Source organism: Flavivirga sp. 57AJ16 (assembly GCF_028736925.1).
Classification (GTDB): Bacteria; Bacteroidota; Bacteroidia; order Flavobacteriales; family Flavobacteriaceae; genus Flavivirga.
This window is the reverse complement of the sequence record NZ_JAQZAT010000006.1, coordinates 115,343-173,013: the sequence shown is the minus strand read 5'-3', so window position 1 is coordinate 173,013 and position 57,671 is coordinate 115,343. Positions and strand designations below refer to the sequence as shown.

The window sequence follows — 57,671 nt, the reverse complement described above, 5'->3', positions numbered from 1 at the left end:
AAAAGAAAATATAGGGCTGGATTTTACCAGTGCACTGCGTACTTTTTTACGTCAGGATCCGGATATTATTATGGTGGGGGAGATTCGCGACGTCAAGACCGCTAATATGGCTATTAGGGCGGCTTTAACCGGGCATCTGGTGCTTTCCACCATCCATACCAATTCTGCTTGGGCCACTATATCAAGGCTTATAGATATGGGGATTCCTGCGTTTTTAATAGCCAGCACTTTAAATGTTAGTATTGCACAACGATTGGTTAGGAAATTATGTGATCACTGTAAAGAAAAAGCCCCCATCACAAAAGATCTTTTTCCCAAAAATTACAGTGTTCCTAAAGATCTAATAACCCATTATAAGGCTATCGGCTGCCCAAAATGTTATCATACGGGGTATATAGGGAGGAAAGCCATCTATGAGATTATACCCATTACCAAAACCTTGGTCCCACATATTAAAAATAACGATCTGGAAATCGATGGGTATTTAGAAGAACATCATATTACCACCTTAAAACAAAACGCTACCGAACTTATAAAAAAAGGTATCACTTCTATAGAAGAGGTTTATGCTTTGTTAATTGATTAGACCATAATGGTCATTAAATATTTTAAAAAATGATAAAAAAACACTTAATAATTTGTAGCCTTTGCTTATTTGTAACAATACAAATAAACTCACAGAATACCTTTCCTACTAGTGGGAGTGCGGGTATTGGCACAACAAGTCCAAACAAAGACCTTGAAATAAAAGGGGGAGATGGCATAGGAATTCGGCTTTTTAACAACCAAGCCAATACTTGGGATATATTGAATACTCAATATGGTAAGTTAGATTTTGTTCGTGGAGGAACAAATACTTTTATGCGAATTGACCAATTTGGAAACGTTGGTATAGGCACAACCAATCCGCTAAAGAAATTGTATATAAATGCTAGTTTTGATGATGGCTTAGCACTTGCCGCCAATAATGCGATATTAGGTGATAATGGATCAGGTTCTTTTACACAATTATTGTTCTGGAATGGCTCTAATGCATATTATGGAAGAAGTCAAACAGGTATTGGTGTTGATAATCATTTTTTTAGAACACAAGGAATTACCAGGTTAATTATTAAAGATAATGGTAACGTAGGTATCGGCACCACAACCCCCGACGCCAAACTAGCTGTAAAAGGCAACATCCATACCAACGAGGTTAAAGTAGATCTATTGGGAGCTGTAGCACCCGACTATGTCTTCTATAAAGATTATGCCCTAAAAACATTAACCGAGGTAGAAAACTACATTGCCAAACAAGGGCACTTACCCAATATCCCTTCGGCAAAAGAGATGGAAGCGGAAGGCATTAAGCTTAAGGAAATGAATTTAAAACTTCTTGAGAAAATAGAAGAGATCACGCTTTATACCATTGGTCAGGAAAAAGAAATAAAGGCTTATAAAAATGAGCTACAAAGTCAAAAAGACATTATCAAAAACCTGGAAGATCGATTACAAAAAATAGAAATTCTTTTAAGCTCTAAAAACAATTAAGACCATGAAAAAACTATTATGCTTTTTTAGCCTTAGCTTATTTGCAACTATACAATTAAATGCACAAACAACAACTTTCGATAATTTAAATGCAAACCCATATATAAATAAAGCCATTACTTGGACTTCATCCAATTATGGCTCTGGTTTTGGACATAGAATAATAAACGATGACCCAGGAGGAAAAACACTATTAAACTTTCAAACCAGACATGATACTTCGGTTTGGTCAAATTTATTAACCTTAACATCTGATGGTAGGGTTGGCATAGGCACCAACAATCCTTTAACCCTTTTGGATATAAAAAGTTCCTCAAACCCCCAATTTAAGATAACACATGAAAATGAAGCTCCAAATTGGGGCCTAAAACTATCTCAAAAAGATAATCTAAGTGGGCTCATTGAAATGAATGGTCGAGATTTAACAATTACTAGTGGTTGGAACAAAAAAATTATTCTAGGAGTTCCTGAATACGATTCTAATGGAGGTCAAGTTGTTATTCCTTGGGGCAATGTAGCTATTGGAACGACAAGCCCTGATGCCAAACTAGCCGTTAAGGGCAACATCCATACTCAAGAAGTCAAAGTCGATTTATTAGGTGCTGTAGCTCCGGACTATGTGTTTTATAAAGATTATGCCCTAAAAACATTAACCGAGGTAGAAAACTACATTGCCGAACAAGGACACTTACCTAATATCCCATCGGCAAAAGAAATGGAAGCGGAAGGCATTAAGCTTAAGGAAATGAATTTAAAACTTCTTGAGAAAATAGAAGAACTCACGCTCTACACCATCAATCAGGAAAAGCGCATCAAACATTTAGAACAAGAAAACAATACACTTAAAACACAAAAAGAGCGTATCGAATTATTAGAAAAACAAGTCACTCTACTTTTAAAAACAAAAGAATAATATATACTATAAATTAGCGCATAAATATACATTGAATGAAACATCTATGGCTAAAAATTTGACATATAGCGGAATGATTATTATGGATGTTACATGTGGCCTTTGAAAAACAATTAAAACAAACACATGAAAAAAATACTGTTTACACTACTCTGTTTTATACCCTGTTTTCTGCTCTCTCAAACAGAGAATCGTATCGAAACAATAAAAAACCAACTGGAATTACTTTCGGTCGAAAACCCTGGGTTAACAGAACAAGCAAAAACCGAAATAAGTGTAAACAACATTACGCTGTCTAATTTTATCTTGGCAATCTCCAACACGCACGGAGTTAACATAAATATTTCACCAGAGCTTAATCAAATAAACATTGCCAACAATAATTTTTCCAATGTCACGGTATCCGACCTATTGGTGTTCTTATGTAAAGAATATGATTTGACCATAGATTTTACAGGGAGCATTCTTTCTATTAAAAAATATGTTCCTCCTGTAGAAGTCCCCGAAAAACGGGTAATTCCCATAATGTATAACCCAGAAAGGAACACGATCACTATCGATGCCAAAAATGACAAGTTGTACGACGTCTTTAAACGTATTATGGACGAAAGTGCCAAAAACCTCGTATTTACGCCCGGTTTAGAAAACAAAACCTTGACCTCCTATATAAAAGATATGCCTTTTGATACCGCTATGGACAAACTCGCATTGGCCAATAATCTATACACAGAAAAAACAAAAGACAACTTTTATGTATTTGAAGACAACACCCCTGCTACCGCCCAGAATCAACCTAATCCTCGATTAAAAAGAGGTCAAAATTTAAGTTTTAAAGTTTTAGATCCAGAAAACAAATTATTGGAAGTCGATTTTAACAATACGCCTATAAAAGACATTATTAACGATATTGGCAGTGCTCTTCATATCGATGTATTTACAGCGACCCCTTTAGATAAAGCCGGAACTACAACATTTAAAGCGGCTTCCATTTCGTTTGACGACCTTTTAGTTAAAATGTTTGAATCTAATTCAGATGGAGCAAATACAAACTTACAAGCGACGCCTGCTAACACCAATAGGCCTCAAAATTCCAATCCAAGTGCTTCTAATTCTAATGGCAACATTTTTACCTTCAAAAAAGAAGGGAATATCTACTATTTCGGAACCGAAAATCAATTAAGTGTTCGCAAGGTAGAAGTGATTCATTTAATGCACCGTTCGGTAGAGTTATTCTCCGATCCATCCGGGGGAAGTAGCAGAAGTAGAACCGTAGGAAGAAGGAGTAATTATAATGGCAGTAACTATAATCGTTATGGCTCTGATTACAACCAAAGCTATGGTCAAAGCTACACGGGTTCCGTTAACAATTCTACTGGGATAAATCGAAACAGGAACGTATCCAGTACCAGCAATTATAATAACGGACTAAACAGTACATCCAATAACACTGCTAAAACCATTGACGAAATTATTCCCGATGAAATCGCACAGGATTTAGACATTAAAATAGACCATGAGCTCAATAGTTTGTATGTAACAGGTACTAGTACTAAAATTGAGCGGCTTAAAGATTTTATTGCATATATAGATAAAACCGTTCCTGTTGTATTGATAGAGGCCATGTTTGTCGAGGTCAATAAAAATAACACCATAGAAACCGGCGTAAGTTGGGGCATAGGAGACGAACCTTCTGAAACAAAAGGAAGCATTTTCCCAAAAACCGATTTTACATTAGGTGCTAAAACCATCAATAAGGTCATTAACGGGTTTAGTGGTTTTGACAGATTAAATTTAGGGAAAGTAGTCCCTAACTTTTTTGCTACGGTCAAAGCCATGGAGAGCAATGGAAATCTAAAAATTAAATCAACACCCAAACTTTCTACATTAAATGGGCATCGCGCTACGTTCTCTAATGGAGAAACTTCTTATTATACGGTGACACAACGTAATATATATGGAACCGATAATCCTCAAACTTCTGAAATAACCAATTACGAGCCCATTGATGCCGAACTTGGTTTAACTATAAAACCATTAGTGTCTGGCGATGGGCAGGTCACACTCGACATTTTTGTTATTCAATCCAGTTTTGGTACTCGTATCGATGAGAATGCACCACCAGATATTAGCTCGCGGGAATTTAGTTCGATTATTCGGGTACAGGATCAGGATATCGTCGTACTTGGCGGATTGGAGGAGCAAGTAAAAAACGATTCGGGTTCTGGAGTGCCCTTTTTAGCTCGCGTCCCTATTATTAAATGGTTGTTCAGTTCCAGAAAACGGGAGGCTTCCAAAGCCAAACTGACTGTATTTATCAAACCAACTATTATCTATTAATGTTAGAGCATTTAAGGTCATATCTTTTATACGGGAATCAATATTGTGGTGTTGAGCATGCCATCCATGATGATGAGCCCATCATTTATTCAACCGTTTTAAAGAAAACAAAAAAAGCCGTTGATATTAATGAGGTCTTTACTTCATCATGCGTTAAGGAACTCACCCATAAACTTCCAAAAAAGCAACCTATTTTCCTAATAGTTAATAACGAACATGTTTTAACAAAAACCTTAAAAAGTGAACAGACAGATGATTTAAAACTTGTTAACAAAGCATTTCCAAATATCAATGCCTCAGAGTTTTATTATGAAATATTAAAACAGGACACTCTCTTTTTTGTCTCAATTTGTAGGCAATCCTATATAGATGCCCTTATTAAATCGTACACCGATAATAATTTATATATTCTGAACTTTTCCTTAGGAAATACCAGCTTGGCTAGTGTTGTTAACTACATAGACGAGACTGTTATTTTAACTTCAAACACCTCTATAACCACCGAAAATGGTTTAATGAAGTCCATGGACTTAAACGAAACCATTCAAAAAAAGCAATACTATGTTAATGGACTAACAGTCTCCAATAGCCATGTCCTATCATTATCTGGAGCACTGGGTCTTATTGTACATAATCACCAGTCTTTTACAAATTATAAAAACAAAAAGGACGCACTTTTAAATACCTACAGGCAAATTCGCTTTTTTAATCAGTTTTTGAAAACAGGGCTTCTTTTTATTTTAGGAGTTTTAATGGTAAACTTTCTGTTTTTCAACTTCTATTTTGGAAAAACGAAAGTATTGCATGAAGCTTCACAAATAAACCAAGCTGCCAAAGAGAAGGTTGTAAAACTACATGAAACTGTTGGCAAGTTACAAAAAATGACCGATGATATGCTTAAAAGCAGCTCGTCTAAAAGCTCTTTTTACATCAATGCTATTGTTAATAGTTTACCCAAGTCCATATTGCTCTCTGAAATAACTTATCAGCCTTTAGAGAAAAAAATAAAAAAAGATAAAACAATAGCACTGAAAAAAAATACCATGATCGTCTCTGGAGATTCCAATGACAGTGAACTATATTCTGAATGGATTTCTAATTTAGAAAATGTGGATTGGGTTCATAGTATAGAAGTATTGGACTATAGTGATTTAAAAATGACCGCGTCCCATTTTAGTATAAAAATTAACATGACCGATGACCAATAAATCTAAAAATATACTGCTGGTTGCTGGATTTATATTCACCTTAATCCTATGCTACGATTTAGCCATTTCTAAAACTATAATACTGAAAAATGAGCATAATGGTTTACAGCAAGAAGCATTGTTGCTTAAAAATACGCCCAAACAGTTATCGCTTTTAAAACAGAAGCAAAAATATTATGACTCTATTTTAAACAAGTATCAGATTTATGGAAGTTCTGTTCAAAACAATCTTTTAAAAACAATAAATACTTTAGCAAGTAGTCATGACTTGAAAGTGGTTCATTTTTTAGAACCTCATGTGATTGAAAATAATGATTTATCGGTTAAAACATATCAATTTAGTATTGAAGGCCATTATAACAACATACTAAAACTGATACACCATCTTGAACAAAAAACGAAATTTGGTGAGATCATTAATCTCCATTTTGAAAAGAAAAAGAACTTTAGAACCAGAAAACATTATCTGCAAGCACATGTGCTTTTAAAGAGTTTTGGGTAATTTTATTTAATACCTGATTTCAATTAATGAATTTGTTATGTTTTTTACCTAGATCATAGTTGCAGGTTCTAAAAGAGAATATTTCTGTTTCCCTAGCAATCCTATAATTTTCCAACAATTCGTTTACCATGATAAGCAGTGGATTGAATCCTTCTATGTACTGTCACGATATTTTCATCGGTCACCTTGCCACAGGCAATAATTTGTATACGGCCTGCTGCTTTTTTAATAAGTTCCTTAATCAATGCCTGACCTGCTTCCCATGTTGGCGCTTTACCCGAGGTGAGTATGGCATCAATGTTATCTATTCCCATGAGCCTGTCCAATTCATTCAGTGGACTAGACACCGCATCAATCGCTTTATGAATGGTCACTTTTAGCGGGGCAGCAAAATACGCAAGCTCTTCAATTGCCAAAATATCAAGTGTGTTTTCTTCCGTCGTTATTCCAAAAACAACACCCTCAACGCCTATGTTTTTACAAACTTGAATGCTTTCCCTCATTTGATCCAACTCTGAAGCTGAATAAACAAAACCGCCCTCACGCGGACGTATAATAACCCTAATGGGTATTTTGCAATGCTTAAAAGCGGCTTTAATGGTTTCAACATCTGGTGTGAGACCATCCAAATCTAAACGCGCGCAGAGCTCCACACGATCCGCGTCCTGTTTTTCCGCTCGTATGACCTGATCCAATCCCTCTACACAGGCTTCCACTAAATAATCTCTGTTCTTCATTTCTTATATTATCCCTATCCTGTTAATTGGACTTGCAACAAAAATGGGAACATGACACCCTCCGTCACAACTCAAATTATATAATATGATTTCATTTTTGTTGCCATTTTGATCTTTACCTGCTCCTAAATATAAATTTTGATTTCCGGGGTGAGTAAATAAAGCACCAGTTGCATTGTTACCTGTGGTATGTAAATATTTTCCATATAGGTCCATCAACAGTTAATTTACCATTAACTGTTTCATCTTGCGCTTTTACGGATAAAAAAGTTCCAAATAATGTGATTGTCAATATTATCTTCTTCATTTTTTATTTTAAGTTTTGAGTAATTACTTATATACGTTTAGCATAAGAGCATTAGCAGATTAAAACTCACTTGCTTTTGGGATAGCAATATACTCAAATAAACAAAATAGCAGTTTGGTTCACAACCAAACTGCTATTGATTTTATACTTTGTTAGTGGTAGTATTTTTTTAAGTACTATAAGTTCGCTCCTCCTGATACTTCAATTCTCTGTCCGTTAATCCATTTTGCATCTTCTGTACAGAGGAATGCAACCACAGAACCAACATCACTAGGTACACCAACACGTCCCAAAGCTGTGTCTTCTGCTAATGCCTTATTGAGTTCAGCATTATCCCTTACAGCACCTCCCATTATATCTGTTTCTATTGCTCCAGGCGCAACACTATTTACTCTTATCTTTCTTTCTCCCAATTCTTTTGCTTGGTATTTAGTTAAAATTTCTAAACCACCTTTCATAGATGCGTAGGTAGCAAAGCCAGGAGTTGTGAAACGTGTCAATCCAGTTGAGATATTGACAATGCCACCACCATCATTCATTATTTGAAGGGCATTTTGCGCAATGAAAAATGGCCCCATAAGGTGGATATGAATCATATCTTTGAATTCATCTATTGTTGCTGAAATATAGGGAGCTGGTGCAATACTTCCAGCATTATTGATTAAATAATCAATAGTTGATGTATTATAACTTTCCTGAAGAACATCAGATAACTTCTTGAAAAATGGTTCATATTCACTGTACTCGGCCACATCTAGCTGTAAAGCCATAGCTTTTTGTCCTATTTCTGCTACTTCTGAGACTACTTCTTTTGCGGCAGCTTCGTTAGAATGATAGGTGATGATGAGATCCAATCCTTTTTTCGCTAGGTTTAACGCCATATCTTTCCCCAAACCCCTACTACCTCCAGTTACTAGTGCTATTTTACTCTGATTCATTTGTATTATTTTTTAATTATTGAACCATACAAAGATCATTAGAATTCATTGGGAGGAATTACCCAATTCAACCAAGTAGTTGTAAAAATCAAACAATTTTGTTTTTTCTGAATTGAATTGGTGATTGCTGGATATGTTTCTTGAAAAAATTGGAAAAATGAGAAGTCTCCTCAAAACCTAGAGCGTACGCGATTTCTGAAACATTCCAATGGGTATGTGCTAAAAGTATTTTGGCTTCCTTAGTAAGTCGTCTTGTAATTAAAGAACTAGTGGATTTTCCAGTGACTTCTTTTAATGCCCTGTTTAAATGATTTACGTGAACGTTCAATTGATTTGCATAGTCCTTAGCTGTTCTTAATTTAATCTTCTGGCTTGTGTTTTCTATTGGAAATTGTCTTTCAAGAAGCTCTATAAACATAGAAGATATTCGTTCTGAGGCATTGGATTGATAGTCAACCCTATAAGTTACTGGATCTAATTTTATTCCTGAATGAATAAGCTCAAAAACAAGGTTTCTGAGAATGTCATACTTAAACGTATAATCTGAATTAATTTCAGTAAACATTTGCTCAAATATCGCAGCGAATTTAGCGCTGTTTTCTGTAGTTAAATTGAAAATTTGATTTCCACTTGGCTGAAAAACAGGATATTTATTCAAATCTCCATACTGATTAAAGAAGGCTTCTGTAAAAACGCAAAAATAACCTGATAACTGGCTATCTACCTGTTCCCAATTGTAAGGTATTTGTGGATTTGCAAACAATAGGCCCTGGTTATTTATTTCAATTGTCTTGTCTGCATAATGTACTTTGCTTTTACCTACAATCAGACTTATTTTATAGTAATCCTTTCGACTATAGGGCATAGGTTTGGGATCAAGACCCGAAAATTCTTCTAACCTAAATACGTTAAAATGTCCAATCGATGATTTTAGATTTTCAGGAACCCACTTTAGATTTTCGACATAAAAATCTTCTATTTCCAATGTTTTTTTCATTTCACAAATTTATGAAATTCAAACATATAATTCAGATTTTGAAAAATAATAGGAATGGTTTTATGTACACAACGTTTGGTATATGGCTATGACGCGTCTTGGTACGAACCTATCAAGATAAAAACTGGCTTTGGAAAATCCACAGGATTTTCCAAGTGTGGACAGACCAAGCCCAATGTCATTAAGTTAAGGAAATTTGCCCCTTTTTGTCACATTGAGCGCAGTCGAAATGCTAATAAAACTAGAACTCCAATTGGTCTTCGACTGCGCTCAGACTGACATTACTGCCTTAACTTAATGACATTGGACCAAGCCATAGCTTATATGCAGTATTAGCAACTGGTTTTTCTAGTTATTAATCATTGGTGAAAATTTTTCATTCTTATTCCTTAAATCAATTCCACCTTCATATATGGATTTTAAATTAGTAAGATAAAAAGTCCAGCCGTTTGTGCAACCAAGCCGAACATATTGTTTGGATTTATTATCTAATGGAATGTTATGATGTTTTAGGGTTACGATAATATAGTCATTATCTGTTTCAAGCAGAACATCCACTAAACATTCTCCTTCAAAGGTAAATTGGATATAATCTTTACCATTGACTTTTGTTATTTTACCTTTCATCGGTTCACTATACAAATACCAATACCAAGTATATAATACGTTTTCAACAACATTTTCGTTTTTATTGTATGACGAATGGTCTGGTCTGTTGAAATCAACTTTTTTCAAAAACCATTTTTCTAATTCAGATGCTTTAGTCCAAGCATTATATATCTCTGTTAAAGTAGATTTAATGGCAATTTTCTTAGTGTATGATGTCCAATCAAAATTCTCCATATTCGTTTTTACTTGTTGCTAAAGGTCCTGTATATGAAAAGCTGGGCAGAAAGTAAACTGTTTGCATTCGGTTGTGCAAAGCGCCACATTTTTAGTTTTCTTTTTTACCTTTTCTGTTATAAAAATACAAAATTAAAAATTTGGTGGCATTGAAAACAATCAAAACCTATCCGATTAAGCCAAAATTACCCTATTTTTTATGTACATTGTTGATAGCAATTTTTTAACAAAAATGTTGAAATCTATATATTGTCTATTGAAAAGATTAAAATACTCTATTAAATTGCAGCATCATAAAGCCTATTAAGATTTTGAAATTCAAATGTAGTATAAGAAAACTATTAATACGACCCTCGTTTTATCACTTTCTTTTTGTGTTAGGTGTCGTTTTATTGTTGTCATTTGGGTATGCAAAATTTACAAATACTGCTATTGAGCCTGAAGTATTAGCACTAATAAAGAGCAGTAGGCCGTCGGATGCTTATATGTTAGAAAAAAACAGAATGCAAGTATTGTTTATGCAAGAAAGAGGTTGGTTCTTTATCGTATTTGCTTCGTTAGTATTATCCATTATGCTATGGATGAGGGTCTCAAACCGTAGGCGTAGCATCAAAACAGTTTTAAATTATAGATATAATTTAAGGGAAAAGCTATCAATAAAACTTAAAAAAGGTCTTAGTTTTCAAGAACGTTTGCATTTAAAATATTCACAATTAACTGAAAATGATGTTTTGATTGCTGAAATGCTCATTGACGGTTTAAGTAGTAAAGATATTTCGTTGGAATTAAATATAGCCCCATCAAGTGTAAATACTGCTCGTTATCGATTAAGAAAGAAGATGTTGTTATCTCCAGAGACTAATTTGCTCGATGTTTTGAGACAAATTTGAATTTGTCTATTCAAAATCTATATTCTGTATTTTTTATTACTAATTGGGTTTTTCATCTTTGGATGATTAATACTATTTATTATGCGACACATATTCTTTATTTCTATTTTTTTTATTGCTTTCATAAATTCTTATGGGCAAGAATGGACAGCCCAAATTGATTCAGTACTTACAATAGTATCCGAAAATCAGTTATTTGACGGTCAGCTATTAATCGCTGAAAAAGGTAAACTTCGTTTTTATAATGCTTATGGAAAAGATGAAAACGATAATCAAATCACAAAAGAAACCTCTTTAGATATTGCTTCGGTAAGTAAGGCTTTTACAGCAGTAGCTATATTAATGCTTGTGGATAGAGGGCATATAAAACTTGATAACAAATTGACCGATTATTTTCCTAAACTTCCTTATCAGCATGTTACTATAGAAAGCCTTTTAAATATGACAAGTGGTTTGCCCAGGTTTCAGCCTACCGTTGCTACTTACCAAGACAGTACAAAAGTTTACACTTCAAATGAAATAATAAAATTAGTAGCCAAATACAAACCTGAAAACACTATAAAAGGTGATAAATTTGGTTACAATGGCGACAATTATATGCTGCTCGCAGCAATAGTCGAACAGGTTTCACGAGCACCTTTTGTAGTGTTTATAAAACACAATATTTTTGAGCCACTTGGTATGGTTAATAGTTTTGTTTACAATAAAGAACAGGCAATTAATGGTATGCCATTGTCTGTCAATGTCGGACCGCCTTTAGGAGAAGGCCATATTCATTCTACGGCCTACGATTTATATTTATTTGACCAAGCATTATATACAAATCAATTACTGTCGCAAGAAGTCTTGAAAAGGTCTTTTGAGATGACACCTTTAAATGATGGTTCTTTAAGTGATTACGGTTTTGCTTGGCGGCTCCATAAAACAGATAATGTCAACGAAGCATATATAGTAGGTGATGGAGAAAGCAAGAGGTCAAGCTTACAACGCTATATGAATACTAAAAAAACGTTTATTTATCTACATAATGTTTCGGGCTCTAATTGGAAAGGTGTTTACGGAGCGGTAAGAAATATATGGGAGGGAAAACCATTTAAAATTCCTGAAAAGCGTACCGTTTACAATATTGATACTTCCCTTTATAAAAACTATGTGGGCACTTACCTTTCAAAAGGTTTTGGGTTATTACACATTACTGAAGAGGGAAACAAACTATATCTTCGGCCAGACCCAATAGATGGAAAAGAAGAATTAGTACCATCTTCTAACACTACTTTTTATTTTGCTGAACAAGCTTTGGAATGGGAATTTTTTCTAGATGAAAAGGGTAATGTTAAGGGGTTGGGCTTAAAAGGTAAACCCGAGACTATTGGTTTGAAACAATGATTTTTGGGTTGTATTCAAATTGTTACCAACGGTTTCATATATGTGTATGTGTAGTGCGGGATTTGAAAGCGATAGTTTAAAATCGACACGAACGTTAGCGAGCTGCTTTTATATTTTTTAATTTTTGTTCATAAATATACTAACTGCGAGCTGAATAGAAGCACAGAGGTTTCCGTTTAACATTTCACCCCGCATTACATATACACATCTTTGTTAGCGGCTGCCTTTTATTTTTTCGGTTCTATTGGTGCTTTTTTCAGTCTTCCCCAAGCAATAAATATAGCAGAAATTAAAATGAATATATTAAATCCTATTTGGTTTCCTTCTCCTCTTATAATGTGAAAAATACTTGCTGAAATCATTAGAGCAATTGTTCCATAGGCTGCATATATTGTCATTTTTGGTTGAATTCGAAGAAGAGAAGGTAAGGTCAATCCGAAACCTGCCAATAAGTCAAAAACACCTGAAACAGTCACTAATTCGGGATTTTCATTTACCCATAACCAAGGTAGGTCATTAGGTTGAAATAATTTCATTCCACCTCCCCAAATAAATGTTACAGCTAAAAGGGCTTGAAATATCCATAAGATAATATTAAACACTTTGGATTTTTTTTGCTTTGTCATTGTATTTATGTTTTTAAATTATACAACACGAAATTATCTATATTTACTATCTAATTTATATTACTTTCCTATTGGATAGCACTATCCATTAGGAAAGTAATGTGTCCAAACTTGAAGTTATGTTGTCAAAAGGTGGTTGTCCCAAAACAATGCTTTCTATCAAAGATGCTCTTGAGGTCCTTGAGGGAAAATGGAAATTATTGATTTTATTTTCATTGTCTGGCGGCCCAAAACGGTTTAAAGAAATTAGTAGGGAAGTTGTTGGTATTACAGATAAAACTTTATCTAAAGAGTTGAAACTTTTGGAAACAAATCAGTTAGTTAAAAGAGAAGTGTTCGATAGTTTTCCCCCTAAAGTTCAATACTCAATCACGGAACACGGAATGTCTTTGGAGAAAGTCTTGGACGAGTTACACTTTTGGGGATTACTACATAGGAAGAAGATAATCGGTAAATAGTTTTATTTCGAGAGTGTTGTTTTTCAGGTTGCCGCTAACGTGTTTGGCTATGGTTTCGTTGCGTGAAAATCCGCGAGGACTTTCCGAGAGGAAAATCAAAAGATAGTAAACGAGCAACTAACATTGGTTTAGGATAAAGCCAGCATTTTTTTTATACATTGTTGACAGTAGTTACTTTTTAATTTCAATTGTTTTTTTAGTCTTAGCACTCTTGATGGCGGCATCCAAAATTTCCATCACAACCATATTGTTTTCTAATGAGGATAAATCAAAGGGCTCAAGGCTTGTTTCATTTTTAATGACTGATGCAAATAAAGAAAATGGATCATTGAATGGGGCTTTCCTTTCCTCCAATTTAAAGGATTGTTCAATATAACCATCATAGCCTTCAGAAATACGGATACGCAGGTCGTATCGATTATCAGCATAAATCACTCCTTTTAGACCATAAATTTCCATATCTTTTCTTCCAATTGGCCAATCCCAGGAGGCTTGTATAATTGCATTGGAGTTTGTATACTTTAAAATTATAGTTGCATCGTCATCTACCTTTGGATTATTTTTTGATTGTAGTTGTTGAGTTACAGCCGTAACCGTAAGTGGTTTTTCACCTTTCATTAACCAGGTCATTAAGTTGATACCATAGCAGCCAAAATCTGTAATTGCACCTCCGCCATTTTGAACAGGATCAGTCAACCAGTCCAAAAATTCTTTGTTAATGCCTATTTTTTTTGGCCCTTTGTGTCCGTCTCTTATTACCACTTTTTTAATAGCCCCGATAGAATCCTTCTCAACCAATTTGTAGGCTTCATAATTGGAAGGATACCATGTAGTTTCGTAATTAGTAAGTAAATGGATATTATGTTTTTTAGATAGGGCTTCCATTTTTTTTGCGTGCTCTAAGCTAACTGCTAAAGGCTTTTCAACCATTACATGAATACCTAAAGGAGCTGCTTTTTCAACAACCTCTAAATGTTCATAGATAGTACCAAATGCGCAAACCGCTTCTGGATGAGTAGCTTCAATCATTTCTTCCATGGTATTGAATACCATTTTCATAGAATATCCATGTTGTTTGGCATATCGTTCAGCCAAATCTTTATTTGTTTCAACTATACCTACTATCTCAATATCACCATTTTTTTCACTACCAAAGACCCAATGAACATGCGTATGGGTAAGTCCAATTACAGCAATTCTAATAGGGGCATTTTGTGCAGTAATATTTATGGACATAAAAATTGACAGGATAAATACGAAAAGTTTTTTTTGTTTCATATTAAAATACTTTAGTTAAATTTAATGTAAGGATAGTTGCGTACTTAAGCAACTAACTTACTAAAAATGGAGCGAACCAGAGGAAAATCCGTAGGATTTTCCAAGTAGGCGAGAACCAAACAATTATTTTTACACGTTGTGGCTGTTGCACAACTATAAAACACTCTAATTCCTACTTAATTATTTTTGCTTTCAAAACAACAATGCATTGATTTTAAATGAGTTATTTTTTTTAGTTGTTGTCAAAATTTATTGCTTTATTTAAAATTATGAGTTGCGCAACGGTTACCGTTGTTGGGCATAGTGTTTTCATTCGATTACATTTGTGTGTCATAATTGACTGGAAATTGATTCGGAATTTCGTCTTTGTGTTCTCCTAGATTTTGACGTAAATCAATTTCTATTCCTCGAGCAATCGTTGAAATTGGAACATCGTTAGCAGACCCTTCAAAAGGGTTTTCTCCAGTTCGTCCAATTCTTTCCATAGTATGAAAAACCCAAGCAACAATCACATAAAATGGGATAGACAACCAAATAAACAGTTTTCCAAATATTGGCTGTAAATCAACAATATCTTTACCAATTTCAGCAAATTGAGGAACAATTGCTAGCGGTAGAAGCATCACAAAAACCCACATAAAATAATGATTTAAGGTCGCAAATTGGCGTGGGTATGGAAAATTTTTAATTCTTTCTGATTGTCCTTGTAATGTAAAAAGTTCTTGCAAAATGCTTTCTAATTGTAAAAAAGAAAACTCCCAAATTAATCCATTTTCTTTTAATTGGCGTAGGTGTTTAGATTGCAAATACAATAAGGCTGTTTGTTTATTGTGTTTAGATAATACATAGCCCATTTCGGGTGAAGAAATGTATGGTTTTAAATCTTCTTCAATAGTCGATTCCCATTCTGGAGGTTTTACTATTTTACTCCATTCTTTATTTGTTTTTTCATGAACTACAGTTTCCCATGGTTTTGATTCTCTCATGGCATGACGTAGAGCTGTCATCCAAGCAATATGCCTGTAAGTGAGTGTTTTAATTTGCTTTTGTAGTTCCGAATCTGTTTGCTTTTCTATAATATGTTCGTTTGTTACCATGTCTTGTACGAACATTCCAAAAGTTCGAGATGAGTTAACAATTCCGCCCCAAATTTTTCGAGCTTCCCAAATTCTGCCATAAGCCGAATTGTTTTGAAAACCTATAACAAAAGCTACAGCTGTACCAATCAAGGCTAATGGGGTCCAAGGAATCTTAAGCCACTGTAAATCAAAAAAATAATAAACACTTACAAATATGGTAATTATGGTTATGAATAATAAGGTCTCAAAACGAGTCCATTTTACCATATCCTTGATTTTGAAAACCTTTTTTGTGTACATAATTTAATATTTTTAAAATGTCTAGTACTTCGTCGAATTCACATTACGCCCAACTGTCCCGGTTATGGGTAGTTGCGTGGTTTAGTACTTAGCTTTGCAAGTACAACACTAAACTGAAAATCCTCTCGGATTTTCAGAAGTAGACGGTAACAAGCAATTACTTATAGCCATAGTTTGTCGTTTTTACTTTTCAGACTTTTTCCTTTCTTCCTCTCTTTTCTTTTGTTCAGCTCTCCATACATCAAGAGGATCATTCGGGTCAAATTCATATTCGCTTTTCACAGCTTTTACCATATCTCTATTGAAATGCCATTTTTTCATTAATTTCTCCTGTTCTGGAAAACTTATGTTTTTAGCAGTATTGTCTGCCAAATCTCTCCATACCAAATGTGAAATATTAGTTTCTATCTCCATTTGCTTTGTCCAATCCGAAAACTCTTTGTTTTTTAATAGCTCGTATGGGTTTATCATATTTTCCTCTTTCCATTTTGTAAGTTTTTCTGGGCTGTCATGAAAATATTTCCATGTTCTTTGTTCTTGTTCGGACATAGAATTCCAATTGGATGGATAGAACTTTTCATATGGATTGTAACCATAACCATAAAAACATATAATAATACCTCCAATAAGCATTAAAGAACTTAATGCTCTTCCTAACAAATGTAAATTATAATGGCTGTAATTTTTGAATTCTGAACCCCCACCACTTGTTCTATTATCAAAGGCATACTTTTTTAAGCGAAATTTCCATAATGCTCCAATAAGAAATGTTATAATTCCTGAAATTATGATTAATGCTTTCATATTTAACAATATTTGGGTTTATAGCTTTGATTGGGATTATAATCAATTAGCTTTTTAATCTATTGTCATTACATTTTGAAATATTTATCGTTAGTTGTATAATGGACTATGTAGGTTTTTCCATCCTCTGTTTTTAGCTTATAAGTATAATAAGAAGCGTGTGTTTCTCCCATAGTACTTTTAACAGTAAATTCGTCCTCAAATTCCATAATCATATTTTCGCTATTACCACTAAATTTCTCAAATTTTAGTCTTAATTGATTATTTTCAGCTTCAGAGAAATGAAGTTTATTAGATGAGTTTTCTTTTTTCCAAGTTCCAATAAATTCCTCATTATAGTTATTAGAACTACAGGAAATTAATAAAATGCTTATTAAAAGAGCTAATGTTATTTTTTTCATATTGATAGGTTTTAAATTACAGCCAACGTGTTCCTGTATGGTTTATTACAATGGCAAGGACTAAGTTAGCAAAAGAAAACGAACCAGAGGAAAATCATTCTTATTTTCCAAGTTAGCAGAGACAAAGCAATGAATTATACACGGCTTTGTTGTAACACGTTTTTTATTCCGTCCATTTTTTGTCCGAATATTTTGTTCCAAAAATTTCTCTTTGTAAAATCATAAGAGTAGCTAAAATTCGAGTCAAATTCCGCAATGTAAAGTTTGGATTTTAAGATTTTCCCATTTTTTACAAACTGAACTTCTTTTCCTTTCAGTCCTTTTTCGAGAATTGAGATAATTCCGTTTTGATTCCGTTCATTAAATTCCAATACTGGATTTCCATAAGTTTTTCCGTCATCACTAAAATCGTACTGATAGAAATATTCTCCTTCCGCGCATTTATTATACCCTGGAACAGTCGGATTAAAAATTACAATTGAAACCAAAACTTAGCGGTGGCTAAAAATATTGGTTTTGGCATTTTAGATTTTCAAAAATAACGTGTTCTAAAATGCCATAACTAATATTGCGCGGAACTGTAAGCTCTTATTTTTGTGAGTGCAACTTGTGGAACGAAGGAGAAGATATGTGCTGGAAGTGGGGCTGTTTAAATCCTTTAAATAAATTTAAATAAATCTCATTGAAATTATGACTAAAATTTATTGTTCATCATTAATTCCTTTTAAAATCGCACTTAATATGACTTGAATATCCTCAATAGTTTTATTCATTTTTTGTGCTAATATAATTTCTGGATTTTGGGCCTTCTGCTTTTTAGTAATACTAGTTACCAAAATATTTATAATAGTTCGTTTTAATTTTTCATTTTGATTTACAATAGAAGCCATCTTTCTGCCAATTATTCTTGCAGCTGCGATTTGCATACTAAAATATTCATCATCAAACAAATCCAAATGGTTAGTAAAGGCTTCATCCTCATACAAATGCCATGCGTGTTCTAATAAAAAGGAAATATCTTCTAAATCCTTTATTCTTAGATCAGGTTTATCTTCCCAAGAAATTAATTTTAATATTATTAAGCCTTCTACTGGTGATACCGGTAGTGTATAATTTTCTTCTGAAATTTTTACACTTTCTATGTGCTGTCCCACTTCTTTAAAACCTAATACGGATAATGATAATTCCCTGTCAGTGAAATTCACAGTATACTCCTGTTCTATTTCGCCATAAGGCATCAAGTCTAAAACGGTATTTGTTTCGTCAAAAACCAATCTATAAGCTTCTTTTGTCTTTCTAAAACCGTTGCTGCATAAGGTGTCAAATATAGCTTGATACACATTAAAATCCGGTACCATTATTGCGAAATCTATATCTGCCGTACCTCTAGTTGGTTTTATACCTTGTTTATATAATTGTACATCTCTGGCATTAGCACCAATTAAATAATAAACGATCCCGTGTTTAGAAAAAACAGTCTCTAAAATAGCGTAGACTTTTGCGTGATGTGCAAATGAATACTGCTTATAAGTTTGGTTTGATGTACTCATTATATATTAACTGTGCTGCTTCAATATTTCTGGTATTATTACTATATATTAACTGTGCATAAATAATTAAAGGATGTACCACGTTTTTATGGTTTATGTTTGCAACCCTTTCCATAGGAAAGCTATCTATCCAAAATGGCTGATATAGAGTTATGTCTCCTTTACTATCTGGAATAAGTTTTAACACAGTTAAAATCTCTGATTTTTTCTTTTCGGTAAACAATGTAAAGGCTTCTGGATTTAGATAATTGGTTATTAATGCTGCTGCAGGTTCTCCTGCCCAAAGTGCTTCTGTATTTAAGAATTGAGCTTTCCAATTAGCATTGTTTTGTTTAGAAAAAGAGTATTTTCCTATTTTATTTGCAGGCAATATTTTTTGATTCAATATTGTAATCCATTTATCAAGTAATTCATCTCTTCTTACTAGTTGATATTTTTGTTCATTATTCCATTTTACCACAAAGCCTTCATCGATCAAAGCTGTAATACATTTACTTACACTGCCCAACGAAACTTTACTCGCAAGAGATAAATAGCGTTGGGTTTCATTTATTTGTTCTGGGTTTTTAAGAAGTTGAAATATAATTTGCCCTGAGGTTTGTGTTAAAAGATTAGAATAATCACTATAATAAGGTTTTGCATTTCCTTGCTCTACATATATTTTTAAGTGCTCTAAATTTATATAGGCATTACCAAAACTATCTATATAGTTTATTTTTTTTTCTTTAAGTATATTTTTTGACTTCGGAGTAATGTATTTTGACGCGATCAAAAGCGGTAAATTCTGGCTTCTTTTCTTTTCAAAAGCAGCTATATTTTGAGGTCTTACTTCATTTTTTGTATCTATATAAACCATTTCATTATTTAAAGTATAGATACTTTCTTTTTTTTCATGGTTATAATTTTGATAGATAACTTCAACATGGAAGTCTAGTGTATCAAAAAACTCCTGTATATATGCAAAATCAGTCATTTTGTTCATATTTAAACGATGTTCATGTAACATGAACATTCAAATATACTGAACATTCATTTAATATTAAAGCAAAATAGATATTTTGTTCATTTATTCACATTGTTCATGTACACTGAACATTGCTATATAATGAACATCACTTTAATAAAACTACTTCTAGATAAAAACTGCAAGTTAACAAGTCATATTTAATGATCTTGATAAAAACCTAAATTTGACCACAAATAAATCGATTTTTTAAAATGCTTCTTTTCTTCTTTAAAATGTTCAATAATAAAACGAAGTACTGACCAACTAATAAATTTAGATTGAAAATAATTTTGGTGGGAAAAGAAAGGTACTTTCCTTAGCGGTTAAATAATTATTCGGATTTGACTTTAAATTTTCCATCCCTCAAAACCTCTGTTTTCAATTAAATAATTACAACTATTTTGCAGTTGATAAATGCCAATATTTTTCCAAGAACTAAATGAATGGTTTCCTAAAAGAGCGACTTGTATTTCTTTTTGAAATCTTTTTGATTGACTTTCAAAGATAATTCCCCAATAATCAAGAATAAGATTTTTTTGTCTTTCAATAATTTCCGGCGTAGGGATTTTATCTCGTTTTTGATTATTAATTCTTGAATCCGAAGGAAGTAAATTCCAAAGGTCATTATTTTTCCATACAGAAAATGGTATCAAATGGTCAATATCATAATTTGAAATACTTCTACCTGTCCAGACACAAAATACTTTACCTTCCTTTTTAAGGATGTCTTTGTACAATTTTTTTGATTCAGCAATATTCCTCTCGGTGATAGGACTTTTTAAAACTTCATTAAGAACTTTGTCAACTGATAAATTATTCCCTGATGCATTTACAGAAAATTGAGCCCATTTGAAAAGAATAGAATCCTGTCCGTTTATAAAACTGCCCAAAATCTTAAAGGCTTCGTAGTATTCTAAAGGAATTGAAAACGTTCCATAACCTTTAATTAATGTTTCTATGTCTATGTTTGAATATCTCTTAAGTCTTTGACTTTCATAATTGAAAATAGAATAAAAGTCATTGCTTATAGAACGACCAATATACTTCATTGGCATTTTGGTAATCGTGTCTCTAAGCTTCTTGGTAAGTTCAAGAAATTCACTTTGCAAATCCTTCGGAATACCTTTATTCTTTAGGTCATTATAAAATGCAGAAAAACCTCCACGATCTTCATAATCAAGTATTAATTTGCTAAACTGACTACTGAAAGCAAGATTAATTTCACCATTGATTTGTGGTATTGATGTCTGAGATTGTAAAATTGGATAGTAATACAATAACCATTTTTCAACAAGAAGTCCTGTTGGTATTTGAATTCGATTTTCAACAAATGTAATGTAAGGTGAATTGTCTTGAATAATATCTATAACGCCACGTAAAAGTGCATATTTGTAAGTAGTAGACTTGCTATCCCTTTCGATGATTTTACTGATATTATAAAAGACTTCGTTATTCATTTATTAATTAATCTAACTTCTGATTTATAAAGCCAAAAAATGACTTTTAAAATATAAATACCTAAATTTATGAAGGCCATGTATTGATTCATCCAAACAAGCTCCTATTTCTTTTCCATAAATATTTTTATATAAAAATAACTCTATTAACAAAGCAATCAAATTTTTACTGCTACATGAGTTAAAAACTCATATTATCAACATTTCCTTTTTTTAATCAAAGGCAACGAATAATTAAAAATTTAAGCTGAAATATTTTTCAATTTCTATTGTAGCAAATTCTTGCCCCTGATACTTCCTTAACGTTTAACATCTACTATTATATAATCTTCAACGCAAAAATTGAAAGTGCAATTAGGAATAACTATCTAGATATCTCTTTAGTAAATTGGATAGAATGAGCAAAAATTAAAGCAGATTGGCTTGATTGAATAGTATCAAAAAAGGATGCTATTTCAGGAAACTATGACGATTACAAAAGATAGATAATAGCCCTTTAAAAATAACAATCCTCAAAATCAAACAATAGCCATGAAATTTTGTTAAAAATGTTAAATTTTATGTTGTTTGCAAATAAAAAGGCTTCAAAGAGTTAAAACTCTGTGAAGCCTTGATTTTACTAGTGGTTCCACTTGGGCTTACTTCGACTACGCTCTGCATAAACTTCTCGCCCAAAATAACTTCGTTTTAAAACAAAAAAACTGTTTCAAATTAATGAAACAGTTTTTAAGCGTGGTCCCACTTGGGCTCGAACCAAGGACCACCTGATTATGAGTCAGGTGCTCTAACCAACTGAGCTATGGGACCGAAATTGGAGTGCAATATTACTACTTATTTTATTTCTTAGCAAGAAAAACTATTCCTTTATCTCCTGACATAACTCAATTAAAACGCCATTTGAAGATTTTGGGTGTAAAAAAGCCACCAACTTATTGTCTGCTCCTTTTTTGGGAACGTCATTCAAAACTTTAAAACCCTCGTTCTGAAGGCGTTTAATTTCTGCCTCAATATCACTAACATCAAAAGCAATATGATGAATGCCCTCTCCCTTTTTATCTATAAACTTTGCTATCGGACTGGCTTCATTGGTTGCTTCCAATAATTCAATCTTATTGTTCCCAATTTTAAAAAAAGACGTATTAACACCTTCTGTTTTTACTTCTTCTATTTTATAATGAGGCTCACCGAATAATTTGGAAAACAATTCATTAGAATCCTTAAGGTTTTTTACAGCAATTCCTATATGTTCTATTTTATTCATTAAATAAGTTTTTATCATTCCCTCGAAGGAGGGAATCTTTTCAATTTAACTCAAATTTATCGTCAAGATATGAAAATAGCGTTCTAAAAATGAGATAATCTTCAAATATCCGTTATTTTTGCAATATGGAGGAAAGTCAAAGACAAAAAAAAATAGGATCTGTTTTACAACGTGATTTGGTTGATGTGTTACAAGGTGCCGCTACACAAGGGGGAATGCATGGTGTATTAATATCGGTATCTAAAGTTAAAGTAACCGTAGATTTATCTGTCGCTAAAGTTTATTTGAGTATCTTTCCAAATGATAAAGCTAAAGAACTTCTTGAAGGTATAAAATCCAATACGCCTTTAATTAGACATGAATTAGCACAACGTACTAAATATCAATTAAGACGTATGCCAAACTTAGAATTTTTTGTAGACGACTCTTTAGAATATATTGATCAAATAGAAAAATCCCTAAAAGGAAAAGAAAACCCTATTAAAGACCCTAATATTTTAGACAAAAGAAAAAAATCTTAATCTCTTTTTTTAACCTTCAAATTAAAAACCTATTTATTTACTAATATAAGCATGCACTTCCCATTATATATAGCAAAACGTTATTTACGCTCCAAAAGCAGTAACAATGCTATTAATTTTATAACTATAATTGCCATTATTGGCGTTATACTTGGTGCCGCATCATTATTTATTGTGCTATCTGGTTTTGCAGGTTTAAAAGATTTCACACTTGAGTTTTCTAGTGTCGTTGACCCCGATTTAAAAGCTGAATCCTCAATTGGCAAATCGTTTCTTTTGACTGAAGATAAAATTTCTAAACTAAACGACTTAGAAGAAATAGCACTATTCTCTAAAGTTATTGAAGAACGTGTCGCTATTGTCTGTAATGATAAAAACTATTTAGCAACGATTAAAGGAGTTGATGAGCCATTTAAAGACGTCGTTAATATTGAATCCAAAATAGATCATGGCAATTGGTTAAGTCAAAAGTCCAATCATATTGTAGTGGGCTGGGGCATTTCAAAAAATTTATCCCTAGGCGTTTTAGATTTATCAAAACCTATAAACATTTACGTACCAAAACCAGGGAAAGGGCAAATAACGTCCAATAAAAATGCCTTTAATACCGTGAATGCTATTAATGTTGGTGTGTTTTATATAAACGAAACATTAAATGACACCTATGTATATGCATCCTTTGATTTAGCTAAAAACCTCTTAAATTATAAACCCAATCAAGTATCTGCTTTAGAATTTAAACTTAATGAAGGTGTCGACGAAGCTCTTGTCAAGCAAAAAATCCAAGCTATTATAGGCGATAAAATTGTTGTAAAAAACAGGGCACAGCTTAACGATGCGCTTTATAAAATGCTAAACACCGAAAACCTTGCCGTATATTTAATATTTACCTTGGTATTGATCATTGCCTTTTTTAACGTTATAGGATCGTTGATCATGATGATGTTAGACAAAAAGAGAAGTTTAAGCACACTTTTTAATATGGGGGCCACTATAAAGGATATTCGTAAAATTTTCTTTTTACAAGGCAGCTTAATGAGTATTGTTGGTGGTATTATAGGTCTCATTGTAGCTGTAATTATCACTGGGGTTCAAAAAATATTTGGTTTAGTTATGATAACGCCATCTTTAGCTTATCCCATGACCATTAAGGTCGAAAACTTTTTTATTGTACTTATTACCATTTCGGTTTTAGGGAGTATTGCCTCGAAAATCGCATCCGTAAGAATTTCAAAATCATTAGTAAAAAACCATTAATTTTGGTGGGTTTGCCATAAAAATAGCGTTTTTATTACCCTTATTCCAAGAAATGGTATAAGCTTTGGTGCAACTTGCCTGACGGCAGTCAGGTTTAAATCTAGATCAATTATCGAGTAAATTATTCGGTAAACTGATAATCTGAAAACTTTTCCAATACCTCATCAAAAGCAGCAAACACATCTGCTGAATGGTCGCTAGTTACCATTTTCATACGGTAGTCTTTAAAATGCGGAATCCCTTTGAAATAATTAGTATAATGTCTACGTGTTTCAAAAACACCTAGAATTTCACCTTTCCAATCTATCGCCATTTGCAAATGTCTGCGAGCAGCTTCCACACGTTCTGCTAAAGAAATAGGCGCTAAATGCTCTCCTGTTTTAAAGTAATGCTTTACTTGTTTAAAAAACCACGGGTTTCCAATAGTAGCACGACCGATCATAGCACCATCCAGTCCAAAACTATCTCTCATTTCCATAGCCTTTTCCGGACTCACTATATCGCCATTTCCAAACACGGGAATATGCATTCGCGGATTGTTTTTTACTTCGGCAATCGGTTTCCAATCGGCATCTCCTTTATACATCTGCGCTCTGGTACGCCCATGTATGGCGATCGCCTTGCAACCAACATCCTGCAACCTTTCTGCAACCTCAACTATTTTTATGGAGTCGTGATCCCAACCTAAGCGTGTTTTCACGGTAATTGGAATATCCGTGCGTTTCACCATTTCGGCAGTGAGCTTTTCCATTAAGCACACATCTTTTAAAATACCCGCACCAGCCCCCTTGCTCACCACTTTTTTTACAGGGCATCCAAAATTAATATCGATAATATCCGGTTTTGAAGCCGAAACAATATCAATAGTTTGTAACATACTGTCTAAATTGGCTCCAAAAATTTGAATGCCTACTGGGCGTTCTTTCTCATAAATATCCAACTTCATAACACTTTTTGCAGCATTACGAATTAAGCCCTCGCTAGATACAAACTCAGTATACACAACATCTGCCCCCTGTTCTTTACACAAAGCACGAAACGGCGGATCGCTAACGTCTTCCATGGGAGCCAAAAGTAATGGGAAATCTGGAAGTTCTATGTTGTCTATTTTTACCACGCTGCAAATTTTGGGCAAAATTACTATTTTTTAATCAAATTAATTATTCGCTCTAATATTGTTGTATTTTTAAAATCAAATTTTAAGCTTTTTGAATATCCCCTTCGAACCCATTCTTTTTGGTTACAACATAAACATCCATCTGGTTTTAGAATACCTCGCATTTTTTATAGGCTTTCGGTATTATGTACTTTTAAGAAAGAAAAGTAGCGATGTTATTTCGTCAAACAATAGGCTCTCTATCATTTTAGGTGCCGCTCTTGGTGCCTTGATTGGTTCCAGGCTCGTTGGGTTTTTAGAAAATCCCTTAGTGAACATATCTCAAGAAAACATCATCCAGTTACTTAATACAAAAACCATTATGGGTGGTTTATTTGGTGGTTTACTGGGTGTCGAAATAGCCAAAAAAGGCATCGGAGAGATTCGATCATCTGGTGATTTATTTGTGCTTCCTATCATTCTAGGTATTTTTATTGGAAGAGTAGGCTGCTTTCTATCTGGCGTAAACGAATTTACTTACGGCACAAAAACAACATTTATTTTCGGTATGGATTTGGGTGATGGCCTATTACGTCACCCTGTAGCACTATACGAATTGATATTTTTAGTTTTTTTGTTTTTCGGCTTAAAACGTATCAGAAACAAATCAACCTTAAAAAATGGCGACCTCTTTAAATGGTTTATGATCATCTATTTTACATTCAGGTTCTTCATAGAATTTTTAAAACCAAATGTGTTTTATCTTTTCAGATTGAGCACGATTCAAATATTATGCCTAATTTGTTTGCTTTATTACCAAAAAACCATTCTAAACCTTTTTAAAAATGCCCGTTAGAAAATATACCTACTATGATTTCACGTTAAGCCTTTGTCCAGAATGTTTAAAACGTGTCGATGCCAAAATCGTATTCGAAAATGGCCATGTGTACATGTTAAAACGCTGTAATGAACACGGTAATTCTAAAGTATTAATTGCCGACGACATCGCCTATTATAAAAATATAAGAAACTACAATAAACCTTCTGAAACACCCTATAAATTCAATACTAAAACAGATTACGGTTGTCCTTACGACTGTGGTTTATGCCCAGATCATGAGCAACATTCCTGTTTAACTGTTGTTGAGGTCACAGATCGTTGTAATTTAACCTGCCCAACCTGTTATGCGGGCTCATCGCCAACTTACGGAAGACACCGAACTTTACAAGAAGTAAAAACGATGTTGGATACCATTGTTGCCAACGAAAAAGAACCTGATGTTGTGCAAATTAGTGGTGGAGAACCCACCATCCATCCTCATTTTTTTGAAATCCTGGATTATGCTAAATCATTGCCTATTCGACATTTAATGTTGAATACCAATGGGATTAAAATAGCAAAGGATTTTGCTTTCGCGGAAAGACTAAAGACTTATGCACCAGATTTTGAAATTTATCTTCAATTTGATTCTTTTGAAAACAGCGTCCTACAAGAGCTTCGGGGTGCCGATTTAAACGATATAAGAAAGCAAGCCATTGAACATTTAAATCGGCTCAATCTGTCAACCACATTGGTGGTCACCCTTCAAAAGGGATTAAACGATCATGAAATTGGCAAAATAATAGACTTTGCCTTAAAACAAGAATGTGTTCGGGGCGTAACGTTTCAACCAACGCAAATTGCTGGTAGATTGGAACACTTTAATCCTGAAACCGATCGCATGACACTCACAGAAGTACGTCGAAAAATCATGGAGCAAACCACTATTTTTAATCCAGATGATTTGCTTCCCGTACCCTGTAATCCAGATGCTTTGGTCATGGGATATGCGCTTAAATTGGGAGGCGAGGTGTTTCCGTTAACCAGATATATAAACCCGAATGATTTATTGGACAACAGTAAAAACACTATTATTTATGAGCAGGATGAGAGTCTTCAAGGCAAAATGATAGAACTTTTTAGTACTGGAAACTCCGTTGAAGTCGCCGAAGAAAACTTAAAGTCCATTATGTGTTGCTTACCAAACATCGATGCACCAAATTTGGGTTATGATAACTTATTTCGGGTCATTATCATGCAATTTATCGATGCCTATAATTTTGATGTACGTGCTATTAAGAAATCCTGCGTTCATATTGTTGATAAAGACAATAAAATTATCCCATTCGAAACCATGAATTTGTTTTATAGAGACAATAAAAAAGCGCGATTAGAGGTACTTAGAAACGAACTGTTATGAATACTCTTTTTGTAGAAGGCGGTGATTATCTTGCCATCGCATTAATTTTTTTGTTTTTTTTCTTTGGAATACCAATTGTTTTAGGGATTATTGCTCTAACTTTAAGACGAAAAAAACCGAAAACAGCCAAAGTTCTAGGTATTATTGCAGTGGTTTATTTAATAATTAGCTTGGGCTATTGTGGCGCTATGACTTTATGATATTTTTATACCCCTTTGAGTATAAAATGTCGTATTAAAACCAATGCTATTTTTAAATATAAAAACGCTGTGATTAGATGGTATAGCGTTGCTACGGAATTTATGAACAAGGCTTTTAAACTTAAAAAGAACGAGTCGACATGCAACATTTTATACTCAAATGGGTGTTAGAAGGAAATATGAATCTAGATGGTTTGGTATACTTAATACTAGCTATCATGCTTGGTCCTGCTGTTTTATTAACTATTATTGGATTTGCCATTCGTGAAAAAAACAAAAAAGCAGCCACAGTATTATTTATTTTGGCAGCTGTTTATGTTATTGTGAGCTTTGGTATTTGTGGTGGTATGATGTTATAATTTAAGCTTTTTTCAATAAATTAAAATATTGATAAAGCTCATCTAAAACATCTATATTTGCAGCATCTTTTTTATGGAGATTTTTTGACTATGAAGCACATTAGAAACTTTTGCATTATTGCACATATAGATCACGGTAAGAGTACGCTCGCAGACCGTTTATTGGATTATACCGGCGCTGTGACCGCTAGAGAAAAACAAGACCAGCTTCTGGATAGTATGGATTTAGAGCGCGAACGTGGCATTACAATCAAGTCGCACGCCATACAGATGGAGTACACTTACAAAGGAGAAGATTATATTTTAAATTTAATCGATACCCCTGGCCATGTGGATTTCTCTTATGAAGTGTCCCGTTCTATTGCTGCTTGCGAAGGTGCCTTACTTATTGTAGATGCTGCTCAAAGCATTCAGGCACAAACTATTTCCAATCTGTACTTGGCTTTAGAAAACGACCTGGAAATTATTCCTGTGCTCAATAAAGTGGATTTACCAAGTGCCAATCCCGAGGAAGTCACGGATGATATTGTTGATCTTTTGGGCTGCGACCCAGAAGAGGTCATTCATGCCAGTGGAAAAACAGGCTTTGGGGTCGATAATATTTTAGCAGCCATTATAGAGCGTGTCCCTGCTCCTAAAGGTGAAATAGATGAGCCCTTACAGGCTTTAATATTTGATTCGGTTTACAATTCTTTTCGCGGTGTAGAAACTTACTTTAGAGTAATAAACGGTTCCATTAAAAAAGGGCAGAACATCAAATTTATTGCTACCGGTAAAAATTATTTCGCTGATGAAGTCGGTACTTTAAAACTCAAACAGTTTCCAAGGCAAGAAATAAAAGCAGGGGATGTTGGTTACGTTATTACCGGTATTAAAGAAGCTAAAGAAGTAAAAGTTGGGGATACCATTACCGATGCCAAAAACCCGACAACCAATGCTATTGCTGGATTCGAAGATGTAAAGCCTATGGTTTTTGCAGGTATTTACCCTGTAGATACGGAAGATTACGAAGAGCTAAGAGCCTCTATGGAAAAGCTTCAATTAAATGACGCCTCCCTCGTGTTTGCCCCAGAAAGTTCTGCTGCCTTAGGCTTTGGTTTCCGTTGTGGTTTCTTGGGCATGCTACATATGGAAATTATACAGGAACGTTTAGAGCGCGAATTCGATATGACCGTGATCACAACGGTTCCCAACGTATCTTATCACGCTTTTACAAGAAAACATCCGGACCAAATTATCATTGTTAACAACCCATCCGATTTACCGGACCCTTCTGGTTTAGATCGTGTTGAAGAACCTTATATAAAAGCCACTATTATTACAAAAGCCGATTTTGTTGGTAATGTGATGTCGCTTTGTATCGAAAAACGAGGGGTTATTACCAATCAAACCTATTTAACCACAGAACGCGTTGAATTAACCTTCGATATGCCATTGGCCGAAATTGTATTCGATTTTTACGATCGCTTAAAAACGGTTTCAAAGGGTTATGCTTCTTTTGATTATCACCCCATAGGCATGAAGCAATCAAAACTGGTTCGTGTAGATATCTTATTAAATGCGCAACCGGTCGATGCCCTTTCTGCACTGATCCATGCCGATAATGCGGCGAATATTGGTAAAAAAATGTGCGAAAAACTGAAAGAGTTAATACCACGTCAGCAATTCGATATTCCTATTCAGGCAGCTATTGGTGCAAAAATTATTTCCAGAGAAACCACAAAAGCATTACGTAAAGACGTTACCGCCAAATGTTACGGAGGTGATATTTCCCGTAAACGTAAGCTTTTGGAAAAACAAAAGAAAGGGAAAAAACGTATGCGTCAAGTCGGTAATGTAGAAATTCCACAAGAAGCCTTTATGGCTGTTTTAAAGCTGAATGATTAAATAAATCCTTTTTGCTCTGCGATTTCAAGTAGGTCTCGATCACTTTTACCATCTACATTAAAAAGCGCTTTTAATATCCGCTTTCTTCTTTCTAAAGCCCTTAAAGAAATGGTATTAGATAATAACCTTAATAACTGTATATTATCAAGCCGCTTTTTTAAGTAGCTGTTTTGCGCACTCGTAAACAAAAAAGAAAAAGGCCTAATAAAATGCGTTTTTTAAACATAGTTAGCCACTGTTTTAATAACAGTAAAAACAAATATAAATTTATCCTATACTTCAATTAATAAGTTTGCTCTTTAATAATTAAAATCCATTTTCTAAAGTTTATCCTTTTATTCTTGAAAAATCAAAGGTGTTTGTCCATTTTTCTTGATTTTTATTATCAATAATATCAATTAACCCTATATATACTTTATTTTCCTTAAAAATAAAATCTATCAAAAAAATCAGATAATAATTTTGTATGTTTATAAGATATGCAAAATTATATATGAACGTTGTACACATAAGCGCAGAGTGCTACCCAGTAGCTAAAGTAGGAGGATTGGCAGATGTTGTTGGGGCATTGCCTAAATATCAGCACAGTGCCACATTTTCGTCCCAAGTTATTATGCCTTTTTATAATAACACATTTACCAAGGCGAATACCTTTAATACTGTTTATAAATCTCAATTAGATTTAGGGGACATATCGTATGCTTTTAAAATATTGACCTTAAAAGAACCTCTTTTAGGTTTTGACATATTTTTTGTTGATGTTCCCGAACTTTTATTCAAGGAATATATTTACTCTAATGATGATACGGAACGGTTTTTAGCATTTCAAATTGCGGCTTTAGATTGGATGTTAACCTGGAACACATATCCAGATTATATACACTGTCATGACCACCATACAGGGCTTATCCCTTTTATGCTGCAAGAAAGTTTTAAATATGAACCCTTTAGAAACACACCAAATATCTTAACGATACATAATGCTCAATACCAAGGATGGTTTTCTCATAAAAAAGTAAATTTAATTCCTGCTTTTAATTTTAATAATGCTGGTCTTTTAGATTGGGATGGCAGTGTAAACCCATTAGCAGCGGCCATAAAATGTGCCTGGAGAGTAACCACGGTATCTCCTAGCTACATGGAGGAATTAAAAATAGCTGCCAACGGATTGGAAAATCTCTTAAATCATGAAAGTGCCAAATGTTCTGGGATTCTAAATGGTATCGATTGGAACGTATGGAACCCAGAAACCGACAACTACTTGATCTCTAACTATACTACCAAAACAGTGGTTTCTGGAAAAGAAGCAAATAAAAAGCATTTATGCAATGCCTTTAATTTAGACTTTAACAAACCTCTTTTTGCCTTTATTGGCAGATTAGTAGGAGAAAAAGGATCGGATCTTTTTCCCGAAGTATTTAATGGCATCCTTAAAAAAGGAGACGCAGCCATCTTATTATTAGGCTCTGGTCACGATGAGACAGAGATTCAGCTAGAACGGCTTAAAGAGGCTCATAAAGGCAGCTATAATGCTTTTATAGGATACGACGAATCCTTGTCGCATCTTATTTATGCCGGTGCCGATTTTTTACTTATGCCATCAAGGGTCGAGCCCTGTGGCCTCAACCAAATGTATGCACTAAGGTACGGCACCATACCCATTGTAAGAAGTATTGGAGGACTTAAAGATACTGTTATAGATATTTCAGAAAAAAACGGATTCGGTATTTCCCATAAAGAAGTCACCGTTTCGGACATAACAAATGCTATCGATAGAGGTGTTTCTCTCTATAAAAACGAAAACATTTACAGAAAACTAAGTGTGCAAATTATGGGAATTAACCACTCTTGGGATGCATCTGCGAAAGAATACATTAAACTATATAAATCCATTAAACTAGAAAAAGCATGATTAACGATAAAGTTTTAGCCATTATTTTAGGGGGCGGCCAAGGCTCCAGATTATATCCACTAACAGAAACAAGATCTAAACCTGCTGTTCCTATTGCGGGAAAATATAGGTTAGTAGATATTCCTATTTCAAATTGTATTAATGCTGATATAAAACGTATGTATGTATTAACACAGTTTAATTCGGCTTCACTAAATCGTCATATTAAAAACACCTATCATTTTAGTTTTTTTAGTTCGGCTTTTGTCGATGTGCTTGCGGCAGAACAAACTCCCGAAAATAAAGGCTGGTTTCAAGGTACCGCAGATGCTGTTCGCCAAAGCATGCATCACTTTTTAAGAAATGATTTTGAATATGCTTTAATTCTTTCTGGAGACCAATTATATCAGATGGATTATGAGGCTATGATAAAAGCACATGAAGATAGCAGTGCTGAAATATCAATTGCTACTATTCCAGTAAACGAAAAAGACGCCACAAGCTTCGGTATTTTAAAATCCGATGAAAACAATATTATTACTTCTTTTATTGAAAAACCAGATGCCAGTTTGTTACCAGATTGGGTCTCTGATGTAAGTGGCAAAATGAAATCCCAGGGAAGAAACTATCTTGCATCCATGGGTATCTATATCTTTAATAGAGATTTGCTGGTAGAATTAATGAAAGATGAATCTACCATAGATTTTGGTAAAGAAATTATTCCTCAAAATATAGATAAACATAAAACACTAAGCTATCAATATGAAGGGTACTGGACGGATATAGGGAATATAGACTCTTTCTTTGAGGCTAATATTGGACTAACGGCAGATATTCCAGATTTCGATTTATACGACAGATCCAAACGTATTTATACCAGAGCCCGAATGCTCCCTACAACAAAAGTAGCGGGTACGACTCTTTATAAAACAGTCGTTGCAGAAGGTTGTATTATTAGTGCCGCAAAAATTGAACAATCGGTTATAGGCATTCGTTCCAGGATTGGCAACGAATCCACAATTATAAACACCTATATGATGGGCAGTGATCATTATCAAAATTTAGAGGATATTATGAATCCTAATATAAATTCTATAGGTATTGGAGCGCGTTGCTTTATAAAAAATGCCATTCTGGATAAAAATTGCTGTATTGGTGATGATGTAAGAATTAATGGAGGTCCGCATTTAGAACCAACCGAAACAGATTCTTATGCGATTAAAGATGGCATCATCGTTATTAAAAAAGACGCTATAATCCCTAATGGTTTTGTAATAGAATAATATGAAGTCAGTAAAACCCTATAGTCTATTTACAGATTTCGACATCGATCTTTTTAAAATTGGCAAGCATTATCGCCTATATCAAAAATTTGGCTCTCATATCACCATTATTGACGGTATTGAAGGGACTTATTTCGCTGTATGGGCTCCCAGTGCTAAATCCGTATCTGTCATTGGTGATTTCAACCATTGGAAAGAAGGCACACACCAATTAAACGTCCGCTGGGATTCTAGCGGTATCTGGGAAGGCTTTATTCCCCTAATAGGAAAAGGCACTATCTATAAATATCACATTGAAAGCTATAACGACCATATAAAAACAGAAAAGGCCGATCCCTATGCAAGGCGTTGTGAACATCCACCAAAAACGGCATCAATAGTTTGGGACGATAACTATACATGGAAAGATGCCGATTGGATGAATAAGCGTAAAAAGCATAATGCTATAGATGCCCCTTTTTCTGTTTATGAAGTACATTTAGGATCCTGGAAAAAACATTTAGAAGAAAATCGGTTTTTGTCTTATTTTGAATTGGCAACAGATTTAGTTAACTATGTAAAAGACATGAATTTTACACATGTAGAACTCATGCCTATTATGGAATATCCATACGATCCCTCATGGGGTTATCAACTAACAGGGTATTTTGCGCCAACATCGCGTTTTGGATATCCAGAAGAATTCAAATATCTAGTTGATAAACTACATCAAAACGATATTGGCATTATTTTAGATTGGGTGCCATCTCACTTCCCGGAAGACGCTCACGGTCTTGGTTTTTTTGATGGTTCACATTTATATGAGCATCCAGATAAAAGGAAAGGTTATCATCAGGATTGGAAAAGTTTGATTTTCAATTACGAACGTAACGAGGTTAGATCCTTCTTGATAAGTAATGCCATTTTTTGGATGGAACAATACCACGCAGACGGATTGCGTGTGGATGCTGTTGCATCTATGTTGTTTTTAGATTACTCTCGAGAAGATGGTGAGTGGGAACCAAATGTTTATGGAGGTAGAGAGAATCTTGCCGTTATTAGTTTTTTAAAAGAACTGAACAAAGAAGTTTATAGCTCTTTTCCAGATGTTCAAACCATTGCAGAAGAATCTACAGCATTTCCCATGGTCTCTAAACCTGTTTTTTCTGGCGGATTGGGTTTTGGCATGAAATGGATGATGGGCTGGATGCACGATACTTTGGAGTACTTTTCCAAAGAGCCTATTTATAGAAAACACCATCAAAATGATATAACATTTAGTTTGGCATATGCTTTCACCGAAAACTTTATGCTGCCCTTATCTCATGACGAAGTCGTTTATGGTAAAAACTCCCTTTTGGGTAGAATGCCAGGCGACGAATGGCAACGTTTTGCAAACCTACGCTTATTATATGGTTATATGTTTACGCACCCAGGAACCAAATTATTGTTTATGGGTGGTGAGTTTGGTCAATATAACGAATGGGATTTTAAGCAAAGCCTAGATTGGAATCTATTAGAATTCGAACCGCACAAAAACCTTCAAAACTATTACAGAGCATTAAACAAACTCTATAAAACGACGCCTGCTTTGTATGAAAAAGGGTTTAGCAGTGAAGGGTTTGAATGGATTAGTTTTGATGATCATGAAAACAGTGTCATGTCGTATATAAGAAAGGGATATAACTCCAAAAATAACGTTATCGTCGTTTGTAATTTAACTCCAGAGGTGAGAGAAAATTACAAAATTGGCATTCCCATAAAATCAAAAATTAAAGAAATTTTCAATAGTGACGCCAAAGAATTTGGGGGTAGTGGTGTTATAAACAAAAGAGAGGTTGCAACAAAAAAAGATCCTTGGAACGGGAAAGATTTTTCGGTGGAAATAACATTACCTCCGTTAGGCATCCTTATATTTCAATTTAAATAATGGCTTATTTGCACTTTATTTAATTATCATACTGATTATTTGTGTTTTATCAAATTATCATAACACTTTTTTAATAAAAACTAACCACCAATGCTTGCCAAATTTAGTAATTTAGGCATTTAATAAATCACGCTCTCTTTATGATTTTAAACACCGAATTAGAATATAAAGGAAACCTGTTTCCTTCCAAAATAGTTTCATACGAAAAAAACCTAAACGTACTCTCATTTACCACAGAAAACAATGTTGTATTAGAAGTTACGGTCCGCCGTGATAGTATCCTACGATTCAGATTTACGACAGTGGGTATTTTTGAAAATGATTTCTCTTATGCCATAACTAAATATGCAAGTAGAGGCTATAATCATCTTGAAGTTACCGAAAATGATAATAATTATGTTATTACAACAGCAAAGCTTATCTGTCATATTTCAAAATTAGACTTACGCACTTCTATTTTTGATGCTAAGGATAATACCTTGATTTGTGAAGACGAACTTGGATTCCATTGGGAAGAAAGTTATGAACACGGCGGGAATGTTGTAAAAATGTCCAAAACGGCGCAGCCTGGTGAAAGTTATTATGGACTAGGAGATAAACCTGTAGATAATAACCTTAAGGGAAAACGTTTTGAAAATTGGGTGACAGATTCTTATGCTTATGGCAGAAATACCGACCCTATTTATAAAACCATTCCTTTTTACACCGGTCTACATAATAAAAAATCCTATGGGATCTTTTTTGATAATACATTTCGTTCATTTTTTGATTTTTGCCAAGAACGCCGTAACATAACAAGTTTTTGGGCGCAAGGAGGTGAAATGAATTATTATTTTATTTATGGCCCGGAAATGTCTGATGTGGTTGCAAACTATACAGACTTAACGGGAAAACCTCATGAATTGCCAGCACTTTGGACCTTAGGTTACCACCAATGTAAATGGAGCTATTATCCAGAATCAAACGTAAAAGAAATTACCGCTAAATTTAGAGAATTGCAAATTCCATGTGATGCTATCTATCTAGATATTGATTATATGGAAGGTTTTAGGTGTTTTACTTGGAGCAAGGAGTATTTCCCAGACCCAAAAAGAATGGTTAAGGAATTAGCAGACGATGGTTTTAAAACCATTGTTATTATAGATCCAGGGATTAAAATAGATATGGATTATGCTGTGTTTAAAGAAGGGCTTGAAAAAGATTATTTCTGTAAACGGGCAGACGGTCCTTATATGAAGGGCAAAGTATGGCCTGGGGAATGTTACTTCCCAGATTTCACGAACCCCGAAGTAAGAAATTGGTGGTCTAATTTATTTAAGGAACTTGTTGAAGACATAGGGGTTAAAGGGGTTTGGAATGATATGAACGAACCTGCTGTTATGGACGTTCCTGGAAAAACATTTCCTGCAGATGTACGTCATGATTACGACGGAAACCAGTGTAGCCATAGAAAAGCGCATAACATTTACGGTATGCAAATGGCACGGGCAACTTACCAAGGTTTAAAGAAATTCTCGTATCCTAAAAGACCTTTTGTCATTACACGAGCTGCTTATTCTGGTACGCAACGTTACACCTCGAGCTGGACTGGAGACAATGTAGCCACATGGGATCATTTAAACATAGCGAACCTACAAGCACAGCGTATGTGTATGTCTGGATTCTCTTTTATAGGATCGGATATTGGCGGATTTGCAGAGCAACCAAATGGCGAATTGTATGCGCGTTGGATCCAGTTAGGTATTTTCCACCCATTTTGCAGAACGCACTCTTCTGGAGATCATGGAGATCAAGAGCCTTGGGCCTTTGGAAGCACCGTAACCAATGTCGTTAGAAAATTTATCGAATTAAGATATCAATTACTACCTTATTTATACACTGCCTTTTGGCGTTATGCAGAGGAAGGTATTCCCATTTTGAAGTCTTTGGTATTGTACGATCAAAAAGATTCTCAAACACATTATAGAAATGATGAGTTTATCTTTGGAGAAAAAATACTGGCATGCCCTATTACAGGCCCTAACCAAAAGGGGAGGCGTATGTATATTCCTAGAGGCAAATGGTACAACTTTTGGACAGATGAAATAGTAAGTGGCGGACAAGAATTATGGGTAGATGCAGATTTAGATAGCATGCCAATATTTGTAAAAGAAGGTGCTATTATTCCTAAATACCCCATACAACAATATGTAGGCGAAAAAGTTATCGATGAGCTATTACTCGATGTGTATTACAAATTAGGAAAAGAAAACTCCTTGGTTTATGAAGATGCTACCGATGGTTATGATTACATTAAAGGAAGATACAGTTTAAGGGACTTTAAATTGCTTGGCAAGGAAAATGAATTGATTATTCAGCAGCACAAATCGGGTAAGTTTATAACCACATACAAAACGTTTAAATTATGCTTGCACGGTTTACCATTTAAAATTTCTAAAGTTCAAGTAGATAATGAAGAAATCCTTTTTAAGGATATTAAACTTAATGGAGATAATACATTAGTCCTTAATAAGGAATTTACAGAGCTTCATATTATGGCTTAAAGCGGTATAGGCCATTTATAAGATAAAAAGATCCATTGTTATCTTTTATCTGATTTTAACGTGAATTGCTTCAAAAACATCCCTAAAATCCCCTCTAGGGGACAATTACAACAATTAGGTCTTCTCCCTAAGGGAAGATCAAGGCGAGTGGTTTTGAAGCAATTCATGCGAGTTATACCAGAGTGACAATCTCTCTTATTATTTTTTAAATCCAAAGGCAATAAGCGTGGACTAATAAAAATAACAAAACTGCATATTGGACACTATTAAATTTTAAAGTTTTTTCGTACATTGTATGAAATATCTTTAATCTAGAATCTAATATGGTACATCAAGAACTTAAAAATTCAGATTATAGAATTAGAAAGTTAATAGGAACCTTAGGTCTATGTCTTCCTTTTATATTGCTTATTGTTAAAGGGCAGTTACTAGCTTCAATAAGTCATTATTACTATTGCACATTATCCTCTTTATTCTTTATTATAATTTTATCCGCTTTCGCTTTATTTTTAATTTCTTATAAAGGCTATAAAAAAGACCCTGCTACTGAAGTTATAAGTGATGATTTTATTACCAACATTGGCGGTCTTGCCGCTCTTATTGTTGTTTTTGTTCCAACACAATGCATAGGCAGTACCAGTGCAAGCATTGATCTTATTTGTGAGCGTAAAGATTATCCGTTATTTGGTCACGATAACATGATTAAAAATATTATTCATATAATAAGCGCTGCGATATTTATCCTTTCCATGGGATGGATGTCTAAATATAAATTTACCCGAAATAAGGGCGATATAAACAATAAATTATACCGCATTTGCGGAAACATTGTTTTTATATCCGTAGGGCTGATCTTTTTTATGATCATACTTGAAAAATTAGAGATAGGAAAAGGTTTGTGGTTTTTCAAATACTATGTATTCATTTTTGAAACAACAGCAGTCGTTCCCTTTGGAATTTCCTGGCTTATAAAAGGCAAAGTAATTGATGATATGAGGCATTTCAAAAACACCTATTTATAGCCTTCTTGTTAGTGTTTACGGTGACGTGTCCCAATTCCTATTAGAGAACAGTCGTTTTTGAAAAAAGAAAATGAATACCATTTCTTGTTTGAAATGAGAAACGATTACTCTTTATCATTGGAAGCGTTAACTTCTATAGCAGATACGTCTTCAACATCAATTGGTTTCCCCAAATATACCAGTTGAAAACCTTTTTCAATACTAGGAATATCTAAATTGCTTGAGGAAATAATGTGAAGCTCACCTTCATTATCTTTTACGAATAAAGGAATAATATCATCGTCTTTGTTAGTAATTTCAATTAAGTTATTATAATGCTCTTTATCCTCCAATTCCATTTCCTGAATTGAAGGAAACTTTCTGGCCACCTCGCTCAATGAATTGAAATCATCTTTATGGGAAAACAAACCTTCTTTTGGGGTGTTTGTATCACCAAATATTTCTTGAGTGGTCACTAATCTAAAGGCGCCATTTTCCCCAAATTGTTTACTAAACTTATTAATAGCATATTTGTTAATATCGGAGTTACCTGTTAATGCCATTAAATACCCCACATCGCTCAATTCAATATTATCCATTAAATTATCGGCATATATATTAGTGCTTATGGCTTCTAAACCAAGCTCTTTGGCTTTCTCTATATTTCTCCCGTTACTGTCAATAAGAACAACATGCCTTTCATTTGCTAACAAATAGTGTCCTATTAACCGAGATACTTTAGATGCCCCAACTATTAATATCCCTTCCGATTTTTTTAAAAATACGCCTACTAACTTTGCAAATAGCCTTGCAGTAGCTGCGTTAAGCAGAACCGTTCCAAGAACAATCATAAATACCAAAGGCGTAATATACTCTGCGCCTTCAACCCCTTGTTTTATTAATTTACTTCCAAAAAGAGATGCAATGCCGGCAGCAACGATACCTCGTGGCCCTACCCAACTAATAAATAATTTTTCCTTTGTTCTCAATTTAGATTTTAAGGTGCTTAAAAACACGGCTAATGGCCTTATAATAAAAACAATGACCACAAAAAGCAAAGCAGTCTTCCAACTATAAAGCAACATTAAATCTTCAATATTAATGTTAGCTGCCAATAAAATAAAAAGAATGGAAATCAGTAAAATACTCAAGGATTCCTTAAAATAAAGTAATTCCTTTATATTGTTTAATTTACTATTGCCTAAAACCATACCCATAACAACCACTGCCAATAAGCCAGATTCATGAGCAAAGACTTCCGATGCCACAAAAACCAATAGTACCGCAGAAAGGGATACAACATTTAGTAAATAATGAGGAATTAGTTTTTTATTAATAGCAAAGGCTAGTGCGTGAGCAAACGTAAAGCCAAAAGTAGTACCAAAAAGAACAATTTTTCCAAATTCAATTAAGGCCATTTGAGTAAAACCCGTAGCGCCTTCAACACTAATAAATTCAAATACCAATACGGCTACCAAAGCACCAATGGGGTCAATTAAAATGCCCTCCCACTTCAATACCGTTGAAATATCCTTTCTAAGTGGGATATTTCTTAAAATAGGCGTAATGACCGTGGGTCCCGTAACAATTATAAGCCCAGAAAACAAAAACGACAGTTGCCAACTTAATTCAAAAATAAAGTGTGCCAATATCCCTGCTCCAAAAAAAGTAACGGCAGATCCTAATGTTATCAATTTAGTAATAACAGGTCCTAAATTTTTTATTTCAGAACGTTTTAATGTTAATCCTCCTTCAAAAAGGATAATACTAATGGCCAAAGACACAAAGTAGAATAGGCCTTCGCCCGGGAACAAGCCTTGTTTGCCATTCCAAATAGGTTCTATCCATTTAGCGCCATCTTCACTTAAAAACTCGGCAGCAATGGGACCAACCAACAACCCTATGAGAATAAGTGGCAAGATGGCCGGAATTTTAAATTTCCAGGCAAACCACTGAGCCAATATTCCTAAAATAATAATTCCAGCTAATTCTATCATCCCTTAAAATCTATATAAAAATCACTAATTTAAGTAAAACAGATCATTTCATGTGCTTATAATTATTTGTTTTTTCGATCACGTAGCTTTCATTATAATTATTGCCTTGGGTATTGACTGTTCGTTATGGAAATTTTAGATCATTATAGTTTCTTGTTTCTGTTTATTGTACCTACCCCTTCCTTTAAATAGCTACTGTGAGTACACAAATAAAGCACAATAAAAAGATTGGACACGAATGGCACAAATTTTCACTAATTATTCTGTCTATTGACAGATTTCATGCTTATATAGTCTAGGAATTCTTATTCATGCCGTGTCCAATCTATTCCATAATGTATTGGATTCGTGTGAATTTGTACCATTCGTGTCTTTTTTATAGTGTGTACTCTCGGTAGCTTTAAATAAAGAATGTCTTGAAACAAACCAGGAGACAGAGCCATAGAGATATGCTTCGGCTTTAGTTTGTCTTAAAGTCGAAAGGCTCAGTGACCGCACGGGAATGACAACCTACCAGACGCCAGTATCAACAAAAACCTTGACACAGAGCGTCGAGAAATTCTTTTCGATTAAAGCAACTTTTCGTATAAAATTAAATGATTGATTTTAATTAAGCCCTTTTAATGTTTTAAAAAAATGCTATCTTTCTACTCTTATAACCTAAACAATTAAAGTGTCTTTACAACCATTTAAAAGTATTGGTATTGGTGCTGCATTTTCACCTAATTTAAAAGCAAACCTATATGAGGCAGCAAGACTCTCCCTTTTCCTTAAATCAAAATTGTTTTTAATTCATGTTGGAGAGGTCTCTGATGATAAAATTAAAATGCTTAATTTTTTTTTGAAGCCTTTTGAAAAAGATAATCTTGATTATGAGGTTGTATACAAACCAGGAAGACCTGTAGACGTTATTTTATCCACTACCGAAGAAAAAAATATCGATCTTTTAATTCTTGGAGCCGTACAGCGTGAACGTTTTTTAAAATATTATGTAGGTTCCATTGCCCGAAAGATTACCCGTAAAGCAAAATGTTCTGTATTGTTATTAATTAAGCCTTCGGTAGAGCGTGTTCTATGCGAACACATTGTTGTAAATGGATTAAAAGATCCTAAAACCGAGCAGACCATCAAGACAGCATTTTATGTTGGCAAACAACTTAAGTCAAAAAAAATCACCATTGTTGAAGAAATTAAACAGGATCAAGTTTCGGTAAAAGTTGATGATGATAAATCTTTACGTAAGGCTAATATTATCAAGGAGCGCATAAGGCTTAGGGAAAATTCCAGAATTAAAGATATTATAGAACATATTCCTGAAAAATACACCAAAGATGTAGTTACAAAACTACAGCCTATTTTTGGTAAACAAGGATATTCAATTGGGCATTATGCCCAAATTTCTAGAGCTGATCTATTGGTTATGAATGCCCCCAGTAAAATGACTTTCTGGGATCGTTTATTTCCACATGATATAGAGCATATCTTAACAGAGTTACCAACCGATGTCTTAATCCTTCAATGAGTCCAAAAAAAAATAAAATAAAAGATTTCCTTAGTGCATTACCAAAAAATATTTTTTCTGGTTTTGTGGTTAGCCTTATTGCATTACCTCTTGGATTAGGGTTGGCTATGGCTAGTGAAGCACCGCCCATAGCTGGTATTATATCAGCAATAGTGGGAGGCATTGTTGTTTTTATTTTTGGTGGAAGTTATGTTACTATAGCGGGTCCCGGCAACGGTCTGGTTGGCGTACTTCTAATAGCAATAACAGCATTAGGCCTGGAAAGCGCTTATGCTGCCATTATATGTTCTGGAATACTAATACTTTTACTTGGTTTTTTTAGAATGGGGAAATTAGCCGATTTTTTTCCGTCTTCAGCCATTCAAGGGATGTTAGCTGCTATTGGATTGATTATTTTAGGCAAACAATTTCATATTATGCTCGCCCATAAAATCAAGTGCGAAGATACTTTAGATTACCTGTTTGAAATTCCATTTACCATTAATCACGCTTTAAACTATCAAAATAAAGGATTGATCTTTGCCACTTTAGCAGGTATATTAAGTTTAGCAATCATGTTGTTTTATTCTAAAATCAGAAATAAATATCTGCAACTCATACCGGCACCTATGTGGATCGTTATATTATCCATAGGTTTTAGCTATTATTTTGAATTGGTAGCACATGAGGCAAACCCTATTGCTAAAGAATATATGATTTCCGGGATTCCTAGTATTCAAACCATTATTGCAGATATGCACTTACCGAATTTTTCCAGTATTGGTAGTTTTTCGTTTTGGTCGAGTGTGCTAGCCATAACTCTTATAGCCAGCATAGAATCGCTATTAAGTATAAAAGCAGTAGATAAATTAGATCCTGAAAAAAGAAGATCTAACGTAAACAAAGACCTTAAGGCACTTGGTTTGGCAACCATTGGCAGCGGATTTTTAGGCGGATTAAATGTTGTAGCTGTTATTGCCCGTAGCTCTGTTAATGTAAATAATGGTGCGAGCAACAGGTCTTCTAACTTTTTTCATGCCGTTTTTTTAGTGCTTTTCATAGTTTTATTTACCACACAGTTAACCCGAATACCATTGCCCGCCCTAATGGCTATTTTGGTATACACTGGGTATAAACTAGCGTCTCCTAACCTTATTAAAAAAATATTCTCTATTGGCAAAGAACAGTTTATTATATTCTTTGTAACCCTGTTAGTAACCTTAAAAATAGGGCTAATAACAGGTATTTTGGCAGGTGTTATCGTCACTTTGATAATTCATATTGTTATCAATAAAACAGTTTCCTTGTTTTTTAGAAATGTTATGAAGCCTAATGTTTTAATGTATCAAGAAGAAGGACAAGATAATTATTACGTTAGCGTGAAACATTTTTGTAGTTTTTTAAACTATTATAAGTTGAAAGATAAGCTGGATGCCGTACCAGAAGACAAAGATATTATTGTTGATTTTTCAATGTGTGGTTTTGTAGATCATACCGTCATGGAAAATATGCATGATTACCAGGAACTCTTTAAAAAACGAGATGGGCATTTTGATGTTATAGGCTTAGATATGCATGATACAGACTCCGAACACCCTTTTGCTTTAAGGCGTTTACTTCCTGTACCAAATATTATTAAAAATAATCTTACCAGACGCCAAACAAGCATGGAAGATTTAGCCAAAGATTATCATTTAAACTACAACTCTAAAAAGCTAAGGCATGTCTATTTTTTAAATCATTTTTTATTTTTTAACACAAAGACCATTAACTATATCTATAATCAATTATCCTATGAAAATAGCATCTTAAATTTATTTGATATTGAGTTTTCGGAAGGTGAATTTATAGCCAAGGAAGTTATTAGGTCTACCATGCTCCATATAAAATTAGATCATACCATTCCCGAATTCACTTTAGACAGGGAAGGCTTTTTGGAAAAGGTTTATGCCTTTGCCGGGTTTAAGGATATCCCTATTCAAAATCATTCCGATTTTTCCAATCGCTTTTATTTATTAGGTGATAACGAAGAAGCTATAACTGCTTTTTTTAATGATGATCTCGTTCACTTTTTTGAAAGTAATCCTTATTACCATGTCGAATCTAACGGAGAGTCTTTATTGATTTTTGGGAAACAGCGCTTAGCAAGCATTAAAGAAATTAAAGCACTATTTGATTTTGGAAAACGCTTGAAAGAAGTTATTGAACATGAATAGGAATCCCCCGCTGCCGCACGAATCCTTTCGTGTGGTAAGTAATTATAAGCCGTTTTTAACTTTAGCATCAACCTAACAATAAAGTTTTTAATAAAAACATTATCAGGATTTTTCTTACATTTGATTATGAGCAGAAATTATAAGTTTCATAACCCAGAAGGCTTATATTTTGTAAGCTTTGCTGTAGTAAATTGGCTGGATGTTTTTACCCGTAATATGTACAAAGACATTTTATTGGATAGCTTAACTTTTTGTCAGCAAAGAAAAGGAATGGAAATTGCATCGTGGTGCATCATGACAAATCATATGCATTTAATATTCAGAAGTATAAAGGGCGAAAAGCCAGAATTAATGTTAGGAGACTTCAAGCGATTTACAAGTAAAGCCATTGTAGAAGCCATAAAGGATAATACAAAGGAAAGTAGAAAGTCCTTTTTGTTAGAGCAATTTAAGAAAGCAGCTAAGACTTCGTCAAATGTTAAGAATTACCAATTTTGGAGGCATGATAATAAACCTATTGAGCTATGGAGCAACAAGGTTATAGAACAAAAGATAAATTATATTCATCAAAATCCTGTAGAAGCAGGATTGGTTTATAAACCAGAAGATTATGTTTATAGTAGTGCGATGGATTATGCAGGAGAACAGGGCTTAATAAAGGATATTGTTGTGTTTAGAACCTATGGTTAATGAGTATAATACCACACGAAAGGATTCGTGCGGCAGCGGAGAAAGGACATTAAAACCGCTATTTAAATGGGTTTCGACTGCGCTCAACCTGACAACCAAGGTTAAATTATTGATAATCAGCTTGATAATATTATGCTTACATCGAACTCACGTTAATTAGTATTTTATAACCAGTACATGATGAATAAAAGGTATAAAACCTGAGATCCCCCTTTATGTGCCGAACTTGTTTCAGTATCTAGAGGGATTAGCCTGCCACGACAAAGACGTGGTTCAACTATCTGTTTTGAATGCTCGACTTCGCAACTTTTCCCAGACAATAGGTGTAGACCCATAAAATCATAGAGGTTATATGTAATAAAATGTAATTTATGGAATGGACTAACCTCTCAACTTCATTAATTTATAAATGATGTTGGTCCATACCTGGTAAGACCTAGATATAAATTATAAAAAGTCCAAAAAAAGTCTTAAACCTGAGGAGGCGGGATTAAAATTTCCTTAACTAAGGAGGTAAATACATTACAGTAGTTCCAATTATTTTTAACCAAAATAGGGGGTTGTTCTAAACAAAAATAAGTGGCATTTTTATGAAAATAAACTGGAATGAAAGCCTCTAATATCGAGCCCAAAAATGAAGTACCTTTTGAATCATCAACAGGATTTACAGTCAATTGATTTGCTAAATGACATTTCCCATGACATTGTAATTCTGGCTTTTCCTTATTAACACAATAGGTTTCAATAATATAATCTATGTTTAATTGAAAATGCTACATACCCAATATTATAAGCTGACCTTAAAGCGAAAGCAAAAAATAAAATAGAAGGAATATAATTTCAATTAATATGCTAATTTAGATATAACAGGCAAAATTAACACAAAACTTTTTCTTTCAATAAATTATTTATAGAAATTCTCTTAATAAATTCTTAACAAATAACGGTTTTTATTGCGATTTGTTTAATTTTACCATCTATGAACTTATTTCCCATAAATGCTGGAAACCTAAAACTTGATGGTGGCGCTATGTTTGGCGTTGTACCTAAATCATTATGGGAAAAAACAAATCCTGCCGACGCAAATAACATGATCGAGCTTGCAACACGTTGTTTGCTCATTGAAGATGGTAACAGGCTCATATTAATAGATAATGGTATGGGGAATAAGCAATCCAAAAAGTTTTTTAGCTATTATTATCTTTGGGGAAATCACACTTTAGAAGGCTCTCTTAAAGCACATGGTTTTCATCCTGATGATATTACTGATGTCTTCTTGACACATTTACATTTTGATCATTGTGGAGGTAGCGTTCAATGGAACAAGGATAAAACAGGCTATGAGCCCGCTTTTAAAAATGCTCACTTTTGGAGCAACCAAGATCATTGGTTGTGGGCAACACAACCAAATAAACGTGAAAAAGCGTCCTTTTTAAAAGAAAATATTATCCCTATAGAAGAAAGTGGACAGTTAAAATTCACATCGCTTCCAAAAAACGATCTACTTAATAATTCAGAACTTGGTTTTGATATCTTTTTTGCTAACGGCCATACCGATAAGCAAATGATCCCTCTTATTAAATACAAGGATAAAACCATCGCTTTTATGGCAGATTTATTGCCTACTGTTGGGCATTTACCACTTCCTTATATTATGGGTTACGATACCAGACCCTTATTATCACTTAACGAAAAAGAAAAATTTCTTAACATCGCGGCCGAAAATAATTACTACTTGTTTTTAGAACACGATGCCTATAATGAAATGATCACCGTACAAAAAACAGAAAGGGGAGTTAGACTAAACAACACATATACTTCTCATGATATATTTAACTAAATAAAATTCAAGACTAAAATTAAAACATGAAAACAATTAAGACAATAACAGCTTCTGCCTTTGCAGCTATATTAATCTCTGGGTGCGGTAGTACAGCAGAAATACTATCAACACCTGTAGAAAATATTGACAATATTCCTTTAAAAGTTTCAGACCTAACTGAAGCAGAAAAACACAATTGGGGGCATTTGGATTTGGTAAATGATACCATTCCGGGAATGAGTGTTGATAAAGCTTATACTGAGATTATTAAAAACAAAAAAGGTAAAAAAGTTATTGTTGCTGTTATAGACTCTGGAATTGATATTGACCATGAGGATTTAGATGATGTTTTATGGACCAATACAAAAGAGAAGCCTAACAATGGAATAGACGATGATAACAATGGCTATGTAGACGATATATATGGATGGAATTTTTTAGGAGATGGCTATGATGAGCAATTGGAATTCGTTAGAATTTTGGCTAAAGGAGATATAAGCCACCCTGATTATAGCAGAGCTTTGACCGAGTATGATAAAGAATACAAAAAATACACGGGTTACAAAGAAAACTACGAACGAATCTTTCAACAAATAAAATCTGCCGATGCCACTTTAACCAAACATTTTGGAAAGGCAGATTACACCAAAGCAGAGGTCAATGCTGTTAAAACAGAAGACGAAGAACTCAAACAGGCTTTACAGATAGCTAAGTATATGTACAGTAACGGTATGGACTCTTTGAACGATGCCAAAAAAGAAATCTCCAATGGCCTGGAAAGTATCAATGAAAGACTAAACTACAACCTAAACAAAACGTTTAAAGGACGTGTTAATGGTGATGATCCAGACGATATGTCTACCACTTCTTATGGTAATGGCAATGTAAAACCAGTTAAGAAAAGTGAAAGTCATGGTACACACGTAGCAGGTATTATTGCAGCAGAGCGAAATAATGGTAAAGGGGCTAATGGAGTAGCAAACAATGTGGCCCTTATGAGCATAAGAGCTGTGCCAAATGGTGACGAATACGATAAAGATATCGCTCTGGCCATTAGATATGCTGTTGATAATGGTGCACAAATTATAAACGGAAGTTTTGGTAAAAGCTACTCACCACATAGCGATTGGGTACGAGATGCCATTGCTTACGCTGGAAAAAAGGATGTGCTTATTGTACATGCTGCTGGAAATGATAGCAAAGATGTAGATACTGAGCCTAATTTTCCCGATGACAATGTAAATGGTCAAGAGGTTTCAGATACCTATATAAGAGTTGGTGCTTTGGCTCCAAAGTACGGTTCTGGACTCATTGCTGGTTTTTCTAATTATGGAAAGAAAAATGTGGATGTTTTTGCTCCTGGAGCTAAAGTGTATTCTACAACACCGGAAAATGAATATGACACAAAAGGAGGAACTTCTATGGCCGCACCTGCAGTTGCTGGAGTTGCTGCTTTAATTCGTTCTTACTATCCAAAATTAAGTGCGGCCCAAGTAAAGCAAATACTTATGGATTCTGGTTTGGCCGTGAAAACAAAAGTGGTTGTTGGAGGTAATACGGATGATGTAAGATCTTTTGCAGATTTAACAAAGTCTGCAAAAATGGTTAATGCCTATAATGCTTTAATTATGGCCTCTAAAATGTCTAAATAATATTAATTTAAATGAAATAGAAGGCTCTCTAAAAGGTATCTATAATTATGGATCTTACTTTTTAGAAAGCCTTTTTTAATCCAATATTTATACTATGAAACGATTCTTTATTTCTGTTTTAAGCTTAAGTGTCTTTATTTCCTGTAGCAGTTCAAAAAATACAACGACACCAAAAACACCTGCTGTAACGACGCCACAGACCCAAGCTTCACAAGCGTCAAATACGTATTGGCAACAGCACGTAGATTACAAAATGGAAATTGATATGGACGTAAACACGTATCAATATAAAGGGAATCAAACCTTGGTATATACCAATAACTCGCCTGATGTTTTAAACCGGGTGTATTACCATTTGTACTTTAATGCTTTTCAGCCAGGAAGTGAAATGGATGTACGTTCCCGCACCATTGCAGATCCAGACTCAAGAGTTGGAGACCGTATTAGTAAATTAAAACCTGATGAAATAGGCTATATAAAAGTAAATTCACTAAAACAAAACGGCACTCTTTTAAAACACGAAACAGTGGGTACTGTTTTAGAGGTTGATTTAGCAAAACCGATACAACCAGGAGAAAGTGTCACCTTTAATATGGTTTTTGATGCACAAGTCCCTGTTCAAATACGTCGTTCTGGAAGAAACAATAGAGAGGGGGTTGCCTTATCTATGACCCAGTGGTATCCAAAGTTAGCAGAATACGATTTTGAAGGGTGGCATGCCGATCCATATATTGGCCGTGAGTTCCATGGGGTTTGGGGAGACTTTGATGTTAAGTTAACCATTGATAAAAACTATGTTGTTGGTGGTACCGGTTATTTACAAAATCCCGATGCAACAGCTAATAATGGTAAAATAACATGGCATTATAAGGCACCAAAAGTACACGATTTTACCTGGGCTGCAGATCCAGACTATATTCATGATACACTACAAGTTCCAAATGGTCCGTTATTACACTTCTACTATAAGAACACCTTAGATGCCAAAAAGAAGGAAGGTTGGAAAAAATTACAGCCAAAAACAGCGGAACTTATGACCTATTATAGCGAGCACATTGGCAAATACCCTTACAAGCAATACTCTGTTATACAAGGTGGTGATGGGGGTATGGAATATGCGATGTGTACCCTAATAACAGGAAACCGTAGTTATGGAAGTTTAGTTGGGGTTACTGCTCACGAACTGGCACACACATGGTTTCAATTTTTATTGGCGACCAACGAAGCTAAGCACGAGTGGATGGACGAAGGTTTTACCACTTATATTAGTGGGTTAGCTGAAAATGAAATTATGGGACATAACAGAAAAAACCCTACGGCTGGTGCTTATGGAAATTACATCTATTTGGCCAAGTCTGGGAAAGAACAACCGCTTACAACACACGCAGACCGTTATCATTACAATCAATCTTATGGTATTTCGGCTTATAGTAAAGGTGCTGTGTTTATAGCACAATTGGGGTATATTATTGGCGAGGACAACCTAAAGAAAACCATAAAAAGATTTTTTAACGATTTTGCATTTAAGCACCCAACCCCTAATAGTATTATCCGTTCTGCCGAAAAAGTATCTGGTTTAGAACTGGGTTGGTATTTAATAGATTTTGCACAAACTACCAATACCATTGATTATGGCGTAAAAAATATAGAAGAAAAAAACATCACATTAGAACGCATAGGCCAGATGCCAATGCCTATAGATCTAACGGTAACTTATACGGACGATACTACCGAAGACTTTTACATCCCGTTACAAATGATGCGTGGAGAAAAACCAACCTCGGCTACTTTAAAAGCAGATTGGGCCTGGGCATACCCAACTTACACTTTTGAGGCTTCTAAAGCTGTTAAAAGTGTCCAGATCGATCCTAAAGAAATGATGGCAGATATAGATAAAAAGAATAATACTAAGTAAATTTTAGTCTTTAAAATTTTTAATAACATAAAAAAAGGCACTTTATAAAAATAGAGTGTCTTTTTCTTTATAGCTATATTGAGTAGGCTAAAAGTTGTGTCTTTAAACATTATTAAAATATATTGGAGATATCTAATACCAGTTCTTATTAGAAGTATCATCAATAACATGACACGTTTTAATCCTTTTATTTAATAACGGGAGTTCGATTTAAAACCTGTCTGCCGACAGGCAGGCAAGGGAGTTTTTAACAATAAATTCACTAATTATACGATTTGTCGCCTTGTGCCTTACGACTTTTAGTTTATACTGAGCGTAGTCGAAGTACTCAACCTGACAACCAGGATTAAATTATTGATAGTCTGTTCAATAATTTTATGCTTACATCGAGTTTAATAATAAAAACCTCATTGTCATGTCGAAATGAGTCACGATTGAGACATCTCATAAGGGCAATTATTCTAATAAAAAGACAAAGAAACATCAGGTTTTATGCATTGTTTATAAGATTTATCAAGTTTATATCAAGCATTAAATTACTGTAATTCAATGTATTCAAAACACGGCCCTATTAGGTAGATTATACCGTGGTTGAGGTATTAATTGTTATTACTACTTTTGTATTCATATTTTATGTATGTCTACAACTTATCCTAAAAAAGAAAAACTTAAAAGCAAAAAGGTCATTGAACAGTTATTTGACAAAGGTCGATCTGTTTCAGCTTTTCCTTTGCGCTTAGTTTACCTTCAAACAACTTTTGATGATGATGCTATAGCTAAAACAGGCGTTTCTGTAAGCAAACGGAATTTTAAAAATGCTGTTGATAGAAATCGTATAAAACGATTGTTAAGAGAGGCCTATAGACTAAATAAGACTGTGTATTTTAACAACATTACAACACAATATGCGTTTATGATTTTGTACATTGGCAAAGACAAACCAAACTTAATTCAAGTAGAATCCAGAATGAAAGACTTGTTTGAAAAATTTTCCAACAAGGTTTCAAAATAATAATATACTTCCACTATGAAGAATTTACTAAAAAAGAAAATCATAATTCCTATACTGGCAGGTGTCCTCTTTTTTACTGGAACTGCTTTTAAAAACGATTTTTTCGAAATAGCAAAGCAAATAGAAATATTTACAACGCTTTTTAAAGAACTCAACATGAATTATGTTGACGAAACGAACCCAGGTGATTTAATGGATACTGCTATTAAAAGTATGTTAGCGGATTTAGATCCATATACCAATTTTATGAACGAACAAGATGTTGAAGCCGCCAGAATTAATAATACGGGCGATTATACCGGTATAGGCGCTCGGGTTAAAACATTTAAGGACAAATTGGTTATTGTAGAACCTTATAAAGGCTATCCTGCTGATGAAGCGGGCTTGAAAGCAGGAGACGAAATCATTCAAGTTGGTGACATTATCATTGAAACTTATAAAGAAAATGCAGGCGATTTATTAAAAGGTGCTTCAGATACGCCTGTAGAGGTTACTTATAAACGCCAAGGCAAAACACATACCGCTACCATAAAAAGAGCCGAAGTAGAAATTAAGGCTGTACCCCATTTTTCAATGGTTAACGATAAAACAGGCTATATTGTGTTAAGTAAGTTTAGTAATAAAGCACATTACGAAACCAATTACGCTTTACGCGATTTAAAGGCCCAAGGAGCAGAACAAATTATTTTGGATTTAAGAGGAAATCCTGGTGGACTCCTTAATGAAGCCATTAAAATAGTAAATCTCTTTGTGCCAAAAGGGCAATTAGTGGTTACCACAAAATCTAAGGTTAAAAAATATAATAAAACCTATTATACACAAGACGAGCCCATCGATACAAACATACCTTTAGTGGTTTTAATCGATGGCCATAGTGCTTCGGCAAGTGAAATTGTATCGGGCTCATTGCAAGATTTGGATCGTGCCGTTATTGTAGGATCAAGAAGTTTTGGTAAAGGTTTGGTACAACGCCCCAAACAACTTACTTATGGAACACAGGTTAAAATAACCATTTCAAGATATTATACGCCTTCTGGTAGGTGTATCCAGTCTCTGGATTATTGGAACAGAAATGAAAAAGGAGAAGCGGTTCGTGTAAAACAAGAAAACTACAACGAGTTTAAAACAAAAAATGGGCGTAAAGTATTTGATGGGGGCGGCGTGTTTCCAGACGTCATTTTTAATACTTCCAAAAACTCGTCCATTACAAATGCCATCGTAAATAGCGACTTAATATTTAATTACAGTACCGATTATTATTATAAACACACTATAAACGATATTAATAATTTAAAACTTTCTGATACTGACTTTTCTAATTTTAAAAACTATTTAAAAACCAATAATTTTTCTTTTGAAACAGCAACGGAAAAAGCACTTTACGACGTTTTAGAAACAGCAACCAAAGAAGGGCTAAATGATAATATAGAAAAAGACTTTAATGCTTTGGTTACTAACCTAAAGGCATCAAAAACCGATGTTATTGAAGAAAATAAAGATTATTTGTTAGAATTACTAACCGAAGATATAGTAAAAAGATATGTTTACAGAGAAGGGCTGTACGAATATTATAAAGTAAACGATCCTAAGATTAAAAAAGCGACAGAAATACTTAGTAAACCATCTACGTATCTTAATTATTTAAAATAAGATCTGTTTTATTTCTATAAGCTCATCTTGACTTTTTGTTTTCAACCGAAATCGAAGATTCATGAACTCCTATTTATGATAATAAGAGTTAAGTGAACTAAAATGACGTGAAATTTGTATAGATGAGACCCTTTTTTAATGGCCTAGTTCACTAAACATAAAAAAGTAACGAAATATGGACGAATTTTGGCCGTTCTTTCCTGCCAGCAGATAGGTTTTAGGAAATAGAAAAAGTCAAGATGAATTTTATATCAAAAAAATTAAAAATAGTATATTTATACCTGTTCTATTACCCCGCTATGAATAAATTATTGGTACTTATCTTATTAACGTTAAACACGGCATTTGCATTCTCCCAAAAAGAATTGACTCACAATGTTTACTTTGATACAGATAAGTATAACCTCCCACCAACAGAAGAAAACCGTTTGCTTCTCTTTATTTCGACCTTAACAGATGTAGACATCGAGACCATTTCTATATTTGGATTTTGCGATGACATTGGTGCCGATACTTATAACTTAAAATTATCCCAACAGCGCGCAGATGCTATAAAAGCTATTTTTTCCAGTAATGAAATTAGCGATGAATTAATTACAAATGTTGATGGAAAAGGCGAGGTTTTATTAAAAATCGTTGAAGAAAAAAACCTATTAAAAATAAGAGGCTTAAACCGAAAAGTAGAAATTATAGTAACACCAAAAAAACCTAAGCCCAAACCCGTTGAAAAAAAGCCTGTAGAAAAAGTTGTTAAAAAGAAAAGCACGTCAGAACTAATAAAAGGAGACCTTAAAGTTGGCGATAAAATAGTTTTTAAAAATATTCTATTTAAAACCGGTTATAGTAAGGTAACATATGAATCTAAAAAAACACTGGAAGCGATTGCCAAGGCGCTTGTAGAACGTAAAGATATTTATTTCACCATACAAGGTCATGTATGTTGTACACAATACAGTAGAGATGCCGTAGATAGAAAGACCAAAAAGCGTAACTTATCTGAAGCTCGGGCAAAATATGTTTATGATTATTTTGCAAAAAAAGGGGTTGATAAAAGACGAATGCGCCATTTAGGGATGCGCCGAAAATTTCCACTTGGCGGTGATCCAAAATTCGATAGACGTGTAGAAATTTTAATAACCTATGTGGGTGAATAAAGAATACTTCTGCAGTTTAGTTTTGGTATTGCTAAGTTGTATTGGTATCTCTCAAAACACATCTATTCCTGATCCTAATTTTGAACAGTTCCTTATAAACGAAGGTATTGATAGTGATAACCTTGTAAATGGTACTGTTTTAACAGCAGATATTAGTGCGGAACCATCGCTGGACATTCGAGGTTTAAATATTCAAGATTTAAGTGGCATTGAAGATTTTAGTGCTTTAACAGAGCTCTTTTGTGATAACAATTTATTAACGAGCCTAGATGTGACCCAAAATTCAAACCTGCAAATTTTATGGTGTGGTTCTAATCAGTTAAGTAGTTTGGATGTGACCCAAAACACAGGCTTAATTTCATTGGTTTGCGGTAATAATCTCTTAGCCAATTTAGATGTGACCCAAAATCCCAACTTAAATGTTTTAGTATGTAATAACAATCAAATAACATCCTTAAATATATCTCAAAATATCACCCTAAATAGGTTTGAGTGTGGCAATAATCTCTTAAATGACCTGGACCTTTCCAATAACCCAAATTTAACTTTTTTTGCTTGTGAAAATAATCAGCTAACAAACCTGAATGTCTCTATAAATAATCAGCTAATCAACGTAAATTGTGCCTTTAATGCATTAACAGCATTAGATCTCTCTAATAATTTTAATGTGACGCAATTAGATTGTAGCCATAATAATCTGTGTAGATTAAATCTTAGAAATGGTAATAATAGCAATATTACCCTAATGGATTTTAGGGCTAATCCCGATTTAAATTGTGTTGTTGTTGATAATCCTTCTGGAAATCACTCAACTTGGGAACCTGTTACTTTTTCAAATTATATAGCATCCCAAAACGATTGCAGCAATTTTGTTAATGTAGATACACTTGACAATGTTGTAACTAATAGTTCTTATACTTTACCAAATCTAACAAACGGTAATTATTTTATGCAATCTGGTGGCCATGGTATTCAGTTTAATGCTGGAGATATTATCACAAACTCGCAAACTATTTATATTTATAATGAAACAGCTTGTGATAGTAACGAGTCTAGTTTTAGTGTATTAATTATTGAAGACGCTTATTATATTCCTAAATACTTTACACCAAATAATGACGGTCGCCATGATGTATGGCAAGTTTTCGATAGTAATAATTCAGTAAAAATGACACATATTTTCGATAAATACGGTAAACTTTTAAAATCGTTACACCCAAACTCCCAAGGTTGGAACGGTACTTTTAACGGACACCCACTAAATACTGATGATTATTGGTACGTAGTCACTCTTAACTCGGGTGAAGTTATTAAGGGACACTTTACTTTAAAGCGTTAGTTAGATTAATTCCTTAGCTGGCTATTCTTTAATCATAGCAATATGCGGAATATTATCTTCTAAATATTCCTCACCTATAGCTGTAAAACCCAAATTAGTGTAAAATTTAGTTAAATATACCTGTGCCGATATTTTTATTAATGATGTATTAAAGCGCTCTGTAATGGCTTTAATAGACGCTTTCATGATATCGTAGCCATATTTATAAGCACGTTCTTTTTTAACTACCACAACTCTGCCTATACTGGGTTCCTTAAAATAATCTCCTGGTTTAAAAATACGGGTATAAGCCACCAATTCAGCTTTTTTAAAACCTAAAACATGTAATGCTTTTTGATCTTTTCCATCAATATCCTGATAGACACAATCTTGCTCAACCACAAAGACCTCACTTCTTAATTGTAATAAATGATACAATTCTTGTTTGGTTAATTCTTCAAAAGTTTTTACTTGTACTTTTAGCATGTTTTATAAAGTCAATAAAGAGTTACTATGTCATTCAGAACGAAGTGAAGAATCTATAAATATAACGCCAAATAAAAAACAAAATGATCACATAACTATTATGTTTATAAGTATATCTCTAAAACATAACATTTAAAAGATTCTTCAGTTGTGCCTGCCTGTCGACAGGCAGGCTTCTGAATGACATGTGTTATCAATCCTGTACAATCACATCCTTCACATCATCTTTACCAAATTCTGGCTGAATGTTCACGTGATTAATATCATATTTATTAAAAACCAAATCTTCTATTTCGTGTAAGATAACATCAAATTGAGATAAGGTAATATCTTTATTAAAATCTATATGCGCTTCTAAATGAATTTCTTCTTCGTTTAATTGCCAAACATGAACATGATGTACATTTTCAATACTTTCAAAAGCGTTTATTTCTGTAACTATTTGTTTTATGGGGATATCGTCCGGAGTAAATAACATTAAAACCTTTGTAGAACTTTTTAACAAATCGAAACCCATCCAAATCAAATAAAGTGCTATCACAAATGTCAATACACTATCTACCCAATACACTTGGTAATATTTCATTAACAAACCTCCTATCAATACGGCAATACTAGCCATCATATCTGTTAATAAATGCAGATAAGCGCTTTTCATATTCATATTAGATTGAGAATCCCTTTTTAATAAAAGTACACTAAAACCATTAGCTATAATCCCTAAAAGGGATAACCAAATAACTAAATTAGATGCTATTTCTTGAGGATCTTGAAATCTCTTTACAGCCTCAACTATTAATAATACAGCCACAATTATTAACGTAGATGCGTTTATAAACGCTGCTAGGATTTCTGCACGTTTATACCCAAATGTTCTATGAATTGAAGCCTTCTTTTTTGATAGTTTATTAGCTATGTAACTTACAACCAAAGAAAGTACATCGCTAAAATTATGTAATGCATCACTTAGCAGTGCCAAACTACCAGAAAGGATACCGCCTATTACTTGTGCAACAGTAATAAGGATATTTAATAAAATAGATATAAAAAGATTACGTCCTTTTAGGTCGTTATGAACATGTGTGTGATTATGAGTATGCGAATGTCCCATTTAACAGGATAAAGGAATCTTATCTATTCTATTTTGATGTCTCCCCCCTTCAAAATCCGTATTTAAAAATGTTTCTACCATCTGTAAAGCTTGAGGTATGGCAGTGTAACGCGCTGGTATACATAAAATATTGGCATTGTTATGCTGTCTGG

The 57,671-nt window shown here is 33.9% G+C and carries 51 protein-coding genes and 1 tRNA gene (2 of these 52 running past the window's edge); 31 read left to right on the top strand and 21 right to left on the bottom strand.

The features are described 5' to 3' along the window. The 6 genes from PQO00_RS08425 to PQO00_RS08400 form a co-directional block, all read left to right on the top strand. Positions 1-586 carry the 3' end of a GspE/PulE family protein gene (locus PQO00_RS08425; protein ID WP_274184401.1) on the top strand. It extends 821 nt beyond the left edge of the window, so 586 of the gene's 1,407 nt are visible here — the last part of the coding sequence; the start codon falls outside the window, past its left edge; it ends in the stop codon at positions 584-586. Positions 587-615: 29 nt separating this feature from the next. Next, positions 616-1,530, top strand: a complete 915-nt coding sequence (locus tag PQO00_RS08420) for a tail fiber protein (protein WP_274184400.1) — start codon at positions 616-618, stop codon at positions 1,528-1,530. 4 nt (positions 1,531-1,534) lie between these two features. Next, positions 1,535-2,443, top strand: coding sequence for a tail fiber protein (locus PQO00_RS08415; protein WP_274184399.1), 909 nt, complete (start codon positions 1,535-1,537; stop codon positions 2,441-2,443). A gap of 126 nt (positions 2,444-2,569) precedes the next feature. Then, the gene (locus PQO00_RS08410; protein ID WP_274184398.1) at positions 2,570-4,780 is read left to right on the top strand and encodes a type II secretion system protein GspD; all 2,211 of its coding nucleotides are present in this window, start codon (positions 2,570-2,572) and stop codon (positions 4,778-4,780) included. Beyond that, positions 4,780-5,988 carry a hypothetical protein gene (locus tag PQO00_RS08405; RefSeq protein ID WP_274184397.1) on the top strand — a complete coding sequence of 403 codons (1,209 nt, stop codon included), beginning with the start codon at positions 4,780-4,782 and terminating at the stop codon, positions 5,986-5,988. The genes PQO00_RS08410 and PQO00_RS08405 overlap by 1 nt, the downstream gene beginning before the upstream one ends. After that, positions 5,978-6,490 carry a hypothetical protein gene (locus PQO00_RS08400; protein WP_274184396.1) on the top strand — a complete coding sequence of 171 codons (513 nt, stop codon included), beginning with the start codon at positions 5,978-5,980 and terminating at the stop codon, positions 6,488-6,490. Before PQO00_RS08405 ends, PQO00_RS08400 begins: the two co-directional genes overlap by 11 nt. 101 nt (positions 6,491-6,591) lie before the next feature. Here PQO00_RS08400 and PQO00_RS08395 read toward each other — a convergent pair whose 3' ends face one another. The 5 genes from PQO00_RS08395 to PQO00_RS08375 form a co-directional block, all read right to left on the bottom strand. Next, positions 6,592-7,227, bottom strand: coding sequence for a copper homeostasis protein CutC (locus tag PQO00_RS08395; protein ID WP_274184395.1), 636 nt, complete (start codon positions 7,225-7,227; stop codon positions 6,592-6,594). A gap of 3 nt (positions 7,228-7,230) precedes the next feature. Then, complete coding sequence (locus PQO00_RS08390) at positions 7,231-7,443, bottom strand: hypothetical protein (protein ID WP_274184394.1); 213 nt, start codon at positions 7,441-7,443, stop codon at positions 7,231-7,233. Between the two features lie 267 nt (positions 7,444-7,710). Further along, a complete protein-coding gene (locus PQO00_RS08385; RefSeq protein WP_274184393.1) occupies positions 7,711-8,472 on the bottom strand; it encodes an SDR family NAD(P)-dependent oxidoreductase in 762 nt (253 codons plus the stop codon). Between the two features lie 88 nt (positions 8,473-8,560). Next, positions 8,561-9,469 (bottom strand): AraC family transcriptional regulator, encoded by a 909-nt coding sequence (locus PQO00_RS08380; protein WP_274184392.1) that lies wholly within the window; start codon positions 9,467-9,469, stop codon positions 8,561-8,563. A gap of 348 nt (positions 9,470-9,817) precedes the next feature. Beyond that, positions 9,818-10,312 (bottom strand): SRPBCC domain-containing protein, encoded by a 495-nt coding sequence (locus tag PQO00_RS08375; RefSeq protein WP_274184391.1) that lies wholly within the window; start codon positions 10,310-10,312, stop codon positions 9,818-9,820. Positions 10,313-10,623: 311 nt separating this feature from the next. Between PQO00_RS08375 and PQO00_RS08370 the strand changes: the two genes are divergently transcribed. Both PQO00_RS08370 and PQO00_RS08365 read left to right on the top strand, forming a co-directional pair. Beyond that, on the top strand, positions 10,624-11,202 hold the full coding sequence (locus PQO00_RS08370; protein WP_274184390.1) for a LuxR C-terminal-related transcriptional regulator: 579 nt from the start codon (positions 10,624-10,626) through the stop codon (positions 11,200-11,202). 81 nt (positions 11,203-11,283) lie between these two features. Next, positions 11,284-12,588, top strand: coding sequence for a serine hydrolase (locus PQO00_RS08365; RefSeq protein ID WP_274184389.1), 1,305 nt, complete (start codon positions 11,284-11,286; stop codon positions 12,586-12,588). A 227-nt stretch (positions 12,589-12,815) separates the two neighbouring features. Here PQO00_RS08365 and PQO00_RS08360 read toward each other — a convergent pair whose 3' ends face one another. Continuing rightward, positions 12,816-13,214, bottom strand: coding sequence for a DoxX family protein (locus PQO00_RS08360; RefSeq protein ID WP_274184388.1), 399 nt, complete (start codon positions 13,212-13,214; stop codon positions 12,816-12,818). Between the two features lie 119 nt (positions 13,215-13,333). Between PQO00_RS08360 and PQO00_RS08355 the strand changes: the two genes are divergently transcribed. After that, positions 13,334-13,672: a helix-turn-helix domain-containing protein gene (locus PQO00_RS08355; protein WP_274184387.1), complete on the top strand. Its 339-nt coding sequence runs from the start codon at positions 13,334-13,336 to the stop codon at positions 13,670-13,672. A 171-nt stretch (positions 13,673-13,843) separates the two neighbouring features. Here PQO00_RS08355 and PQO00_RS08350 read toward each other — a convergent pair whose 3' ends face one another. The 10 genes from PQO00_RS08350 to mce form a co-directional block, all read right to left on the bottom strand. After that, positions 13,844-14,950, bottom strand: a complete 1,107-nt coding sequence (locus PQO00_RS08350) for a Gfo/Idh/MocA family protein (protein ID WP_274184386.1) — start codon at positions 14,948-14,950, stop codon at positions 13,844-13,846. Positions 14,951-15,267: 317 nt separating this feature from the next. After that, a complete protein-coding gene (locus PQO00_RS08345; protein ID WP_274184385.1) occupies positions 15,268-16,329 on the bottom strand; it encodes a bestrophin family protein in 1,062 nt (353 codons plus the stop codon). Between the two features lie 183 nt (positions 16,330-16,512). Next, on the bottom strand, positions 16,513-17,133 hold the full coding sequence (locus PQO00_RS08340; RefSeq protein ID WP_274184384.1) for a hypothetical protein: 621 nt from the start codon (positions 17,131-17,133) through the stop codon (positions 16,513-16,515). 68 nt (positions 17,134-17,201) lie between these two features. Then, positions 17,202-17,534 (bottom strand): hypothetical protein, encoded by a 333-nt coding sequence (locus PQO00_RS08335; protein WP_274184383.1) that lies wholly within the window; start codon positions 17,532-17,534, stop codon positions 17,202-17,204. Between the two features lie 134 nt (positions 17,535-17,668). After that, positions 17,669-18,022, bottom strand: a complete 354-nt coding sequence (locus PQO00_RS08330; protein WP_274184382.1) for a hypothetical protein — start codon at positions 18,020-18,022, stop codon at positions 17,669-17,671. Positions 18,023-18,235: 213 nt separating this feature from the next. Continuing rightward, positions 18,236-19,084, bottom strand: a complete 849-nt coding sequence (locus PQO00_RS08325) for a hypothetical protein (RefSeq protein WP_274184381.1) — start codon at positions 19,082-19,084, stop codon at positions 18,236-18,238. Continuing rightward, positions 19,059-20,057 (bottom strand): type IV toxin-antitoxin system AbiEi family antitoxin, encoded by a 999-nt coding sequence (locus PQO00_RS08320; protein ID WP_274184380.1) that lies wholly within the window; start codon positions 20,055-20,057, stop codon positions 19,059-19,061. Before PQO00_RS08320 ends, PQO00_RS08325 begins: the two co-directional genes overlap by 26 nt. A 380-nt stretch (positions 20,058-20,437) precedes the next feature. Next, a complete protein-coding gene (locus PQO00_RS08315; RefSeq protein ID WP_274184379.1) occupies positions 20,438-21,547 on the bottom strand; it encodes an HNH endonuclease domain-containing protein in 1,110 nt (369 codons plus the stop codon). Between the two features lie 733 nt (positions 21,548-22,280). Next, a tRNA-Ile gene (locus PQO00_RS08310) sits at positions 22,281-22,354 on the bottom strand. Positions 22,355-22,403: 49 nt separating this feature from the next. Beyond that, the gene (gene mce / locus PQO00_RS08305) at positions 22,404-22,808 is read right to left on the bottom strand and encodes a methylmalonyl-CoA epimerase (RefSeq protein WP_274184378.1); all 405 of its coding nucleotides are present in this window, start codon (positions 22,806-22,808) and stop codon (positions 22,404-22,406) included. Positions 22,809-22,933: 125 nt separating this feature from the next. On the opposite strand from mce, the gene rbfA reads away from it, so the two are divergent. Continuing rightward, entirely contained in the window at positions 22,934-23,329 is a 396-nt protein-coding gene (gene rbfA, locus PQO00_RS08300; RefSeq protein ID WP_274184377.1) for a 30S ribosome-binding factor RbfA, read from the top strand. A gap of 51 nt (positions 23,330-23,380) precedes the next feature. After that, positions 23,381-24,586, top strand: a complete 1,206-nt coding sequence (locus PQO00_RS08295; RefSeq protein ID WP_274184376.1) for an ABC transporter permease — start codon at positions 23,381-23,383, stop codon at positions 24,584-24,586. Positions 24,587-24,707: 121 nt separating this feature from the next. Here the strand turns inward: PQO00_RS08295 and dusB are convergent, their stop codons facing one another. Beyond that, positions 24,708-25,703, bottom strand: coding sequence for a tRNA dihydrouridine synthase DusB (dusB, locus tag PQO00_RS08290; RefSeq protein WP_274184375.1), 996 nt, complete (start codon positions 25,701-25,703; stop codon positions 24,708-24,710). Between the two features lie 91 nt (positions 25,704-25,794). Here dusB and PQO00_RS08285 point away from each other — a divergent pair, with 91 nt between their 5' ends. The 10 genes from PQO00_RS08285 (at position 25,795) to PQO00_RS08240 (ending at position 39,016) form a co-directional block, all read left to right on the top strand. Next, positions 25,795-26,538: a prolipoprotein diacylglyceryl transferase gene (locus PQO00_RS08285; protein ID WP_274184374.1), complete on the top strand. Its 744-nt coding sequence runs from the start codon at positions 25,795-25,797 to the stop codon at positions 26,536-26,538. Beyond that, positions 26,528-27,922, top strand: a complete 1,395-nt coding sequence (locus PQO00_RS08280) for a radical SAM protein (protein ID WP_274184373.1) — start codon at positions 26,528-26,530, stop codon at positions 27,920-27,922. The genes PQO00_RS08285 and PQO00_RS08280 overlap by 11 nt, the downstream gene beginning before the upstream one ends. Next, positions 27,919-28,122 (top strand): hypothetical protein, encoded by a 204-nt coding sequence (locus tag PQO00_RS08275; RefSeq protein ID WP_274184372.1) that lies wholly within the window; start codon positions 27,919-27,921, stop codon positions 28,120-28,122. The genes PQO00_RS08280 and PQO00_RS08275 overlap by 4 nt, the downstream gene beginning before the upstream one ends. Positions 28,123-28,262: 140 nt before the next feature. Then, positions 28,263-28,481 (top strand): hypothetical protein, encoded by a 219-nt coding sequence (locus PQO00_RS08270; RefSeq protein ID WP_274184371.1) that lies wholly within the window; start codon positions 28,263-28,265, stop codon positions 28,479-28,481. Positions 28,482-28,571: 90 nt separating this feature from the next. After that, positions 28,572-30,368 (top strand): translation elongation factor 4, encoded by a 1,797-nt coding sequence (gene lepA / locus PQO00_RS08265; protein ID WP_274184370.1) that lies wholly within the window; start codon positions 28,572-28,574, stop codon positions 30,366-30,368. A 493-nt stretch (positions 30,369-30,861) separates the two neighbouring features. Continuing rightward, positions 30,862-32,280: a glycogen synthase gene (locus PQO00_RS08260; RefSeq protein ID WP_274184369.1), complete on the top strand. Its 1,419-nt coding sequence runs from the start codon at positions 30,862-30,864 to the stop codon at positions 32,278-32,280. Then, positions 32,277-33,542 (top strand): glucose-1-phosphate adenylyltransferase, encoded by a 1,266-nt coding sequence (locus PQO00_RS08255; protein WP_274184368.1) that lies wholly within the window; start codon positions 32,277-32,279, stop codon positions 33,540-33,542. Before PQO00_RS08260 ends, PQO00_RS08255 begins: the two co-directional genes overlap by 4 nt. A gap of 1 nt (position 33,543) precedes the next feature. Further along, complete coding sequence (gene glgB / locus PQO00_RS08250; protein WP_274184367.1) at positions 33,544-35,451, top strand: 1,4-alpha-glucan branching protein GlgB; 1,908 nt, start codon at positions 33,544-33,546, stop codon at positions 35,449-35,451. A gap of 140 nt (positions 35,452-35,591) precedes the next feature. Continuing rightward, on the top strand, positions 35,592-37,994 hold the full coding sequence (locus PQO00_RS08245) for a glycoside hydrolase family 31 protein (protein ID WP_274184366.1): 2,403 nt from the start codon (positions 35,592-35,594) through the stop codon (positions 37,992-37,994). 323 nt (positions 37,995-38,317) lie between these two features. Continuing rightward, complete coding sequence (locus PQO00_RS08240; protein ID WP_274184365.1) at positions 38,318-39,016, top strand: hypothetical protein; 699 nt, start codon at positions 38,318-38,320, stop codon at positions 39,014-39,016. Positions 39,017-39,120: 104 nt separating this feature from the next. Here the strand turns inward: PQO00_RS08240 and PQO00_RS08235 are convergent, their stop codons facing one another. Then, positions 39,121-40,992, bottom strand: a complete 1,872-nt coding sequence (locus tag PQO00_RS08235) for a sodium:proton antiporter (protein WP_274184364.1) — start codon at positions 40,990-40,992, stop codon at positions 39,121-39,123. A 673-nt stretch (positions 40,993-41,665) separates the two neighbouring features. Between PQO00_RS08235 and PQO00_RS08230 the strand changes: the two genes are divergently transcribed. From PQO00_RS08230 to PQO00_RS08185, 10 genes are all read left to right on the top strand, one after another. Next, entirely contained in the window at positions 41,666-42,514 is an 849-nt protein-coding gene (locus PQO00_RS08230) for a universal stress protein (RefSeq protein WP_274184363.1), read from the top strand. Next, positions 42,511-44,709, top strand: coding sequence for a SulP family inorganic anion transporter (locus PQO00_RS08225; protein WP_274184362.1), 2,199 nt, complete (start codon positions 42,511-42,513; stop codon positions 44,707-44,709). The genes PQO00_RS08230 and PQO00_RS08225 overlap by 4 nt, the downstream gene beginning before the upstream one ends. A 126-nt stretch (positions 44,710-44,835) precedes the next feature. Then, positions 44,836-45,399, top strand: coding sequence for a transposase (locus tag PQO00_RS08220; RefSeq protein ID WP_274184361.1), 564 nt, complete (start codon positions 44,836-44,838; stop codon positions 45,397-45,399). A 979-nt stretch (positions 45,400-46,378) separates the two neighbouring features. Then, positions 46,379-47,239: an MBL fold metallo-hydrolase gene (locus PQO00_RS08215; RefSeq protein WP_274184360.1), complete on the top strand. Its 861-nt coding sequence runs from the start codon at positions 46,379-46,381 to the stop codon at positions 47,237-47,239. A gap of 26 nt (positions 47,240-47,265) precedes the next feature. Then, positions 47,266-48,873, top strand: coding sequence for a S8 family peptidase (locus PQO00_RS08210; protein WP_274184359.1), 1,608 nt, complete (start codon positions 47,266-47,268; stop codon positions 48,871-48,873). Positions 48,874-48,967: 94 nt separating this feature from the next. Then, complete coding sequence (locus tag PQO00_RS08205) at positions 48,968-50,788, top strand: M1 family metallopeptidase (RefSeq protein WP_274184358.1); 1,821 nt, start codon at positions 48,968-48,970, stop codon at positions 50,786-50,788. A 637-nt stretch (positions 50,789-51,425) separates the two neighbouring features. Beyond that, positions 51,426-51,800: a ribonuclease P protein component gene (gene rnpA, locus PQO00_RS08200; protein WP_274184357.1), complete on the top strand. Its 375-nt coding sequence runs from the start codon at positions 51,426-51,428 to the stop codon at positions 51,798-51,800. 15 nt (positions 51,801-51,815) lie between these two features. Beyond that, positions 51,816-53,450: a S41 family peptidase gene (locus PQO00_RS08195; RefSeq protein WP_274184356.1), complete on the top strand. Its 1,635-nt coding sequence runs from the start codon at positions 51,816-51,818 to the stop codon at positions 53,448-53,450. 239 nt (positions 53,451-53,689) lie between these two features. Continuing rightward, entirely contained in the window at positions 53,690-54,604 is a 915-nt protein-coding gene (locus PQO00_RS08190) for an OmpA family protein (RefSeq protein WP_274184355.1), read from the top strand. Then, positions 54,597-55,943 (top strand): T9SS type B sorting domain-containing protein, encoded by a 1,347-nt coding sequence (locus tag PQO00_RS08185; RefSeq protein ID WP_274184354.1) that lies wholly within the window; start codon positions 54,597-54,599, stop codon positions 55,941-55,943. Before PQO00_RS08190 ends, PQO00_RS08185 begins: the two co-directional genes overlap by 8 nt. A 21-nt stretch (positions 55,944-55,964) precedes the next feature. Here PQO00_RS08185 and PQO00_RS08180 read toward each other — a convergent pair whose 3' ends face one another. From PQO00_RS08180 to rpiB, 3 genes are all read right to left on the bottom strand, one after another. Further along, positions 55,965-56,408 (bottom strand): GNAT family N-acetyltransferase, encoded by a 444-nt coding sequence (locus PQO00_RS08180; RefSeq protein WP_274184353.1) that lies wholly within the window; start codon positions 56,406-56,408, stop codon positions 55,965-55,967. A gap of 193 nt (positions 56,409-56,601) precedes the next feature. Further along, a complete protein-coding gene (locus PQO00_RS08175) occupies positions 56,602-57,519 on the bottom strand; it encodes a cation diffusion facilitator family transporter (RefSeq protein ID WP_274184352.1) in 918 nt (305 codons plus the stop codon). Next, on the bottom strand, positions 57,520-57,671 hold the 3' end of the coding sequence (gene rpiB / locus PQO00_RS08170) for a ribose 5-phosphate isomerase B (RefSeq protein ID WP_274184351.1). The gene runs 283 nt beyond the window's last position; the window shows 152 of its 435 coding nt (coding positions 284-435); its start codon lies beyond the right edge, outside the window — the gene reads right to left on this strand; its stop codon occupies positions 57,520-57,522.

Excerpts from the sequence above, each read along its gene's own strand:
- mce (WP_274184378.1), bottom strand. The coding sequence starts at position 22,808 with ATGAATAAAATAGAACATATAGGAATTGCTGTAAAAAACCTTAAGGAT.
- PQO00_RS08255 (WP_274184368.1), top strand. The coding sequence starts at position 32,277 with ATGATTAACGATAAAGTTTTAGCCATTATTTTAGGGGGCGGCCAAGGC.
- PQO00_RS08410 (WP_274184398.1), top strand. The coding sequence starts at position 2,570 with ATGAAAAAAATACTGTTTACACTACTCTGTTTTATACCCTGTTTTCTG.
- PQO00_RS08365 (WP_274184389.1), top strand. The coding sequence starts at position 11,284 with ATGCGACACATATTCTTTATTTCTATTTTTTTTATTGCTTTCATAAAT.
- PQO00_RS08390 (WP_274184394.1), bottom strand. The coding sequence starts at position 7,443 with ATGGACCTATATGGAAAATATTTACATACCACAGGTAACAATGCAACT.
- PQO00_RS08375 (WP_274184391.1), bottom strand. The coding sequence starts at position 10,312 with ATGGAGAATTTTGATTGGACATCATACACTAAGAAAATTGCCATTAAA.
- PQO00_RS08340 (WP_274184384.1), bottom strand. The coding sequence starts at position 17,133 with ATGAAAGCATTAATCATAATTTCAGGAATTATAACATTTCTTATTGGA.
- rbfA (WP_274184377.1), top strand. The coding sequence starts at position 22,934 with ATGGAGGAAAGTCAAAGACAAAAAAAAATAGGATCTGTTTTACAACGT.
- PQO00_RS08335 (WP_274184383.1), bottom strand. The coding sequence starts at position 17,534 with ATGAAAAAAATAACATTAGCTCTTTTAATAAGCATTTTATTAATTTCC.
- PQO00_RS08205 (WP_274184358.1), top strand. The coding sequence starts at position 48,968 with ATGAAACGATTCTTTATTTCTGTTTTAAGCTTAAGTGTCTTTATTTCC.
- PQO00_RS08315 (WP_274184379.1), bottom strand. The coding sequence starts at position 21,547 with ATGAATAACGAAGTCTTTTATAATATCAGTAAAATCATCGAAAGGGAT.
- PQO00_RS08275 (WP_274184372.1), top strand. The coding sequence starts at position 27,919 with ATGAATACTCTTTTTGTAGAAGGCGGTGATTATCTTGCCATCGCATTA.
- PQO00_RS08220 (WP_274184361.1), top strand. The coding sequence starts at position 44,836 with ATGAGCAGAAATTATAAGTTTCATAACCCAGAAGGCTTATATTTTGTA.
- PQO00_RS08210 (WP_274184359.1), top strand. The coding sequence starts at position 47,266 with ATGAAAACAATTAAGACAATAACAGCTTCTGCCTTTGCAGCTATATTA.
- PQO00_RS08415 (WP_274184399.1), top strand. The coding sequence starts at position 1,535 with ATGAAAAAACTATTATGCTTTTTTAGCCTTAGCTTATTTGCAACTATA.
- PQO00_RS08215 (WP_274184360.1), top strand. The coding sequence starts at position 46,379 with ATGAACTTATTTCCCATAAATGCTGGAAACCTAAAACTTGATGGTGGC.
- PQO00_RS08225 (WP_274184362.1), top strand. The coding sequence starts at position 42,511 with ATGAGTCCAAAAAAAAATAAAATAAAAGATTTCCTTAGTGCATTACCA.
- PQO00_RS08360 (WP_274184388.1), bottom strand. The coding sequence starts at position 13,214 with ATGACAAAGCAAAAAAAATCCAAAGTGTTTAATATTATCTTATGGATA.
- PQO00_RS08395 (WP_274184395.1), bottom strand. The coding sequence starts at position 7,227 with ATGAAGAACAGAGATTATTTAGTGGAAGCCTGTGTAGAGGGATTGGAT.
- PQO00_RS08240 (WP_274184365.1), top strand. The coding sequence starts at position 38,318 with ATGGTACATCAAGAACTTAAAAATTCAGATTATAGAATTAGAAAGTTA.
- PQO00_RS08195 (WP_274184356.1), top strand. The coding sequence starts at position 51,816 with ATGAAGAATTTACTAAAAAAGAAAATCATAATTCCTATACTGGCAGGT.
- PQO00_RS08175 (WP_274184352.1), bottom strand. The coding sequence starts at position 57,519 with ATGGGACATTCGCATACTCATAATCACACACATGTTCATAACGACCTA.
- PQO00_RS08295 (WP_274184376.1), top strand. The coding sequence starts at position 23,381 with ATGCACTTCCCATTATATATAGCAAAACGTTATTTACGCTCCAAAAGC.
- PQO00_RS08420 (WP_274184400.1), top strand. The coding sequence starts at position 616 with ATGATAAAAAAACACTTAATAATTTGTAGCCTTTGCTTATTTGTAACA.
- PQO00_RS08180 (WP_274184353.1), bottom strand. The coding sequence starts at position 56,408 with ATGCTAAAAGTACAAGTAAAAACTTTTGAAGAATTAACCAAACAAGAA.
- rnpA (WP_274184357.1), top strand. The coding sequence starts at position 51,426 with ATGTCTACAACTTATCCTAAAAAAGAAAAACTTAAAAGCAAAAAGGTC.
- PQO00_RS08400 (WP_274184396.1), top strand. The coding sequence starts at position 5,978 with ATGACCAATAAATCTAAAAATATACTGCTGGTTGCTGGATTTATATTC.
- PQO00_RS08345 (WP_274184385.1), bottom strand. The coding sequence starts at position 16,329 with ATGTACACAAAAAAGGTTTTCAAAATCAAGGATATGGTAAAATGGACT.
- PQO00_RS08355 (WP_274184387.1), top strand. The coding sequence starts at position 13,334 with ATGTTGTCAAAAGGTGGTTGTCCCAAAACAATGCTTTCTATCAAAGAT.
- PQO00_RS08190 (WP_274184355.1), top strand. The coding sequence starts at position 53,690 with ATGAATTTTATATCAAAAAAATTAAAAATAGTATATTTATACCTGTTC.
- PQO00_RS08350 (WP_274184386.1), bottom strand. The coding sequence starts at position 14,950 with ATGAAACAAAAAAAACTTTTCGTATTTATCCTGTCAATTTTTATGTCC.
- PQO00_RS08260 (WP_274184369.1), top strand. The coding sequence starts at position 30,862 with ATGAACGTTGTACACATAAGCGCAGAGTGCTACCCAGTAGCTAAAGTA.
- PQO00_RS08280 (WP_274184373.1), top strand. The coding sequence starts at position 26,528 with ATGCCCGTTAGAAAATATACCTACTATGATTTCACGTTAAGCCTTTGT.
- PQO00_RS08245 (WP_274184366.1), top strand. The coding sequence starts at position 35,592 with ATGATTTTAAACACCGAATTAGAATATAAAGGAAACCTGTTTCCTTCC.
- lepA (WP_274184370.1), top strand. The coding sequence starts at position 28,572 with ATGAAGCACATTAGAAACTTTTGCATTATTGCACATATAGATCACGGT.
- PQO00_RS08325 (WP_274184381.1), bottom strand. The coding sequence starts at position 19,084 with ATGAGTACATCAAACCAAACTTATAAGCAGTATTCATTTGCACATCAC.
- PQO00_RS08270 (WP_274184371.1), top strand. The coding sequence starts at position 28,263 with ATGCAACATTTTATACTCAAATGGGTGTTAGAAGGAAATATGAATCTA.
- PQO00_RS08405 (WP_274184397.1), top strand. The coding sequence starts at position 4,780 with ATGTTAGAGCATTTAAGGTCATATCTTTTATACGGGAATCAATATTGT.
- PQO00_RS08380 (WP_274184392.1), bottom strand. The coding sequence starts at position 9,469 with ATGAAAAAAACATTGGAAATAGAAGATTTTTATGTCGAAAATCTAAAG.
- glgB (WP_274184367.1), top strand. The coding sequence starts at position 33,544 with ATGAAGTCAGTAAAACCCTATAGTCTATTTACAGATTTCGACATCGAT.
- PQO00_RS08320 (WP_274184380.1), bottom strand. The coding sequence starts at position 20,057 with ATGACTGATTTTGCATATATACAGGAGTTTTTTGATACACTAGACTTC.
- PQO00_RS08235 (WP_274184364.1), bottom strand. The coding sequence starts at position 40,992 with ATGATAGAATTAGCTGGAATTATTATTTTAGGAATATTGGCTCAGTGG.
- PQO00_RS08385 (WP_274184393.1), bottom strand. The coding sequence starts at position 8,472 with ATGAATCAGAGTAAAATAGCACTAGTAACTGGAGGTAGTAGGGGTTTG.